At 68.4% G+C, this 55,825-nt stretch carries 53 protein-coding genes and 1 tRNA gene (2 of these 54 running past the window's edge); 43 read left to right on the top strand and 11 right to left on the bottom strand.

The annotated features are described in order from the left end of the window. The 4 genes in view from ASF44_RS10060 to ASF44_RS10045 are tightly spaced (at most 38 nt apart) and all read left to right on the top strand, a layout consistent with a single transcriptional unit that may run on beyond the window. Positions 1-194, top strand: the end of a protein-coding gene (locus ASF44_RS10060; protein ID WP_056899125.1) for an ABC transporter ATP-binding protein. It extends 1,327 nt beyond the left edge of the window; only the last 194 of its 1,521 coding nucleotides appear in the window; its start codon lies beyond the left edge, outside the window; its stop codon occupies positions 192-194. Then, a complete protein-coding gene (locus tag ASF44_RS10055) occupies positions 181-1,245 on the top strand; it encodes an ABC transporter permease (RefSeq protein WP_056899074.1) in 1,065 nt (354 codons plus the stop codon). The genes ASF44_RS10060 and ASF44_RS10055 overlap by 14 nt, the downstream gene beginning before the upstream one ends. After that, complete coding sequence (locus ASF44_RS10050) at positions 1,245-2,165, top strand: ABC transporter permease (RefSeq protein ID WP_056899073.1); 921 nt, start codon at positions 1,245-1,247, stop codon at positions 2,163-2,165. Before ASF44_RS10055 ends, ASF44_RS10050 begins: the two co-directional genes overlap by 1 nt. Before the next feature lie 38 nt (positions 2,166-2,203). Next, positions 2,204-3,355, top strand: a complete 1,152-nt coding sequence (locus ASF44_RS10045; RefSeq protein WP_056899072.1) for a BMP family ABC transporter substrate-binding protein — start codon at positions 2,204-2,206, stop codon at positions 3,353-3,355. Between the two features lie 46 nt (positions 3,356-3,401). Here ASF44_RS10045 and ASF44_RS10040 read toward each other — a convergent pair whose 3' ends face one another. After that, on the bottom strand, positions 3,402-4,865 hold the full coding sequence (locus ASF44_RS10040) for a SulP family inorganic anion transporter (protein WP_056899071.1): 1,464 nt from the start codon (positions 4,863-4,865) through the stop codon (positions 3,402-3,404). A 69-nt stretch (positions 4,866-4,934) separates the two neighbouring features. Here ASF44_RS10040 and ASF44_RS10035 point away from each other — a divergent pair, with 69 nt between their 5' ends. Both ASF44_RS10035 and ASF44_RS10030 read left to right on the top strand, forming a co-directional pair. After that, positions 4,935-5,984, top strand: coding sequence for an adenosine deaminase (locus ASF44_RS10035; protein ID WP_056899070.1), 1,050 nt, complete (start codon positions 4,935-4,937; stop codon positions 5,982-5,984). A gap of 7 nt (positions 5,985-5,991) precedes the next feature. Beyond that, complete coding sequence (locus tag ASF44_RS10030; RefSeq protein ID WP_082524650.1) at positions 5,992-9,432, top strand: SNF2-related protein; 3,441 nt, start codon at positions 5,992-5,994, stop codon at positions 9,430-9,432. A gap of 7 nt (positions 9,433-9,439) precedes the next feature. Here ASF44_RS10030 and ASF44_RS10025 read toward each other — a convergent pair whose 3' ends face one another. Both ASF44_RS10025 and ASF44_RS10020 read right to left on the bottom strand, forming a co-directional pair. Further along, complete coding sequence (locus ASF44_RS10025; RefSeq protein ID WP_082524649.1) at positions 9,440-9,967, bottom strand: GNAT family N-acetyltransferase; 528 nt, start codon at positions 9,965-9,967, stop codon at positions 9,440-9,442. Between the two features lies 1 nt (position 9,968). Next, positions 9,969-10,568, bottom strand: a complete 600-nt coding sequence (locus tag ASF44_RS10020; RefSeq protein ID WP_056899069.1) for a helix-turn-helix domain-containing protein — start codon at positions 10,566-10,568, stop codon at positions 9,969-9,971. A gap of 105 nt (positions 10,569-10,673) precedes the next feature. On the opposite strand from ASF44_RS10020, the gene ASF44_RS10015 reads away from it, so the two are divergent. The 3 genes from ASF44_RS10015 to dcd all read left to right on the top strand — a co-directional run bounded on the left by ASF44_RS10015 (position 10,674) and on the right by dcd (position 12,857). Further along, positions 10,674-10,952, top strand: coding sequence for a hypothetical protein (locus ASF44_RS10015; protein WP_056899068.1), 279 nt, complete (start codon positions 10,674-10,676; stop codon positions 10,950-10,952). 233 nt (positions 10,953-11,185) lie between these two features. Continuing rightward, positions 11,186-12,232, top strand: coding sequence for a BMP family ABC transporter substrate-binding protein (locus ASF44_RS10010; RefSeq protein WP_056899067.1), 1,047 nt, complete (start codon positions 11,186-11,188; stop codon positions 12,230-12,232). A 58-nt stretch (positions 12,233-12,290) separates the two neighbouring features. Next, positions 12,291-12,857: a dCTP deaminase gene (gene dcd, locus ASF44_RS10005; RefSeq protein ID WP_056899066.1), complete on the top strand. Its 567-nt coding sequence runs from the start codon at positions 12,291-12,293 to the stop codon at positions 12,855-12,857. A gap of 4 nt (positions 12,858-12,861) precedes the next feature. On the opposite strand, the gene ASF44_RS10000 is transcribed toward dcd, so the two are convergent. Further along, positions 12,862-14,085: an adenylate/guanylate cyclase domain-containing protein gene (locus ASF44_RS10000; RefSeq protein ID WP_056899065.1), complete on the bottom strand. Its 1,224-nt coding sequence runs from the start codon at positions 14,083-14,085 to the stop codon at positions 12,862-12,864. A gap of 153 nt (positions 14,086-14,238) precedes the next feature. On the opposite strand from ASF44_RS10000, the gene ASF44_RS09995 reads away from it, so the two are divergent. From ASF44_RS09995 to ASF44_RS09880, 24 genes are all read left to right on the top strand, one after another. Then, complete coding sequence (locus ASF44_RS09995) at positions 14,239-15,114, top strand: neutral zinc metallopeptidase (RefSeq protein WP_056899064.1); 876 nt, start codon at positions 14,239-14,241, stop codon at positions 15,112-15,114. 171 nt (positions 15,115-15,285) lie between these two features. Continuing rightward, positions 15,286-15,552, top strand: a complete 267-nt coding sequence (gene rpsO, locus ASF44_RS09990) for a 30S ribosomal protein S15 (protein WP_056899063.1) — start codon at positions 15,286-15,288, stop codon at positions 15,550-15,552. Between the two features lie 226 nt (positions 15,553-15,778). Continuing rightward, positions 15,779-17,941 (top strand): polyribonucleotide nucleotidyltransferase, encoded by a 2,163-nt coding sequence (pnp, locus tag ASF44_RS09985; protein ID WP_056899062.1) that lies wholly within the window; start codon positions 15,779-15,781, stop codon positions 17,939-17,941. A gap of 94 nt (positions 17,942-18,035) precedes the next feature. Beyond that, positions 18,036-19,022, top strand: a complete 987-nt coding sequence (locus tag ASF44_RS09980) for an NAD(P)H-quinone oxidoreductase (protein WP_056899061.1) — start codon at positions 18,036-18,038, stop codon at positions 19,020-19,022. A 5-nt stretch (positions 19,023-19,027) separates the two neighbouring features. Then, positions 19,028-19,783: a triose-phosphate isomerase gene (tpiA, locus tag ASF44_RS09975; RefSeq protein ID WP_156374436.1), complete on the top strand. Its 756-nt coding sequence runs from the start codon at positions 19,028-19,030 to the stop codon at positions 19,781-19,783. A gap of 24 nt (positions 19,784-19,807) precedes the next feature. Further along, on the top strand, positions 19,808-20,197 hold the full coding sequence (gene secG / locus ASF44_RS09970; RefSeq protein WP_056899060.1) for a preprotein translocase subunit SecG: 390 nt from the start codon (positions 19,808-19,810) through the stop codon (positions 20,195-20,197). Positions 20,198-20,353: 156 nt separating this feature from the next. Next, a tRNA-Leu gene (locus ASF44_RS09965) sits at positions 20,354-20,438 on the top strand. A gap of 65 nt (positions 20,439-20,503) precedes the next feature. Then, positions 20,504-20,863, top strand: a complete 360-nt coding sequence (locus ASF44_RS09960) for an NADH-quinone oxidoreductase subunit A (protein WP_056899059.1) — start codon at positions 20,504-20,506, stop codon at positions 20,861-20,863. 27 nt (positions 20,864-20,890) lie between these two features. After that, the gene (locus ASF44_RS09955) at positions 20,891-21,373 is read left to right on the top strand and encodes an NADH-quinone oxidoreductase subunit B family protein (protein WP_056175322.1); all 483 of its coding nucleotides are present in this window, start codon (positions 20,891-20,893) and stop codon (positions 21,371-21,373) included. 3 nt (positions 21,374-21,376) lie between these two features. After that, a complete protein-coding gene (locus ASF44_RS09950) occupies positions 21,377-21,985 on the top strand; it encodes an NADH-quinone oxidoreductase subunit C (RefSeq protein WP_056899058.1) in 609 nt (202 codons plus the stop codon). A gap of 28 nt (positions 21,986-22,013) precedes the next feature. Beyond that, entirely contained in the window at positions 22,014-23,267 is a 1,254-nt protein-coding gene (locus ASF44_RS09945; RefSeq protein ID WP_056658260.1) for an NADH-quinone oxidoreductase subunit D, read from the top strand. After that, entirely contained in the window at positions 23,264-23,806 is a 543-nt protein-coding gene (nuoE, locus tag ASF44_RS09940) for an NAD(P)H-dependent oxidoreductase subunit E (protein WP_056899057.1), read from the top strand. Before ASF44_RS09945 ends, nuoE begins: the two co-directional genes overlap by 4 nt. Further along, entirely contained in the window at positions 23,803-25,146 is a 1,344-nt protein-coding gene (nuoF, locus tag ASF44_RS09935) for an NADH-quinone oxidoreductase subunit NuoF (protein WP_056899056.1), read from the top strand. The genes nuoE and nuoF overlap by 4 nt, the downstream gene beginning before the upstream one ends. A 16-nt stretch (positions 25,147-25,162) precedes the next feature. Then, positions 25,163-27,307, top strand: a complete 2,145-nt coding sequence (nuoG, locus tag ASF44_RS09930) for an NADH-quinone oxidoreductase subunit NuoG (RefSeq protein WP_056899055.1) — start codon at positions 25,163-25,165, stop codon at positions 27,305-27,307. Then, positions 27,304-28,380, top strand: a complete 1,077-nt coding sequence (nuoH, locus tag ASF44_RS09925; protein WP_056899054.1) for an NADH-quinone oxidoreductase subunit NuoH — start codon at positions 27,304-27,306, stop codon at positions 28,378-28,380. Before nuoG ends, nuoH begins: the two co-directional genes overlap by 4 nt. 14 nt (positions 28,381-28,394) lie before the next feature. Beyond that, entirely contained in the window at positions 28,395-28,904 is a 510-nt protein-coding gene (gene nuoI, locus ASF44_RS09920) for an NADH-quinone oxidoreductase subunit NuoI (RefSeq protein WP_056899053.1), read from the top strand. 24 nt (positions 28,905-28,928) lie between these two features. Then, positions 28,929-29,603: an NADH-quinone oxidoreductase subunit J gene (locus ASF44_RS09915; protein ID WP_056899052.1), complete on the top strand. Its 675-nt coding sequence runs from the start codon at positions 28,929-28,931 to the stop codon at positions 29,601-29,603. Continuing rightward, on the top strand, positions 29,600-29,908 hold the full coding sequence (gene nuoK, locus ASF44_RS09910) for an NADH-quinone oxidoreductase subunit NuoK (protein WP_056175349.1): 309 nt from the start codon (positions 29,600-29,602) through the stop codon (positions 29,906-29,908). The genes ASF44_RS09915 and nuoK overlap by 4 nt, the downstream gene beginning before the upstream one ends. 10 nt (positions 29,909-29,918) lie before the next feature. Continuing rightward, on the top strand, positions 29,919-31,952 hold the full coding sequence (nuoL, locus tag ASF44_RS09905) for an NADH-quinone oxidoreductase subunit L (RefSeq protein ID WP_056899051.1): 2,034 nt from the start codon (positions 29,919-29,921) through the stop codon (positions 31,950-31,952). Between the two features lie 21 nt (positions 31,953-31,973). Continuing rightward, positions 31,974-33,449 (top strand): NADH-quinone oxidoreductase subunit M, encoded by a 1,476-nt coding sequence (locus ASF44_RS09900; protein ID WP_056899050.1) that lies wholly within the window; start codon positions 31,974-31,976, stop codon positions 33,447-33,449. A 21-nt stretch (positions 33,450-33,470) separates the two neighbouring features. Then, entirely contained in the window at positions 33,471-34,955 is a 1,485-nt protein-coding gene (gene nuoN, locus ASF44_RS09895) for an NADH-quinone oxidoreductase subunit NuoN (RefSeq protein ID WP_056899049.1), read from the top strand. A 1-nt stretch (position 34,956) separates the two neighbouring features. Next, on the top strand, positions 34,957-35,259 hold the full coding sequence (locus tag ASF44_RS09890; protein ID WP_056899048.1) for a DUF2818 family protein: 303 nt from the start codon (positions 34,957-34,959) through the stop codon (positions 35,257-35,259). A 1-nt stretch (position 35,260) separates the two neighbouring features. After that, positions 35,261-35,872 carry an NUDIX domain-containing protein gene (locus ASF44_RS09885; RefSeq protein ID WP_056899047.1) on the top strand — a complete coding sequence of 204 codons (612 nt, stop codon included), beginning with the start codon at positions 35,261-35,263 and terminating at the stop codon, positions 35,870-35,872. Beyond that, entirely contained in the window at positions 35,869-36,306 is a 438-nt protein-coding gene (locus ASF44_RS09880) for a DUF1178 family protein (protein WP_056899046.1), read from the top strand. The genes ASF44_RS09885 and ASF44_RS09880 overlap by 4 nt, the downstream gene beginning before the upstream one ends. Positions 36,307-36,312: 6 nt before the next feature. On the opposite strand, the gene ASF44_RS09875 is transcribed toward ASF44_RS09880, so the two are convergent. Then, on the bottom strand, positions 36,313-37,620 hold the full coding sequence (locus ASF44_RS09875; RefSeq protein WP_056899045.1) for a Glu/Leu/Phe/Val dehydrogenase: 1,308 nt from the start codon (positions 37,618-37,620) through the stop codon (positions 36,313-36,315). Positions 37,621-37,746: 126 nt separating this feature from the next. Then, positions 37,747-39,552: an ABC transporter transmembrane domain-containing protein gene (locus ASF44_RS09870; protein ID WP_056899044.1), complete on the bottom strand. Its 1,806-nt coding sequence runs from the start codon at positions 39,550-39,552 to the stop codon at positions 37,747-37,749. 91 nt (positions 39,553-39,643) lie between these two features. Here ASF44_RS09870 and ASF44_RS09865 point away from each other — a divergent pair, with 91 nt between their 5' ends. The 10 genes from ASF44_RS09865 to ASF44_RS09820 all read left to right on the top strand — a co-directional run bounded on the left by ASF44_RS09865 (position 39,644) and on the right by ASF44_RS09820 (position 50,584). Further along, positions 39,644-40,174: a MarR family winged helix-turn-helix transcriptional regulator gene (locus tag ASF44_RS09865; protein WP_056899043.1), complete on the top strand. Its 531-nt coding sequence runs from the start codon at positions 39,644-39,646 to the stop codon at positions 40,172-40,174. Further along, complete coding sequence (locus ASF44_RS09860) at positions 40,171-41,625, top strand: efflux transporter outer membrane subunit (RefSeq protein WP_056899042.1); 1,455 nt, start codon at positions 40,171-40,173, stop codon at positions 41,623-41,625. Before ASF44_RS09865 ends, ASF44_RS09860 begins: the two co-directional genes overlap by 4 nt. Positions 41,626-41,655: 30 nt before the next feature. After that, entirely contained in the window at positions 41,656-42,990 is a 1,335-nt protein-coding gene (locus tag ASF44_RS09855) for an HlyD family efflux transporter periplasmic adaptor subunit (protein WP_056899041.1), read from the top strand. Between the two features lie 21 nt (positions 42,991-43,011). Continuing rightward, positions 43,012-44,571 (top strand): DHA2 family efflux MFS transporter permease subunit, encoded by a 1,560-nt coding sequence (locus ASF44_RS09850; RefSeq protein WP_056899040.1) that lies wholly within the window; start codon positions 43,012-43,014, stop codon positions 44,569-44,571. Positions 44,572-44,778: 207 nt separating this feature from the next. Beyond that, complete coding sequence (locus tag ASF44_RS09845; protein WP_056899039.1) at positions 44,779-45,549, top strand: ABC transporter ATP-binding protein; 771 nt, start codon at positions 44,779-44,781, stop codon at positions 45,547-45,549. Next, on the top strand, positions 45,549-46,259 hold the full coding sequence (locus ASF44_RS09840; protein ID WP_056899038.1) for an ABC transporter ATP-binding protein: 711 nt from the start codon (positions 45,549-45,551) through the stop codon (positions 46,257-46,259). Before ASF44_RS09845 ends, ASF44_RS09840 begins: the two co-directional genes overlap by 1 nt. Positions 46,260-46,294: 35 nt before the next feature. Further along, complete coding sequence (locus ASF44_RS09835; RefSeq protein WP_056899037.1) at positions 46,295-47,482, top strand: ABC transporter substrate-binding protein; 1,188 nt, start codon at positions 46,295-46,297, stop codon at positions 47,480-47,482. A gap of 40 nt (positions 47,483-47,522) precedes the next feature. Next, entirely contained in the window at positions 47,523-48,722 is a 1,200-nt protein-coding gene (locus ASF44_RS09830; protein ID WP_056899036.1) for an ABC transporter substrate-binding protein, read from the top strand. Between the two features lie 12 nt (positions 48,723-48,734). Then, complete coding sequence (locus tag ASF44_RS09825; protein ID WP_056899035.1) at positions 48,735-49,610, top strand: branched-chain amino acid ABC transporter permease; 876 nt, start codon at positions 48,735-48,737, stop codon at positions 49,608-49,610. Next, positions 49,607-50,584, top strand: coding sequence for a branched-chain amino acid ABC transporter permease (locus ASF44_RS09820; protein WP_056899034.1), 978 nt, complete (start codon positions 49,607-49,609; stop codon positions 50,582-50,584). Before ASF44_RS09825 ends, ASF44_RS09820 begins: the two co-directional genes overlap by 4 nt. Before the next feature lie 19 nt (positions 50,585-50,603). Here ASF44_RS09820 and ASF44_RS09815 read toward each other — a convergent pair whose 3' ends face one another. The 5 genes from ASF44_RS09815 to argH all read right to left on the bottom strand — a co-directional run. After that, positions 50,604-51,689: a lipocalin-like domain-containing protein gene (locus ASF44_RS09815; protein ID WP_056899033.1), complete on the bottom strand. Its 1,086-nt coding sequence runs from the start codon at positions 51,687-51,689 to the stop codon at positions 50,604-50,606. A 25-nt stretch (positions 51,690-51,714) separates the two neighbouring features. Beyond that, positions 51,715-52,167 (bottom strand): SH3 domain-containing protein, encoded by a 453-nt coding sequence (locus ASF44_RS09810; RefSeq protein WP_056899032.1) that lies wholly within the window; start codon positions 52,165-52,167, stop codon positions 51,715-51,717. Positions 52,168-52,273: 106 nt separating this feature from the next. Then, positions 52,274-53,404: a 3-deoxy-7-phosphoheptulonate synthase gene (locus ASF44_RS09805; protein WP_056899031.1), complete on the bottom strand. Its 1,131-nt coding sequence runs from the start codon at positions 53,402-53,404 to the stop codon at positions 52,274-52,276. Positions 53,405-53,441: 37 nt separating this feature from the next. Continuing rightward, entirely contained in the window at positions 53,442-55,370 is a 1,929-nt protein-coding gene (locus ASF44_RS09800) for a methyl-accepting chemotaxis protein (RefSeq protein ID WP_056899030.1), read from the bottom strand. A 110-nt stretch (positions 55,371-55,480) separates the two neighbouring features. Beyond that, positions 55,481-55,825, bottom strand: the 3' end of a protein-coding gene (argH, locus tag ASF44_RS09795; RefSeq protein ID WP_056899029.1) for an argininosuccinate lyase. 1,053 nt of this gene lie beyond the right edge of the window; only the last 345 of its 1,398 coding nucleotides appear in the window; the start codon falls outside the window, past its right edge — the gene reads right to left on this strand; it ends in the stop codon at positions 55,481-55,483.

The following is a 55,825-nucleotide window of genomic DNA, read 5'->3' as shown; positions in this document are numbered from 1 at the left end:
TGCGCGATGCCGGTTGCGCCGTGCTCGTGGTCAGCGAGGAGCTGGACGAGCTGTTCGAGATCAGCGACCGGCTCTACGTGATCGCCAAGGGGCGGTTGTCGCCGTCGGTGGCGCGCGCGCAGGCGACGGTGCCGCAGATCGGCGAGTGGATGTCCGGCCTGTGGACGGGGGAGGCGCAGCATGCTCAAGCTTGAAGCCCGCCCCGAACCCTCGAAGTTCTGGAGCTTCGGCTCGCCGCTGCTGGCGCTGGCCATCACGGTGGGCATCGGCACCTTGCTGTTCATCGCACTGGGCAAGGACCCGCTGCGCGGCCTGGGCGTGTTCTTCTGGGAGCCGCTGCGCAATGCCTACGCGCTCGGCGAACTCATGGTCAAGGCCACGCCGCTGCTCATTATTGCGCTGGGCCTGGCAGTGTGCTTTCGCTCCAACGTCTGGAACATCGGTGCCGAGGGGCAGTTCGTGATCGGCGCCATCTGCGCGGGCTGTGTCGCGCTGATGGCCGGCAAGGGCACGTCGGGCTGGATCCTCGTGCCCATCCTGCTCGCCGGCATCCTGGGCGGCATGCTCTGGGCCGGCATCGTGGCGCTGCTGCGCGACCGCTTCAACGCCAGCGAGATCCTGGTCAGCCTGATGCTGGTCTACGTGGCGATCCAGTTGCTGGGATACCTCGTGCAGGGGCCGCTCAAGGATCCGATGGGCTACAACTTCCCGCAGAGCAAGACCTTCGAGGCCGTCACGCAGATCCCGCGGCTCATGAAGGGCTCGCGCGTGAGCATCGGCCTCTTGATCGCACTCGTTGGCGCCGGCGCGCTGTGGGTGTTCCTGTTCCGCACGCGGGCCGGGTTCGCGCAGCAGGTCGGCGGCCTGGCGCCGGCGGCGGCGCGCTATGCGGGCTTCTCGTCGCGGCGCGCGCTGTGGATCGCGCTGCTGACCTCGGGCGGCGCGGCGGGCCTGGCCGGTGCGCTGGAGGTGGCGGGCCCGATCGGCCAGCTCACGCCATACGTGCCGGCGGGCTACGGCTTCGCGGCCATCATCGTGGCCTTCGTGGGCCGGCTGCACCCGGTCGGCATGGTGTTCTCGGCCATCCTCATGAGCATGTTCTACATCGGCGGTGAACTCGCGCAGTCGCGCCTGGGCCTGCCCAAGTCGCTGACCGGCGTGTTCCAGGGCCTCCTGCTGTTCACGCTGCTGGCCTGCGACACGCTGATCGCGTACCGCTTGCGCTTTGCCCGGAGGGCTGCGTGATGGATGCCTACGCACTCTTGCTGGCCGCCACGCTGAATGCGGGCACCGTGCTCGCGCTCGCGGCGCTGGGCCTGCTCATCAACGAGAAGGCCGGCATCATCAACCTGGGCGCCGAGGGCATGATGCTGTGTGCCGCCATCGCCGGCTTCGCAGCCGCCGTGCACAGCGGCAGCACCTGGGTGGGCTTTGCGGCCGGCATGGCGGCCGGCGCGGCCATGGCGGCGGCCTTCGGCGTGCTCGTGATCTGGTTCAACACCAACCAGTACGCGACCGGCCTGGCGCTGAGCCTGTTCGGCAGCGGCTTCTCGGCCTTCGTGGGCGTGGCCTATGTGCAGGAGAAGCTGCCGCCTTCGCCGCAATACGCGATCCCGGTGCTGGCCGACATCCCGTGGTTCGGGCCGGCGCTGTTCCGCCACCACCCCATGGTCTACATCGCCGTGCTGTTCACGTTCGCGCTGATCTGGTTCCTGATGCGCACGCGCGCGGGGCTGGTGCTGCGCTCGGTCGGCGAGTCGCCCGAGTCGTCGCACGCGCTGGGCTACCCGGTGCGGCGCATCCGCTTCCTGGCGGTGCTGGCCGGCGGTGCGCTGTGCGGCTTGGCCGGCAGCTACCTGTCGGTGGTCTACACGCCGCTGTGGGTCGAGGGCATGGTGGCCGGCAACGGCTGGATCGCGCTGGCGCTGACGACGTTCGCCACCTGGCGGCCCGCGCGCGTTCTGCTGGGCGCCTACCTGTTCGGCGGCGTGGGCCAGCTCGGCTTCTTCCTGCAGAGCCAGGGCGTGCAGGTGCCCAGCCAGTTCCTGTCGATGCTGCAGTACATCGCGCCCGTGGTGGTGCTGGCCATCATCTCGCGCAACCCCGCGTGGATCCGGGCCAACATGCCCAACTCCATCGGGAAACCGTTCTACCCCGGCTCATAATCGGGCCGCTTTTTTTCGTTGACACCTCCGGAGAATCCATGACCGACCAGAACAAACGTTCGATGCTGCGCGTGGTTGCGCTCAGCGCGATGGCCGCCGCGGCGCTGGCCGCCTGCGGCAAGAAGGAAGAGCCGGCGCCCGCCCCGGCACCTGCCGCCGCCGCACCGGCGCCTGCCAAGGCCGAGCCGCTCAAGATCGCGTTCGCCTACGTCGGCCCGGTCGGCGACGGCGGCTGGACGTTCGCGCACGACAACGCGCGCAAGGCGCTGGAGAAGGAATACGGCGACAAGATCGTCACGAGCTTCGTCGAGAAGGTGCCCGAGTCGGCCGACGCCGAGCGCGTGTTCCGCGACCTCGTGGGCCAGGGCAACAAGCTGATCTTCGGCACCACCTTCGGCTACATGGAGCCCATGCTCAAGGTGGCGCCGGATGCGGCCGACGTGAAGTTCGAACACGCCACCGGCTACAAGACCGCGCCCAACCTGCGCACCTACGACAGCCGCACCTACGAAGGCGCCTACATGGCCGGCGTGATCGCCGGAGCCATGACCAAGAGCAACACGCTGGGCGTGGTGGCCTCCATTCCAATTCCCGAAGTGGTGCGCAACATCAACAGCTTCACGCTGGGCGCGCAGTCGGTGAACCCCAAGATCACGACCAAGGTGGTCTGGGTCAACGAGTGGTTCAACCCGCCCAAGGAAACCGAGGCCGCCACCGCGCTGATCAACGGCGGCGCCGACGTGCTGATGCAGAACACCGACTCGGCCGCCGTGCTCAAGACCGCGCAGGACAAGGGCAAGCGCGCCTTCGGCTGGGATTCGGACATGACGGCCTACGGTCCGCAGGCCCACCTGGGCTCGGCCATCATCAACTGGGCGCCGTACTACATCAAGGCCACCAAGGACGCGCTGGAAGGCACCTGGTCCACGGGCGCCGTCTGGTGGGGCGTGAAGGAAGGCGCAATCGACATGGTCTCCATCGCCGCCGACGTGCCGGCCGAGACCAAGGCCAAGATCGACACCATCAAGGCGGGCCTGAAGGACGGCAGCTTCGCGATCTGGAAGGGCCCGATCGTCGACAACGCCGGCAAGGAAGTCGTGGCCGCGGGTGCCGTGGCCGACGACCAGTTCCTGTCGGGCGTGAAGTTCTACGTCAAGGGCGTGGAAGGCAAGGTGCCGGGCGACAAGTAAGCCGGGCATGCACATCGGACGGCCGCCTTCGGGCGGCCGTTTTTGTTCAACGCTGCGGTGCGAGCCGGTCGATCAGCACGGCGCTGGCCGCGTTGAGCCCGACCACCTCCACCGTGCAGCCATGGTGGCGCAGCCGCTGCACCACCTTGTCGAGTGCGGCCACGGCCGTCACGTCCCAGAAGTGGGCGCGCGTGACATCGATGCGCACGGCGCGGCGCTCGGCGCCCAGCACGTCGAAGGCTTCGACAAAGGCGTCGGCCGAGGCGAAGAACACCTGGCCGGTCACGGTCCAGTGGCGCAGGCCGGCGGCGGCGTCGTCCTCGGTGCGGACGTCCAGCATGTGCGCCACCTTGGAGGCAAAGAACACGCCGCTCATGACCACGCCCACCGCCACGCCGGCCGCCAGGTTGTGCGTGGCCAGCGTCACGGCCACCGTGGCCAGCATCACGGCGCTGGACAGGCGCGGGTGCCGCACCAGCGTGCGCAGCGAGCCCCAGTCGAAAGTGGCGGCCGACACCATCACCATGATGGCCACCAGCGCAATCACCGGCACCTGCGCGACCCAGGGCTTGAGCAGCACCATGAGGACCAGCAGGAACAGGCCCGCGAACAGCGTGGACAGCCGGCCGCGGCCGCCGTACTTCACGTTGCTGACGGTCTGGCCGATCATGCCGCAGCCGGCGATGCCGCCGAACAGGCTGGCGGCGATGTTGGCGAGCCCCAAGCCCGTGCACTCGCGGTTCTTGCTGCTGGGTGTGTCGGTCATCTCGTCGACGACGCTGGCGGTCATCATGGATTCGAGCAGGCCGACCATGGCGATGGCCAGTGCGGGCAGGGCGATCAGGCGCAGCGTCTCCAGCGTGAGTGGCACGCCGGGCCAGCCGAACTGGGGCAGCGTGTCCGGCAGCTTGCCGAGGTCGGCCACAGTGGCCAGCGGCAGGGCCAGCGCGAGCGAGAGGCCGGTCAGCACCAGGATGCAGATCAGCGGCGAGGGCAGCACCGTGAACAGCCTGAACGGCAGGCGCGGCAGCCCGTAGATCAGCGCCAGGCCCAGCGCCAGCATGGCCCAGGTGGCGGTGTTGGCGCCCTGCAGGTGCGGCAGCTGCGCCGAGAAGATCAGCACCGCCAAGGCGTTGACGAAGCCGGTGCGCACCGAGCTGGAAACGAAGCGCATCAGCACGCCCAGGCGCAGCAGGCCGAAGGCGATCTGCACGGTGCCGGCCAGCACACCCGCGGCCAGCAGGTAGGGCAGGCCGTGCGATTGCACCAGCGGCGCGGCAACCAGCGCCACCGAGCCCGCGGCGGCCGAGACCATCGCCGGACGCCCACCCGTGAACGCGATCACGATGCTGATGACGAAGGAGGCGAACAGGCCCACAGCGGGATCGACACCGGCCACGAACGAGAACGCGATGACCTCGGGAATCAGCGCGAAGGTGGCAACGGCGCCGGCCAGCAGTTCGCGTGGAACGCTGGGGCACCACTCGGCGCGCAAGCGGGAGAGCGACATGGGGGAGGCTGGAGGCGAAAAGGGCGCGATGTTAGGACAGTGGCGTGCTTTACGCCTTAGAGTTGCGCCATGACATCCCACGCCCCGAATTTCTCCGCCATCCCTGCCGAGCGCCTGCCCGAACTGCTGCGCGGCATGCCCAAGGCCGAGCTGCACATGCACATCGAAGGTTCGCTGGAGCCCGAGCTGATCTTCGCGCTGGCGCAGCGCAACGGCGTGGCCATCCCTTACGCCAGCGTCGATGAACTGCGCAAGGCCTACGCCTTCACCAACCTGCAGAGCTTCCTGGACATCTACTACGCGGGCGCCTCGGTGCTGCTCCAGGAGCAGGATTTCTACGACATGGCCTGGGCCTACCTGCAGCGGGCAGCCGCCGACAACGTGATCCGCACCGAGATGTTCTTCGACCCGCAGACGCACACGGCGCGCGGCGTGGTGATGGAGACCGTGGTGAACGGCCTGCACCGTGCCTGCGTCGACGCGCAGGCGCAGCTGGGCGTGAGCGCGGACCTGATCCTGTGCTTCCTGCGCCACCTGAGCGAAGAGGACGCCTTCGAGACGCTGGAACAGGCGCTGCCGTACCGCGACAAATTCATCGGCATCGGTCTGGATTCCAGCGAGGTCGGCCACCCGCCCGAGAAGTTCGCGCGCGTGTTCGCGCGTTGCCGCGAACTGGGCTTGCACCTGGTCGCCCACGCGGGCGAGGAGGGGCCGCCGGCCTATGTCTGGACGGCGCTGGACCTGCTCAAGGTCGAACGCATCGACCACGGCGTGCAGAGCACCAAGGACCCGGCACTGATGCGTCGCCTGGCGGCCGACCGCATCCCGCTGACCGTGTGCCCTCTGTCCAACCTCAAGCTCTGCGTGTTCCCCGATCTGGCGCAGCACAACCTGGGTGCGCTGCTGGATGCAGGCCTGGTGGCCACGGTGAACTCCGACGACCCGGCCTACTTCGGCGGCTACATGAACGAGAACTTCCTGCAGACCTTCGCGGCCACCGGGCTCACGGCGCAGCAGGCCTTCCAATTGGCGGACAACAGCTTCGTGGCGACCTTTGCCGGTGCCGCGCAGAAGCAGGCCTGGCGCGACCGGCTGCAAGCCCATTTCGCCGCGTTCTGAGCGGCCGGTGGCATTGCTGATCGATCCCCAGTCCATCGCGCCTCATCTCTCCGCGGCCACCTACGCGCGTGGCCTGCAGGTCTACCTGAACCAGGGTGTGCTCGAGCACCAGTTGCATGCCGAGAGCGCGCAGCTGTGGCGCGTGGACGGGGTGGTGCGCGGCAGCGAACGCGAGCCCTACGAGACCAGCCTCGCGATGGAGCTGGACACGCAAGGCCGCGTCGTGGGCTTCGACGCCAGCTGCTCGTGCCCCGTCGGCACGGACTGCAAGCATGCGGTGGCGCTGGCGCTCAAGGCCGTCTATGCCGCGGGCGCCGTGCGCCGCTCTGCCACGCCCGACAGCGTGTTTGCGCGTCCTGCTGCCCCGCCGGCGCCCGCCGTGCCGCGTGCGGCGGCGACGATGGACGCCTGGCTGGACCTGTTCGACGCGGAGCCCCAGGGCACATCCGCACGCGTGGTGGCCGGCAACCCCGATGTGCCGCTGTACCTGCTCTCCGCCGTGCCACGGGCCGCGCATGGGCGCGAGCCGCCACGCCTGCAACTGGCCTGGCAGATTTCGCGCGCGCTCAAGCGGGGCGGTTGGGCCAAGCCCAAGGTGCCCGGCCATGACGCCTTCCTACGCGTTCCCGCGCTGGCCGGTGCCGAGCCCAACGACGACCGCGAGTGCGTGCGCCTGATCCAGTCGCTGGGCACGCAGCGCTACGGCTACGGGCCCACGTACAGCGGCATCGTCGATGGCACGGTCGGCAGCCTGGCCGTGCAGGCCGCCGCGCGCACCGGGCGGCTGTTCGCGGCGGTCGAATCCGGCGAGATGGGCGAGTCCCCGCTGCGCTGGGGACCGCCGCGCCAGCTGCTGTGGCAATGGCACGAAACGAAGCAGCCGCGCGAGGCCGAGAGCCTGTGGGTGCTGCGCGCGGGCGTGCCGGAGCAGGGTGCCGACCCGCAGGCGCCCGGGGACCGGCCTGCGCCGCGCACGGCCGTGTACGGCGCCCAGGTGCCGCTGTACCTGGACCTCGAGAACCGCGCTTGCGGCCCGGTGGAGTCTCCCGGCCTGGACGCGGCTCAGCTGCGCCTGCTGCTGGCCGCGCCACCGCTGCCGCAATCGGCCTTCGGCGAAGAGCACAGCCGCCTGCTCGAACGCCTGGCCGGCCTGCCGCTGCCGCCCGTGGTGGCGCCGCCCGCGCGCTGGCCGCAGGTGCCGCCCGTGCCCTGCCTGCGGCTGGCGCGCGTGCCGGCCGCCGAACGTGCGCAGCGCGGCCTGCTGCGCGCCACGCTGGACTTCGACTACGCCGGCCTGCGCGGCCACTGGTTCGTGCCGCAGGCCCAGGTGCTCGTCGCGCACGCCGGCCGCCGCGTGGTGTTGACCCGCGATGTGGCGGCCGAGCGCGGGGCCGAGGCGCGCCTGCAGGCCCTGGGCCTGGTGGGCGACGCGGTATCGCGCTTCCACCTGCCGGCCGCCAGCATGGTCTGGCTGGACTGGGCGATGGACGATTGGGCGCCGCTGCGCGCCGCGGGCTTCGACGTGCAGGCCGATGCGGACCTGGCCGGCTTCGTGCAGCAGGCCGACGCGCTGCTGGTGCAGGTGGCGTCGCGGCCGGCCGGCCACGACGACGCCGTGCTCGAGGACGCCCTGCGGGCCGGCACCGAGGTGGCCTGGTTCGACCTCTCGCTGGGCATCGCCATCGACGGTGCGCGCCACAACGTGCTGCCCTGGTTGCCGGCGCTGCTGCGGCAGGTGCGCCACACGCCAGACGGCCCGCAGATGCCGCCCTGGCTGTGGCGCGAGCAGCTCGATGGCCGCTGGCTGCGCCTGCCCTCGGCGCCGCTGCAGCCCTGGCTGCAGGCGCTGATCGACCTCGTGGGCGAGCGCCCCGAACGCGATCTGGAGGCGGATGCGCTGCGGCTGTCGCGCCTGGAGGCCCTGCGCATGGGCGTGCTGCTGGGCGAGGGCGCGGTCTGGGATGGCGCCGAAAGCCTGCGCCAGCTGCTGCGCGAACTTGTCAGCGGCGCGCCGCCGGCCGTGGCGCCGCCCGCGGGCCTGAACGCGCAGCTGCGGCCCTACCAGCAGCAGGGCCTGAACTGGCTGCAGTTCCTGCGCCGGGCCGGCCTCTCCGGCCTGCTGGCCGACGACATGGGCCTGGGCAAGACGCTGCAGACCCTGGCCCATCTGCTGCGCGAGCACGAGGACGGCCGGCTGGACCGGCCCAGCCTGGTGCTGGCGCCCGTCAGCGTGCTGGGCAACTGGCGCCGCGAGGCCGAGCGCTTCGCGCCTGCATTGCGCACGCGCGTGTGGCATGGCGCCGACCGGCACAAGGCCGATTTTTCCGGCTGCGACCTCGTGGTCGCGCCGTACTCGCTGCTGCAGCGCGACCGCGAACGCTGGCTGGGCCAGCGCTGGCACCTGGTGGTGCTGGACGAGGCCCAGCACATCAAGAACGCCAGCACCCAGGCCGCGCAGGTGGCGGCCTCGCTGCAGGCGCGCCAGCGCCTGTGCCTCTCCGGCACGCCGATGGAGAACCACCTGGGCGAACTCTGGAGCCTGTTCCACTTCCTGATGCCGGGCTTCCTGGGCAGCCAGGCGCGCTTTCGCGAGGTGTTCCGCCAGCCCATCGAGAAGCATGCGGACACGCAGCAGCTGGCGTTGCTGCGCCGGCGCATCACGCCCTTCATGCTGCACCGGACCAAGGCCGCCGTGGCCACCGAACTGCCCGCGCGCAGCGAGAGCATCTCGCCCGTGACGCTGGAAGGTGCCCAGGCCGACCTGTACGAGACCATCCGGCTGGCGACCGAGAAATCCGTGCGCGCGGCGCTGGCGGACAAGGGCCTGGCGCGTTCGCAGATCCAGGTGCTGGACGCGCTGCTCAAGCTGCGCCAGGTCTGCTGCGATCCGCGGCTGGTCAAGGCCACGCCGGGGGTGACCCGGGCGGCCGGCTCGGCCAAGCTCGACCTGCTCATGGAGATGCTGCCCGAGCTGCTGGACGAAGGTCGGCGCGTGCTGCTGTTCTCGCAGTTCACGGGCATGCTGGCGCTGATCGAGGCCGCGCTGCGCGAGCGCAAGATCCCGTTCGCCACGCTGACCGGCCAGACCCAGCAGCGCGACGCGGTGATCGAGCGCTTCACGAGCGGCGCCGTCCCGTTGTTCCTGATCAGCCTGAAGGCCGGCGGCACCGGCCTGAACCTGCCCCAGGCCGACACCGTGATCCACTACGACCCCTGGTGGAACCCGGCCGTCGAGGAGCAGGCCACGGCGCGCGCGCACCGCATCGGCCAGCAGCGCCAGGTGATGGTCTACAAGCTGGTGGCCGAGGGCACCATCGAGGAGCGCATCCTGGCACTTCAGGCGCGCAAGGCGGCGCTGGCGCAGGGCCTGCTGCACGGCGCGGCCCAGCGGGATGCGCCGCTGTTCAGCGAGGACGATGTGGCCGAGCTGCTGCGGCCGATCGGTTGAGTGGGCCTCACGGCAGCGTCCGATAAAAGTAGTGCGTGGCGCACAGGCCGCCCTGCGGCCACAGCGCGTAGCCCGGGATCACGCCGCAGGACTGCCAGCCGAGCCGGCGGTACAGCCGCTCGGCATCGGAGCCGTCCACCGTGTCGAGCACCAGCAGCGTCTTCCCGCAGTCCAGAGCCACGGCTTCGGCCGCGCGCATGAGGGCCTCGCCCATGCCGAGCCGGCGTGCGCGCCGGTGCACCAGCATCTTGGCCAGGTCGGCGCGGTGCGGCTGGTTCTCGGGCTGGGCCAGCACCAGTTGCACGGTGCCGGCGATGCCCTGCGCATCCTCGGCCACGAGCAGCGCGCGTTCGCCGCGCGCCACGCCTTCGGCCACGCTGCGCCAGAACGCGTGGGCGCGCTCCGGCGCCAGCGGATGCATGAAGCTGACGGAGGCACCGCCCTCGACGCAGTCGATCAACAGATCGGCCAGTGCGTGGCGCTGGTCGGCGTCGATCTGCTGCAGGCGGTGGATCTGGAATGCAGGGGGGGTCATCTCATCTCCCGGCCGATGCCGTACCCTCGCTGACGAGGACCACGGCATAGCGCGCCGGCCGGCGCGTGGGGTTGCTGTAGACGATGGGGCGGTCCAGCGCATGGGCCAGGCAGTCGCCGGTGGCGAGGTCGTGCACGGTATCGCCCAGGCGGATCTGCATGCGGCCTTCGAGCACCCAGATCTGCTGGTGCACGCGCGGGCTGCGCGCGCCCGTCTCGTAGGCCACCTGCGCGCCGGCCGGGAATTCGACCTCGACGATGCGGATGGGCGATGAGGCGCCGGCCGGGGAGACGTTGCGGCGCACATAGCCGGTGGCCGGGTCGCGCCAGAGTGGCTGCTCTGCACGGCGTGCGACGGGTTCCGCTGGTGCGTTGGGCGCTGCATCGAACAGCGCCGCCAGCGGCACGCCCAGGCCCGAGGCCAGGCGCTCCAGCACCACGGCCGTGGGGCTGCTCTCGCCACGCTCGATCAGCGAGATCATGGAGCGGCTCACGCCGCAGTGGCTGGCGAGCGCGTCCAGCGACAGGCCGCGCGCAGCGCGCAGCTGGCGCACCTGGGCGGCGATGCGCGCGTTCAGCGGTGCATGGGATTCTTCCGTCATGGTGGATGGATATTCCATGATGTTGGATGGTCTGGCAAGTGCCTTTTGTCCGCCGGCTCCGCTGCGCAGCTTGCGCCAGGAGTCCTTCGCGCGGACCTTGTCGCCATGGACGGTGAACAAGTTGCAGCCATCGACCTCCCCGTGTTGGCCGTCGCTGGCGCGGGTGCCGACGAAGGTCCCTTCGGACACGCCTCGGACGTCCTGGCACTGCACTCGGGCGTGGTCGGGCAGAGCCTGCAAGAGCAGGGTGCGCTGATCGCGCTGCCGCTGAGCTTGGTGCGCGATTCAGGGGACGTGGGCCTGGTGTGGCGAGGGCTGTCGCCTGGCCCGGTGGTCGAGGGGGGGCTGCAGGCCGTGGCCGGCGCCTGCCAGGACGGCGCGTAGGGGGCGACCAGGGGTGAACCGGGCGCGCCCATCGCCGGCGCTTGCGTGCGGGAGGCGGGCGCCGCGCATGGTGGACAATAAGCGCCCCTTTCCGAGTCCCTTTCGGACATCCCATGAAGAGCGTCACTTCTAAAATACGCAGCAGCGGCTCCGGCCGCGCTTTCATTTCTGCCGACCGCTGCACGGCACAACCCCTTTCTCCCGCGCTGTCGCGCCGGCACCTGCTGGCCACCATGGCCACCGTGTGCCTGCCAGGTCTCGCGGCGGCGCGCGAGCCGCTCAAGATCGGCTTCGTCTACGTGGCGCCGCTCACCGATGCCGGCTGGGTGCGCCAGCACGAGGAGGGCCGCAAGGCAGTGCAGGCCGCGCTGGGCGGCCAGGTGCAGACGCGCTACGTCGAGAACGTGGCCGAAGGTCCGGATGCCGAGCGCGTGATCCGCGAGCTCGCGCAGCAAGGCTGCGGCCTGGTCTTCACGCCGAGCTTCGGCTACATGGAGCCCACGCTGCGCGTGGCGCGCGACTTTCCCGAGGTGCGCTTCGAGTCCATCACGGGCTACAAGACGGCGCCCAACGTGGCCACGGCCAATGCGCGCTATTACGAAGGCCGCTACCTGGCCGGCGTGGCGGCCGGACGCATGACCAGGACCGGCACGGCCGGCTACGTGGCCGGCTTTCCGATTCCCGAAGTGCTGCAGGGCATCAACGCGTTCACGCTGGGCCTGCGCTCGGTGGCGCCGCAGGCGGGCGTCAAGCTGGTGTGGCTGCAGGCCTGGTTCGATCCGCCGCGCGAGCGCGATGCGGCCATGACGCTGATGAACCAGGACGCCGACGTGATGGCCTTCCACACCGGCTCGGGCGCTGTCATGACGGCCGCGCAGGAACGCGGCAAGTTCGCCATCGCCTACCACTCGGACATGCGCAAGCTCGGCCCCGATGCGCAGCTGGTGTCGGTGCGCCACGAGTGGGGCGACTACTACACGCGGCGCGCGCGCGCCGTGCTGGATGGCAGCTGGAAGAGCGGCAGCGTCTGGGGCGGCGTGCGCGAGGGCATGATCCGCGTGGGCGACTTCGGCTCGCGCGTGCCCAAGCCCGTGCAGGACGAGGTCCAGGCGCGCCAGCAGGACATCGCTGCCGGGCGCTTGCATCCCTTCCACGCCGCCAAGGCGCTGCGCGACAACGGTGGCCGGGTGGTGCTGGAGGCCGGCCGCACGCTGGCCGATCCGCAGATCCTGGCGATGGACTGGCTTGCCGAGGGCGTGGCCGGCGGCCTGCCCCGCTGAAACCGGTGGCCAGGGCGGCCCCTACAATCGCCGCCCGTTTCAGAAAGAGCCTTCACCCATGACGATCAAGAGCGACAAGTGGATCCGCCGCATGGCCGAGCAGCACGGCATGATCGAGCCGTTCGCGCCTGGCCAGGTCCGCGAGCGCGAAGGCCACAAGATCATCAGCTACGGCACCAGCAGCTACGGCTACGACATCCGCTGCGCGCCGGAATTCAAGGTGTTCACGAACATCCACAGCACCGTGGTCGACCCCAAGCACTTCGACGAGAAGAGCTTCGTGGATTTCCACGGCGACAGCTGCATCATCCCGCCCAACAGCTTTGCGCTGGCGCGCACGGTGGAGTACTTCCGCATCCCGCGCAACGTGCTGACCATCTGCCTGGGCAAGAGCACCTATGCGCGCTGCGGCATCATCGTCAACGTCACGCCGTTCGAGCCCGAATGGGAAGGCTATGTGACGCTGGAGTTCTCCAACACCACGCCGCTGCCGGCCAAGATCTACGCGGGCGAGGGCTGCGCCCAGGTGCTGTTCTTCGAGAGCGACGAGGTCTGCGAGGTCAGCTACAAGGACCGCGGCGGCAAGTACCAGGGCCAGGTCGGCGTGACGCTGCCCAAGGCGTGATGCTTCAGGCGGGCGGCGCCGCGTCGAGCGCCTCCAGCGCGGCCAGTGCGGTGGCCAGGTCTTGCCGGGCGCGGGCGCGCGTCTCGTCGGTCAGCCGGTTCGGGTCGAGCGTGAGCTGCAGGCCGGCGTAGTTCTGGTGGATGCCGGCGTGCTGGCCGGGCTCGTCGGGATGGATGCCCTGCAGCGCGAAGCAGCGCACATCGCGCGAGACGCCCTTGGCGGCCAGCGGCTCGCGTTCCTCTGCCTCGAACTCGCCCTTGACCAGCGCATAGGTCTCGTACGACATCACCACGCCGTCGGGCGTGCCGTTCTGCTCCAGCCGTGCGGCGATGTTGACCTCGCTGCCGATCACCGTGTAGTCCATGCGCTGCTCGCTGCCGAAGTTGCCGACATGGCAGAACCCTGTGTTGATGCCGATGCGCACCTGGAACGGCTGGCGGTAGCCCTTGTCGCGCCAGACCGCCTGCAGCTCGCGCATGCGGCGCTGCATGGCCACCGCCATGCGCACGCACTGGCGCGCGTCTTCCTCCACGCCGCGGGTCTCCGGATCGCCGAAGAAGATCACGATGGCGTCGCCGATGAACTTGTCGATGGTCGCGCCGTGGTCGAGCGCGATCTTCGACATCTCCGAGAAGTAGTTGTTCAGGAAGTAGGTGAGGTCCTCGGGCTGCATGCGCTCGGCATTGCGCGTGAAGTCCTTGATGTCGGAGAAGAAGATCGTGAGCTTCTTGCGAACGGCCGAGATCGACACATCCTTCGCGCCCTCGAAGATCGACTTGTAGATCTGCGGCGAAAGGTAGCGCGACAGCTTTTCCGACAGCGAGCGCAACATGCGTGTGCGCGTGGACAGGGCGATGTGGTTGTGCACGCGCGCCAACAGGATGGGCGGGCTCAGTGGCTTGGTGATGTAGTCGACCGCGCCGAGTTCGAAACCCTTCTCCTCGGAGTGCTCGTCCGTCATGGCGGTCAGGAAGATCACCGGGATGTGCGACAGCGCGGGATCGGCCTTCAGCCGGCGGCAGACCTCGTAGCCGTCGATCTCCGGCATCATGATGTCGAGCAGGATCAGGTCGGGCGGTGCATTGGCCGCCGTGACCAGCGCCTTGGCACCGTGGTTCACGACCTTGACGCGGCAGGTGTCGCGCAGCAGCGCCGCCATCAGCGTGAGGTTGTCCGCCGTGTCGTCGACCACGAGGACGGTGGGTTTGTCGGCCGGGGTCAGGTCCATCGGCAGGCTTCCTTCGATGTGCGGCGGCGCCGGGAGCCGGCCAGGGCCGGCGTTCGCGGGGCATCGTACATGCGGAAACATTGGCGCCGGGCGGGGCGCGCCCGGCCGCCGGACGAGCGGTACCATCGCGCCAACACAAGGCAGGAGAGGCCCATGCGCTGGGAAGGAAATCGGGAATCCGAGAACGTCGAAGACCGGCGCGGGCAGGGGGGCGGCGGTGGCGGTCCCGTGTTCGGCGGCCGCAGCATCGGCATCGGCACCATCGTCATCGCGCTGGTGGGCGGCTGGGTGCTGGGCGTCAATCCGCTGACCCTGCTGGGCATGCTCAGCGGGGGCGGGCCGGTGGTCGAGCAGCAGCAGGCGCCCGCCCAGCGCCCGCCGGCGGACGACCAGATGGCCAAGTTCGTCTCCACCGTGCTGGCCGACACCGAGGACGTCTGGCGCAAGCTGTTCAGCGAGGCCGGCGGCCAGTACAGCGACCCCAAGCTGGTGTTGTTCCGCGGCGCCACGCGCACGGCCTGCGGCCAGGGCCAGGCGGCGATGGGGCCGTTCTACTGCCCGGCCGACCAGAAGGTCTACATCGACCTGGGCTTCTACGAGACGCTGAAGAACCGCCTGGGCGCGCCCGGCGAGTTCGCCCAGGCCTATGTGATCGCGCACGAGGTGGGGCACCACGTGCAGAACCTGCTGGGCATCAGCGGCAAGATGGACGAGATGCGCCAGCGCATGGGCCAGGCGCAGTACAACGCCATGAGCGTCAAGCTGGAGCTGCAGGCCGACTGTTTCGCTGGCGTCTGGGCCAACCGGGCGCAGGACGCCCGGCAGATCCTGGAGAACGGCGACATCGAATCGGCCATGAACGCCGCAGCCAAGATCGGCGACGACGCCTTGCAGCGCGGCAGCGGGGGCGCCGTGGTGCCCGAAAGCTTCACGCACGGCAGCAGCGCGCAGCGCCAGCGCTGGTTCTCCAACGGCCTCAAGACCGGCAGCGTCAAGGCCTGCGACACCTTCTCGGCCAGCGCCCTTTGAGCGCCGGGCTATAATCCGCGGGCTTTGCTTCCTGCAAGGCGCACGTTGGCCGTCAGTTCCGTCGGCCAACGCAAGTGAAAACCGCCGGAACCTGCCCTTGCGCCAGATGGACCACCCGATGGACCAGCGGCGCCAAGGACCTCGGGTCTCTCGGCACATCCTGGAAATTCCATGATTGCAGCATCCATCAAGGCCGAGGTCGTCCAGGCCAACGCCCGCGCCGCCAACGACACTGGCAGCCCCGAAGTTCAAGTCGCGCTGCTGACCGCACGCATCAACGAACTCACCCCCCACTTCAAGACGCACGCCAAGGACCACCACGGTCGCCGCGGCCTGCTGCGCATGGTGAGCCGCCGTCGCAAGCTGCTGGACTACCTGAACGCCAAGGACCACGACCGCTACGCGGCCCTGATCGCCAAGCTCGGCCTGCGCAAGTAATTCGCAGGGCCTGAAGGTTCGAGCGCCTGAGTTGGTTCGCTGGCTCAGGCGCTTTGCACTTCAAAACCCGACCACCTACCGACAGATGCCGCGCGCAAGGTACGCGCTGTGTCATTCCACAAGCGGCCCGCGCCGCGGTTTCTTGTGGAATGGCATCGTCCCTTCGCAGGCGCTGTCTCCATCCCGGCCCGGCACGACGCCGCGCTGAAACCAAGAGGAGTACCGCATGACGATGTTCAATAAAGTCACCAAGACCTTCCAGTGGGGCAACCACACCGTCCGCATGGAGACCGGCGAGGTCGCACGCCAGTCCACCGGCGCCGTGCTGCTGGACATGGACGGCACCGTGGTGCTGGCCACGGTCGTTGGCAAGACCACCGGCAAGCCCGGCCAGGACTTCTTCCCGCTGACCGTCGACTACCTGGAAAAGGGCTACGCCGCCGGCAAGATCCCGGGCAGCTTCTTCAAGCGCGAAGGCCGCCCCAGCGAGTACGAGACGCTGACCAGCCGCCTGATCGACCGCCCGATCCGCCCGCTGTTTCCCGAAGGCTTCTTCAACGAAGTGCATGTGGTCATCCATACGCTGTCGCTGAACCCCGAGGTCGATGCCGACATCGCCGCCATGGTCGCCGTCAGCGCAGCGCTGTCGGTCAGCGGCATCCCGTTCGCCGGCCCCATCGGCGCGGCCCGCGTGGGCTATGTCAACGGCCAGTACGTGTTGAACCCGGGCCAGACCGCGCGCAAGGATTCCGTGCTGGACCTGGTGGTCGCCGGCACCGAAGCTGCCGTGCTGATGGTCGAGTCCGAAGCCCAGCAACTGAGCGAGGAAGTCATGCTCGGCGGCGTGGTGTTCGGCCATGAGCAGGCCCGCATCGCCATCGAGGCCATCCACGAGCTCGTGCGCGACGCCGGCAAGCCGGTCTGGAACTGGCAGGCCCCCGCGCGCGACGAAGCGCTGATCGCCAAGGTCACCGCCGCCGCCGAAGAGAAGCTGCGCGCCGCCTACCAGCTGCGCAACAAACAGGCCCGCACCGAAGCCACCCGCGCCGCCTATGCCGACGTGCTGGCCGCGCTGAAGGCCGACGGCACCGAGTTCGACAGCGTCAAGGTCGAAGGCCTGCTGTTCGACATCGAAGCGCGCATCGTGCGCGGCCAGATCCTGGCCGGCGAGCCGCGCATCGACGGCCGCGACACGCGCACCGTGCGCCCCATCGAGATCCGCAACAGCGTGCTGCCGCGCACCCACGGCTCGGCGCTGTTCACGCGCGGCGAGACGCAGGCACTGGTGGTCACCACGCTGGGCACCGAGCGCGACGCGCAGCGCATCGACGCACTGTCGGGCGACTACGAAGACCGCTTCATGCTGCACTACAACATGCCTCCGTTCGCCACCGGCGAAACGGGTCGTGTGGGTAGCCCGAAGCGCCGCGAGATCGGCCATGGCCGCCTGGCCAAGCGCGCCCTGGTGGCGGTGCTGCCGACCAAGGAAGACTTCCCGTACACCGTGCGCGTGGTCAGCGAGATCACCGAGTCCAACGGCTCCTCGTCGATGGCTTCGGTCTGCGGCGGCTGCCTGTCGATGATGGACGCCGGCGTGCCGCTGAAGGCGCACGTGGCCGGCATCGCCATGGGCCTGATCAAGGACGGCAACCGTTTCGCGGTGCTGACCGACATCCTGGGCGATGAAGATCACCTGGGCGACATGGACTTCAAGGTGGCCGGCACGACCAATGGCGTGACCGCGCTGCAGATGGACATCAAGATCCAGGGCATCACCAAGGAAATCATGCAGGTCGCGCTGGCCCAGGCCAAGGAAGCCCGCATGCACATCCTGGGCAAGATGCAGGAAGCCATGGGCACGGCCAAGACCGAGATTTCCAGCTTCGCGCCGCGCCTGTTCACGATGAAGATCAACCCCGAGAAGATCCGCGACGTGATCGGCAAGGGTGGCTCGGTGATCCGCGCGCTGACCGAAGAGACCGGCACGCAGATCAACATCGACGAAGACGGCACCATCACCATCGCGTCCAGCGATCCGGCCAAGGCCGAGGAAGCCAAGCGCCGCATCGAGCAGATCACGGCCGAGGTCGAGATCGGCAAGGTCTATGAAGGCCCGGTCACCAAGATCCTGGACTTCGGCGCGCTGGTCAACCTGCTGCCCGGCAAGGACGGCCTGCTGCACATCAGCCAGATCGCGCACGAGCGCGTCGAGAAGGTCACGGACTACCTGACCGAAGGCCAGATCGTGAAGGTCAAGGTGCTCGAGACCGACGAGAAGGGCCGCATCAAGCTGTCGCTGAAGGCGCTGCTGGACCGCTCGGCACCGCAGGCGCACGCGCCCGCACCGGTGTCCGCGCCGGTCGATGCCGCACCCGGCCAGCCCGAGTAAGCCTGCGTTGCGACGTGCCGCGTCCGCTTGACGCGGCGCACCGCACCGGCCGCGGTGACGCCGGGCTGGTGCCTTGTACTTTCGAGGACTCGCGATGAAAGCGATTGAGATCACGACCCCTGGCGCCCCCGAGGTGCTGCAGTTGGCCGAGCGTCCGGACCCGGTGGCGGGTGCCGGCGAGGTGTTGCTGCGCGTGCGTGCCAGCGGCGTGAACCGGCCCGACGTGCTGCAGCGCACCGGCAACTACCCGGTGCCGCCGGGTGCGTCCGACATTCCCGGCCTGGAAGTGGCGGGCGTCATCGAGGCCGGCGACGCCGACGAACTGCGCACCGCGGGCCTGAACATCGGCGACCGCGTCTGCGCGCTCGTGGCCGGCGGCGGCTATGCCGAACTGTGCGTGGCGCCGATCGCGCAGTGCCTGCCGGTGCCGGCGGGCCTCAGCGACGAGGAGGGCGCCAGCCTGCCGGAGACCTTCTTCACGGTCTGGAGCAACGTGTTCGACCGTGCGCGCCTGCAGGCCGGCGAGACCCTGTTGGTACAGGGCGGCACCAGCGGCATCGGCGTCACCGCCATCCAGCTGGGCAAGGCGCTGGGTGCGCGCGTGATCGTGACGGCCGGCAGCGACGAGAAGTGCGCCGCCTGCCTGGCGCTGGGCGCCGACCATGCGATCAACTACAAGACCGCCGATTTCGCCGAGCAAGCGCGCAAGCTGACCGACGGCAAGGGGGTCGACGTGATCCTGGACATGGTGGCCGGTGCCTATGTGGCGCGCGAGATCGATTGCCTGGCCGAGGATGGCCGGCTGGTCATCATCGCGGTGCAGGGCGGCACCAAGGCCGAGGTCAATGCCGGCCTGGTGCTGCGCCGCCGCCTGACGGTGACCGGCTCCACGCTGCGGCCGCGGCCGGTGGCCTTCAAGGCGGCGATTGCGCAGTCGCTGCGCCGCCATGTGTGGCCGTTGATCGAAGCCGGCCGCATCAAGCCTGTGATCCACAGCCGCTTCGCCGCGGCGGATGCGGCGCAGGCCCACACGCTGATGGAGTCGAACCAGCACATCGGCAAGATCGTCCTGACCTGGTGAGCGAGATGAGCAACAAGAAACTGATTGCAGGCAACTGGAAGATGAACGCCAGCCTGGCGGGCAGCGAAGCGCTGGTGCGCGGCGTGCTCGAAGGCCTGGTTGCCGCGCCTGCGGCGTGCGACGTGGCCATGTGCGTGCCGGCACCGTACTTCGCGGCGCTGCAGGGCTGGCTGGCTGGCCAGGCCGCGGTGCAGGCCGGCGCGCAGGATGTGTCGCAGCATGCCAGCGGTGCCTACACGGGCGAGATCAGCGCCGACATGCTGCGCGATTTCGGCGTGCGCTACGCCATCGTCGGCCATTCCGAACGCCGCCAATACCACGGCGAGACCGACGAGGTCGTCGCCGCCAAGGCGCAGCGTGCGCTTGCGGCGGGCATCACGCCCATCGTCTGCGTCGGCGAGACGCTGGCCGAGCGCGAAGCCGGCCAGACCGAAGAAGTGGTGCGGCGCCAGCTGGCCGCCGTCATCCATGTGAACGGCCATTGCATCACCGAGATCGTGGTGGCCTACGAGCCCGTCTGGGCCATCGGCACCGGCAAGACCGCCTCGCCCGAGCAGGCCCAGCAGGTGCATGCCGTGCTGCGCGCGCAGCTGGCGGCGGCCAGCAGCCATGCCGACCGCATCCCGCTGCTGTATGGCGGCAGCATGAACGCATCGAACGCGGCCAGCCTGCTGGCCCAGCCCGACATCGACGGCGGCCTGATCGGCGGCGCGTCGCTGAAGGTTCCGGATTTCCTGGCCATCGTGGCCGCTGCCCGCTGAAGGCACTGAAGAGGTTTTGCAGAGATGAACGTGTTGTTGAAGTTGGTCCTGGCGGTGCAGATCCTGTCCGCCCTCGGGATGATCGGTTTGATCCTGGTGCAGCATGGCAAGGGGGCGGACATGGGCGCCGCCTTCGGCAGCGGCAGTGCCGGCAGCCTGTTCGGCGCCAGCGGCAGCGCCAACTTCCTGTCGCGTACCACGGCGGTGCTGGCTGTCGTGTTCTTCGTCGCGACGCTGGCGCTCGCCTACTTCGGCAACCGCCAGCCGACGAGCTCCGGCAGCGTCCTGGAGCGTGCAGTGCAAGAGGCTCCGGCGCCGGCGTCGCAGATTCCGGGATCGGGTGTCTCCGCGCCTTCCGCACCGGCGGCGCCGGCTGTTCCTGCATCGGGCGCGGGCCAGATCCCGACGCAGTGATGCAGTGCGGGCACGCCATCTGGCGCACCCGCTAAATTTCCCCGGCGTCACCCGGGGAACCCTGTGGTTTCAGGGTAAACTCGAATGCTGTCTGGAAAGCCAAAAACTAGCTCGACAAGAGCGATGTTCCTCATGCCATCCAGACACGACAAAACCGCCGTCGTGGTGAAATTGGTAGACACGCTATCTTGAGGGGGTAGTGGCGAAAGCTGTGCGAGTTCGAGTCTCGCCGACGGCACCAACATAAGTCGGCATGCAACCCTCCCCGGGCTTGCATGCCGACGCAGCGGTGAAGAAGTCCTCCAGATGAACCTCGGCCAGTACCTCCCAGTCCTTTTGTTCATCCTGGTAGGCATTGGTGTAGGCATCGCACCGCAGGTTCTGGGCTATCTGCTCGGCCCCAACCGGCCCGACGCGGCCAAGAATTCGCCGTATGAATGCGGCTTCGAGGCCTTCGAGAACGCGCGCATGAAGTTCGATGTGCGCTACTACCTCGTCGCCATCCTGTTCATCCTGTTCGACCTCGAGATCGCGTTCCTGTTTCCCTGGGCCGTGGCGCTGAAGGACGTGGGCGTCGTCGGTTTCTGGGCCGTCGTCATGTTCCTGGCGATCCTGGTCGTCGGGTTCGTCTACGAGTGGAAGAAGGGTGCCCTGGACTGGGAATGATCCTGTTCGGGCAACTGGAGATTAGCTATGGCCATTGAAGGCGTATTCAAGGAAGGCTTCGTCACGACCTCGTATGACGCGGTCGTGAACTGGGCCAAGACCGGCTCGTTGTGGCCCATGACCTTCGGTCTGGCGTGCTGCGCGGTCGAGATGATGCATGCGGCCGCTGCGCGCTACGACATCGGCCGCTTCGGCGCCGAGGTGTTCCGCGCCAGCCCGCGCCAGTCCGACTTGATGATCGTGGCCGGCACGCTGTGCAACAAGATGGCGCCGGCGCTGCGCAAGGTCTACGACCAGATGGCCGAGCCGCGCTGGGTGCTGTCCATGGGCTCGTGCGCCAATGGCGGTGGCTATTACCACTACAGCTATTCGGTGGTGCGCGGCTGCGACCGCATCGTGCCGGTGGACGTCTACGTGCCGGGTTGCCCGCCCACGGCAGAAGCATTGATCTACGGGATCATCCAGCTGCAGCAGAAGATCCGCCGCACCCAAACCATCGCCCGCGTCTGATCCATGACCGTCTTTGCTGTTGATCTTGAAGTCCTGAAGGACACTGTTGCCACGACGCTGGGCGACAAGGTGCATGCGCTGGCCCTCGTGCGCGGCGAACTCACGCTGACCGTGAAGGCAGCCGACTACATCGATGCCATGCAGACCCTGCGCGATGCGCCCGGCTGCAGGTTCGAGCAGCTCATCGACCTGTGCGGCGTGGACTACTCGGCCTACCGCGACAGCGTCTGGGAAGGTCTGCGCTTCTGCGTGGTCTCGCACCTGCTGTCGGTCAGCCTGAACCAGCGCCTGCGCGTGAAGGTGTTCTGCGCCGACGACGACCTGCCCATGCTGCCGTCCGTCATGCACCTGTGGGCCTCGGCCAACTGGTTCGAGCGCGAGGCCTTCGACCTGTACGGCATCCTGTTCGACGGCCACATCGACCTGCGCCGCATCCTGACCGACTACGGCTTCATCGGCCACCCGTTCCGCAAGGACTTCCCGCTGTCGGGCCATGTCGAGATGCGCTACGACGAAGAGTTGCGCCGCGTGGTCTACCAGCCGGTGACCATCGAGCCGCGCGAGATCACGCCCCGCGTGATCCGCGAAGACAACTACGGCGGCCTGCACTGAAGGCGCGAGGCCGACCCGCGGACACCCCATGGCAGAAATCAAGAACTACACCCTGAACTTCGGGCCGCAGCACCCGGCCGCGCACGGCGTGCTGCGCCTGGTGATGGAGCTCGACGGCGAGGTCGTGCAACGCTGCGACCCGCACATCGGCCTGCTGCACCGCGCCACCGAGAAGCTGGCCGAGCACAAGACCTTCATCCAGTCGCTGCCCTACATGGACCGGCTGGACTACGTCTCGATGATGTGCAACGAGCACGCCTACTGCCTGGCCATCGAGAAGCTGCTGGGCATCGAGGTGCCGATCCGCGCGCAGTACATCCGCGTGATGTTCTCCGAGATCACGCGCATGCTGAACCACCTGATGTGGCTCGGCTCGCACGGCAACGACTGCGGCAGCTCCACCATCCTGATCTACGCGTTCCGCGAGCGCGAAGACCTGTTCGACATGTACGAGGCGGTCTCCGGCGCGCGCATGCACGCGGCCTATTTCCGTCCGGGCGGCGTCTACCGCGACCTGCCGGACACCATGCCGCAGTACACGGTCAGCAAGATCAAGAACGCCAAGGCGCTGGCGCGCATGAACGAGAACCGTCAGGGGTCCATGCTGGACTTCATCGACGACTTCACCAAGCGCTTCACGACCTACCTGGGCGAGTACCACACGCTGCTGACCGACAACCGCATCTGGAAGCAGCGCACCGTGGGCATCGGCGTCATGGACGCCGACCGCGCGCTGAACCTGGGCCTCACCGGCCCGATGCTGCGCGGCTCCGGCATCGCCTGGGACCTGCGCAAGAAGCAGCCCTACGACGTCTACGACAGGATGGATTTCGACATCCCGGTCGGCAAGACCGGCGACAGCTACGACCGCTACCTGGTCCGCATGGAAGAGCTGGCCCAGTCCAACCGCATCATCAAGCAGTGCGTGGACTGGCTGCGCGTGAACCCCGGCCCCGTCATCACCGACAACCACAAGGTGGCGGCGCCGTCGCGCGAGGGCATGAAGGCCAACATGGAAGAGCTGATCCACCACTTCAAGCTCTTCACCGAAGGTTTCCACGTGCCCGAAGGCGAGGCCTATGCCGCCGTCGAGCATCCCAAGGGCGAGTTCGGCATCTACCTCGTCAGCGACGGTGCCAACAAGCCCTACCGCCTGAAGATCCGTCCGCCCGGCTTCGTGCACCTGGCTGCGCTCGACGAGATGTCGCGCGGCCACATGCTGGCCGATGCCGTGGCCATCATCGGCACCTTGGACATCGTGTTCGGAGAGATCGACCGATGAGCTCTGCTCCCCATTCCGCACCGGCCGCGCCGGCGCCCGCGCTGTCGCAGGAAACGCTGGACCGTTTCGCGCGCGAGATCGCCAAGTACCCGTATGAAGGCCGCGCATCGGCCGTGATGGCCTGCCTGGCGATCGCGCAGCAGCAGCACGGCCATGTGTACCCCGAGCACGAGACGGTTATCGGCGGCCTGCTGGGCATGCCGACGATTGCAGTGCACGAGGTCACGACCTTCTACAACATGTACAACCAGCAGCCGGTCGGCCGCTTCAAGCTGAACGTCTGCACCAACCTGCCGTGTCAGCTGCGCGACGGCTACAAGGCGCTGCACCACCTCGAGCACAAGCTCGGCATCAGCATGGGCGAGACCACGGCCGATGGCCTGTTCACGCTGCAGCAGAGCGAGTGCCTGGGCGCCTGCGCCGACTCGCCCGTGATGCTCGTCAACGACCGCACCATGTGCAGCTTCATGAGCGAAGACAAGCTCGACCAGCTGGTCGACGGTTTGCGCCAGGCGGCTGCAGAGGAGGGCAAGGCATGAACGCGGAACAAGTCCTGTCGCAGTTCGCGGCCACCGGGGTGCAGACCTGCTTCCACGGCCGGCACATCGACCCGCAGATCTACGCCGACCTCGACGGCAGCAACTGGCGCCTGAAGGACTATGAGTCCCGCGGCGGCTACCAGGCCCTGAAGAAGATCCTGGCTGCCGATGGCGGCGAGGGTCTCACCCAGGACCAGGTCATCGCGACCATGAAGGAATCGGCCCTGCGCGGCCGTGGCGGCGCCGGCTTTCCGAGCGGCCTGAAGTGGAGCTTCATGCCGCGCCAGTTCCCGGGCCAGAAGTACCTGGTCTGCAACTCGGACGAGGGCGAGCCCGGTACCTGCAAGGACCGCGACATCATGATGTACAACCCGCACATCGTGATCGAGGGCATGATCATCGCGGCCTACGCGATGGGCATCACGGTCGGCTACAACTACATCCACGGCGAGATCTTCCAGGTCTACGAACGCTTCGAAGAGGCGCTCGAAGAGGCGCGCGCGGCCGGCTACCTGGGCGACCAGATCCTGGGCAGCAAGCACACGTTCCAGCTGCACGCATCGCACGGCTTCGGCGCCTACATCTGCGGCGAAGAGACGGCGCTGCTCGAATCGCTGGAAGGCAAGAAGGGCCAGCCGCGCTTCAAGCCGCCGTTCCCGGCCAGCTTCGGCCTGTATGGCAAGCCGACCACGATCAACAACACCGAGACCTTCGCGGCCGTGCCCTGGATCATCCGCCATGGCGGCCAGGCTTACCTCGCGTGCGGCAAGCCCAACAACGGCGGCACCAAGATCTTCTCGGTCTCGGGCGACGTCGAACTGCCGGGCAACTACGAGATCCCGATGGGCACGCCGTTCACCAAGCTGCTGGAGCTGGCCGGCGGCGTGCGCAAGGGCCGCACGCTCAAGGCCGTGATCCCGGGCGGGTCGTCCTCGCCGGTGCTGCCGGCCGCGATCATGAACGAGTGCACGATGGACTACGACTCCATCGCCAAGGCCGGCTCCATGCTTGGCTCGGGCGCGCTGATCGTGATGGACGACACGCGCTGCATGGTCGAGTCGCTCAAGCGCCTGTCCTATTTCTACATGCACGAGTCCTGCGGCCAGTGCACGCCCTGCCGCGAAGGCACGGGCTGGCTCTGGCGCCTGGTCGACAAGGTGCACCGCGGCGAAGGCCAGTCCAGCGACATGGACCTGCTGAACTCCATCGCAGACAACATCCAGGGCCGCACGATCTGCGCGCTCGGCGACGCCGCGGCGATGCCGGTGCGCGCCATGATCAAGCACTACCGGCACGAGTTCGAGGCCATGGTCAAGAAACCCGCGACGGCGCAGGCCTGAACGAGAAGCACCCGATATGGTTGAAATCCAAGTCGACGGCAAGAAGGTCGAGATCGCCGAAGGCAGCATGGTCATGCATGCGGCCGACAAGGCCGGGACCTACATCCCGCACTTCTGCTACCACAAGAAACTGTCCATCGCGGCCAACTGCCGCATGTGCCTGGTGGACGTGGAGAAGGCGCCCAAGCCCATGCCGGCCTGCGCCACCCCGGTCACGCAGGGCATGATCGTCCACACCAAGAGCGACAAGGCGCTGAAGGCGCAGAAGTCGGTCATGGAGTTCCTGCTCATCAACCACCCGCTGGATTGCCCGATCTGCGACCAGGGTGGCGAATGCCAGCTGCAGGACCTGGCGGTCGGGTACGGCGGTTCGTCCTCGCGCTATGTCGAGGAGAAGCGCGTGGTGTTCCACAAGGACGTGGGCCCGCTGATCTCCATGGAGGAGATGAGCCGCTGCATCCATTGCACGCGCTGCGTGCGTTTCGGCCAGGAAGTCTCCGGCATCATGGAGCTGGGCATGATCCACCGGGGCGAGCACTCCGAGATCACGACCATCACGGGCGAGACCGTCGATTCTGAGCTGTCGGGCAACATGATCGACATCTGCCCGGTCGGCGCGCTCACGAGCAAGCCCTTCCGCTACAGCGCCCGCACCTGGGAGCTGTCGCGCCGCAAGAGCGTGAGCCCGCACGATTCCACCGGTGCCAACCTGATCGTGCAGGTCAAGAACCACAAGGTCATGCGCGTGGTGCCGCTGGAGAACGACGCCGTCAACGAATGCTGGATCGCAGACCGCGACCGCTTCTCGTACGAAGCGCTGAACAGCGACGAGCGCCTGACGCAGCCCATGCTCAAGCAGGGCGGCCAGTGGCAGAGCGTCGATTGGCAGACCGCGCTGGAGTACGTGGCCAACGGCCTGAAGCAGATCAAGGCCGACCACGGCGCCGCGAGCATCGGCCTGCTGGCCAGCCCGCACAGCACGCTGGAAGAGCTGAGCCTGGCCGGCGCGCTGGTGCGCGGCCTCGGCAGCGACAACATCGACCACCGCCTGCGCCATGCCGAGTTCGCGCCGGCCGAAGGCGTGCGCTGGCTGGGCCTGCCCGTGGCGGCGCTGACCACGCTGCAGCGCGTGCTGGTCGTGGGCTCCAACCTGCGCAAGGACCATCCGCTGTTCGCGCAGCGCATCCGCCAGGCCACCCGCAAGGGCGCCAAGGTGCATGCGATCGCCTCGTGCGCGCAACTGGCCGATGCCGATGCCTGGGCCATGGCCCTGGGCGCGACGCTGAAGGCCGAGGCCGGCGACTGGCTGCAGGCCCTGGCCGATGTGGCCACCGCCGTCGGTGCCGAGAAGGGCGTCGCTGCGCCGGCCGCAGGCCAGGCCCATGAAGCGGCCCAGGCCATCGCCAAGTCCCTGCTGGGCGGCGACCGCAAGGCCGTGTTGCTGGGCAATGGCGCTGCACACCACGCCCAGGCCGCCAGCCTGCTGGCGCTGGCGCAGTGGATCGCCGAACAGACCGGCGCCAGCTTCGGCTACCTGACCGAAGCCGCCAACACGGTCGGCGCGCAGTTCGTCGGCGCGCAGCCCCAGGCCGATGGCCGCCACGCCGCCCAGATGCTGGCCGGTGGCCTCAAGGCGGTGGTGCTGCTCAACAACGAGCCCGAGTTCGACTCTGCGGCCGGCGCCAGTGCCGCCGCTGCACTCGACGCTGCCGAGATGGTCGTCACGCTGAGCCCGTTCAAGGCCAACATGGCGTTCTCCGACGTGCTGCTGCCGATCGCGCCGTTCACCGAGACCTCGGGCAGCTTCGCCAACGCCGAGGGCCGCGTGCAGAGCTTCCATGCCGTGGTGCGTCCGCTCGGCGAGGCGCGCCCGGCCTGGAAGGTGATCCGCGTGCTCGGCAACATGCTGGGCTTGCCGGGCTTTGCACAGGAGTCCTCGCAGGACGTGCTGGCAACCCTGGGCCTGGCACAGGCCGACGGCGTCGCACGCATCCCGGCCGAGCGCCTGTCGAACGCGACGCGCGCCAGCGTTGCCGCCGCCAGCGCGGTGGCGGCACCGTCCGTCGCCAGCATTTACCAGTTGGACAGCCTGGTGCGCCGGGCCACGTCCTTGCAGTTGACCGCGGATGCGCGGCAAGCCCAGGGAGCAAGCGCAGCATGATCGACAGCATCTACGGTTTCGGCCAAGGCCTGGTCGGCGCCAGTTGGTGGGCCGGCGGCGCCTGGCCCGTGATCTGGTCCATGATCAAGATCCTTTGCGTGCTGCTGCCCCTGTTGGGTGCCGTGGCCTACGCGACGCTCTGGGAGCGCAAGTTCCTGGGCTGGATCCAGGTCCGCCACGGCCCCAACCGCGTCGGTCCCATGGGCCTGCTGCAGCCGATCGCCGACGCGCTGAAGCTGCTGACCAAGGAACTGATCAACCCCACTGCCGCCAGCAGCGGGCTGTTCCGCCTGGGGCCCATCATGGCCATCATGCCGGCGCTGGCCGCCTGGGTGGCCGTGCCTTTCGGCCCCGAGGCCGTGATCGCCAACGTCAACGCCGGCCTGCTCCTGATCATGGCCATCACCTCGATCGAGGTGTACGGCGTGATCATCGCGGGCTGGGCCTCGAACTCCAAGTACGCCTTCCTGGGCGCGCTGCGCGCCTCGGCGCAGATGGTGAGCTACGAGATCGCCATGGGCTTTTGCCTGGTGATCGTGATCATGGTGTCGGGCAGCCTGCACCTGGGCGAGATCGTCGCCGCGCAGGCCAAGGGCATGGGCGCCAACATGGGCCTGGGCTTCCTGTCGTGGAACTGGCTGCCACTGCTGCCGGTGTTCTTCGTCTACCTGATCTCGGGCGTGGCCGAAACCAACCGCCACCCCTTCGACGTGGTCGAAGGCGAGGCCGAGATCGTGGCCGGCCACATGGTCGAGTACTCGGGCATGGGCTTTGCCATCTTCTTCCTGGCCGAGTACGCCAGCATGTGGCTGGTCTCCATCCTCGCCGTGCTGATGTTCCTGGGCGGCTGGCTGTCGCCCATCGGTTTCCTGGACTTCATTCCAGGCTGGATCTGGCTGGGCCTGAAGACCTTCTTCGTGCTCTCGCTGTTCATCTGGATCCGCGGCACGTTCCCGCGCTTCCGCTACGACCAGATCATGCGTCTGGGCTGGAAGATCTTCATCCCGGTCACGCTGGTCTGGCTCGTGCTGGTCGGCGGCTGGATGCAGACCTCCTGGAACATCTGGAAATGAGCGGAGAAACCACGATGACCACCGCTACCGCCACTGGCTTTTCCGTCAGGGACTTCCTCAAGAGCTTCATGCTCACCGAGCTCTTCAAGGGCATGGTGCTGACCGGCCGCTACGCGTTCAAGCGCAAGGTGACCGTGCAGTTCCCCGAGGAGAAGACACCGCTGTCCCCGCGCTTTCGCGGCCTGCACGCGCTGCGCCGCTACGAGAACGGCGAGGAGCGCTGCATCGCCTGCAAGCTCTGCGAGGCGGTCTGCCCGGCCATGGCCATCACGATCGAGTCGGACGTGCGCGAGGACGGTTCGCGCCGCACCACGCGCTACGACATCGACCTGACCAAGTGCATCTTCTGCGGCTTCTGCGAAGAGAGCTGCCCGGTCGATTCCATCGTCGAGACCCACATCCTCGAATACCACGGCGAAAAGCGCGGCGACCTGTACTTCACGAAGGACATGCTGCTGGCCGTGGGCGATCGCTACGAAAAAGAAATCTCGGCAGCCAAGGCCGCCGACGCCCCGTACCGCTAACGGCCAGGCGCCCCGAAGAAAAAAATGGACGTCAAGACAGGCTTCTTCTATCTGTTTTCGCTCGTGCTGCTGTTTGCGGCATTCCGGGTGATCACAGCGCGCAATCCGGTACATGCCGTGCTGTACCTGATCCTCGCGTTCTCGCAGGCTTCTGCGATCTGGCTGCTGCTGCAGGCCGAGTTCCTGGCCATCGTGCTGGTGCTGGTCTACCTCGGCGCGGTGCTCGTGCTGTTCCTCTTCGTCGTGATGATGCTGGATGTGGACGTCGAGGGCTTGCGGCAGGGCTTCTGGAAGCACTTCCCGCTGGCCGGTGCCATTGGCGTGCTGATCGCACTCGAGATGGCGGCCGTGCTGATGGGCGGCTTCCGCGCCACCGACGAGTCGCGCAACCTGGCCGGCGCGGCGGCGCAGGCCGGCGCGCAGGTGTCCAACACCAAGGCGCTGGGCATCCTGCTCTACACCGAATACCTCTACCCGGTCCAGGTCGCCGCGTGCATCCTGCTCGTGGCCATGATCGCCGCCATCGCGCTCACGCTGCGTGGCCGCAAGGACTCGCGCAACGTGCGCCCTGAAGACCAGGTCCATGTGCGTGCCGCCGACCGTGTCGCCCTGGTCAAGGTCGATCCCACGCGCCCGGCACCGCCACCACCGGCCCCACCGGTACCCCCTGCTCCGGCAGCCCAGGAGAAGAAGGCATGACGCTCAGTCTCGGTCATTTCCTGTCGCTGGGCGCGATGCTGTTCGCGCTGTCGGTGATCGGCATCTTCCTGAACCGCAAGAACCTGATCGTGCTGCTGATGGCCATCGAGCTGATGCTGCTGGCGGTCAACATGAACTTCGTGGCGTTCTCGTACTACCTGAACGACATGCATGGGCAGATCTTCGTGTTCTTCATCCTGACCGTGGCGGCCGCCGAGTCCGCCATCGGCCTGGCGATCCTGGTGCTGCTGTTCCGCAATCGCTCCAGCATCAACGTGGACGAACTCAACACGCTCAAGGGCTGAGAACAACAACATGAGCCAAACACTCTCGGCCTCGACGCTCCTGGCCGTCCCGATGGCGCCGCTGGTCGGCTCCGTGCTGGCCGGCATCTTCGGCACCGCTTTCGGCGGCAACAAGTTCGGCCGCCGCCTGTCGCACTCACTGACGATCCTGGGCGTGCTGGTGGCCTTCATCATCTCGGCGATGACGCTCAAGAGCGTGGCGCTCGATGGCGCGCGCTTCAACGAGACGCTGTACACCTGGATGGTGGTCGGCAACCTCAAGATGGAAGTCGGCTTCCTGGTCGACGGCCTGACGGCCATGATGATGGTGGTCGTGACCTTCGTGTCGCTGATGGTGCACATCTACACCATCGGCTACATGGAGGAGGACGCCGGCTACAACCGCTTCTTCGCCTACATCTCGCTGTTCACCTTCTCCATGCTGATGCTCGTGATGAGCAACAACATGCTGCAGCTGTTCTTCGGCTGGGAAGCCGTGGGCCTGGTGTCCTATCTGTTGATCGGCTTCTGGTTCAACAAGCCGACGGCCATCTTCGCCAACATGAAGGCCTTCCTGGTCAACCGTGTGGGCGACTTCGGCTTCATCCTGGGCATCGGCCTCATCGCTGCCTACGCCGGCACGCTGAACTACACCGAGATCTTCGGCCAAGCCGACGCCATCGGCAAGCTGGGCTTCCCGGGCACCGACTGGATGCTGGTCACCGTGATCTGCATCTGCCTGTTCATCGGCGCCATGGGCAAGAGCGCGCAGTTTCCGCTGCACGTTTGGCTGCCCGACTCCATGGAAGGCCCGACGCCGATCTCCGCGCTGATCCACGCCGCCACGATGGTGACGGCCGGCATCTTCATGGTCGCGCGCATGTCGCCGCTGTTCGAGCTGTCCGACACGGCGCTCAACTTCATCCTCGTGATCGGCTCCATCACCGCGCTGTTCATGGGCTTCCTGGGCATCATCCAGAACGACATCAAGCGCGTGGTGGCCTATTCCACGCTGTCGCAGCTGGGCTACATGACGGTGGCGCTGGGTGCGTCGGCCTACTCCGTCGCCGTGTTCCACCTGATGACGCACGCCTTCTTCAAGGCGCTGCTGTTCCTCGGTGCCGGCTCGGTGATCATGGGCATGCACCACAATCAGGACATCCGCTGGATGGGCGGCGTGCGCAAGTACATGCCCATCACCTGGATGACCTCGCTGCTGGGCTCGCTGGCATTGATCGGCACGCCGCTGTTCTCGGGCTTCTATTCCAAGGACAGCATCATCATCGCCACGCACGCCAGCCACCTGCCGGGCGCCGGCTTCGCGCAATTCGCCGTGATGGCAGGCGTGTTCGTCACCGCGTTCTACTCGTTCCGCATGTACTTCCTGGTCTTCCACGGCAAGGAACGCTACGACCAGAACCCCGACGCGCACCACGATGCGCACGATGACCACCATGGGCATGACGACCATGGCCACGGCCACGATCCGCACGAGTCGCCCTGGGTCGTCACGGCGCCGCTGGTGCTGCTGGCCATCCCCTCGGTCATCATCGGCTACCTGACCATCGGCCCGATGCTGTTCGGCGAGTTCTTCAAGGATTCGATCTTCGTCAACGGCGCGCTGCACCACGCCATGGCCGAGCTGGCCGAGGAATACCACGGCCCCGTGGCCATGGCCCTGCACGGCCTGCAGACCGCGCCGTTCTGGCTGGCGCTGGCCGGCGTGGCCCTGTCCTACTACATGTACATGGTCAACCCGGCGCTGCCGGCAGCCATCAAGCGTGCCTGCATGCCGGTCTACACGCTGCTGGAGAACAAGTACTACCTGGACTGGATCAACGAGAACATCCTGGCGCGTGGCGCCCGTGCCCTGGGCTTCGGCCTGTGGAAGGGCGGCGACCAGGCCATCATCGACGGCGCCGTGGTCAACGGCTCGTGGAAGCTGGTGGGCTGGGTCGCGGGCGTCGTGCGCCGCGTGCAGACCGGCTTCATCTACCACTATGCGCTGGTCATGATCCTCGGCATCTTCGTGCTGATGACGTACTTCGTCTGGTTCAACAAGTAAGGCTGAGGGAGAAGAACAAAAATGGGTTTGTTGAGCCTCGCGATCTGGACGCCGATCTTCTTCGGCGCCGTGCTGCTGGCCCTGGGCAGGGATGAGCACGTGCGCGCCGTGCGCTGGGTGGCGCTGATCGGCGCCATCGTCAGCCTGCTGGTCACCTTGCCGCTGTACAGCGGTTTCGACAACGCGACGGCTGCCATGCAGTTCGTCGAGAAAGCGCCGTGGATCGAGCGCTTCAATGTGCACTACCACCTGGGCCTGGACGGCATCTCGTTCTGGTTCGTGCCGCTGACGGCCTTCATCACGGTGATCGTCGTGATCGCCGGCTGGGAGGCCATCACCTCGCGCGTGAACCAGTACATGGGCGCATTCCTGATCCTGTCGGGCCTCATGATCGGCGTGTTCTCCGCGCTGGACGGCCTGCTGTTCTACGTGTTCTTCGAGGCCACGCTGATCCCGATGTACCTGATCATCGGCATCTGGGGCGGCCCCAACAAGATCTATGCGGCGTTCAAGTTCTTCCTGTACACGCTGCTGGGTTCGCTGCTGCTGCTGATCGCGCTGATCTACCTGTACGTGCACTCGGGCGGCAGCTTCGACATCCAGACCTGGCACGACTTGCCGCTGCCGCGCACCGCGCAGACGCTGCTGTTCTTCGGCTTCTTCGCGGCCTTCGCCGTCAAGGTGCCGATGTGGCCGGTGCACACCTGGCTGCCGGACGTGCACGTGGAAGCGCCCACGGGCGGCTCCGCCGTGCTGGCCGCCATCATGCTGAAGCTGGGCGCCTACGGCTTCCTGCGTTTCTCGATGCCGATCGCACCCGATGCCGCCCACGAATGGGCCTGGCTCATGGTCGCGCTGTCGCTGATCGCGGTGATCTACGTCGGCCTCGTTGCCATGGTGCAGCAGGACATGAAGAAGCTGGTAGCCTACTCCTCGGTCGCGCACATGGGCTTCGTCACGCTGGGCTTCTTCATCTTCAACGACCTGGGCGTCTCGGGTGGCCTGGTGCAGATGATCGCGCACGGCTTCGTGTCCGGCGCCATGTTCCTGTGCATCGGCGTGCTGTACGACCGCGTGCACTCGCGTGAGATCGCAGCCTACGGCGGCGTGGTCAACACCATGCCCAAGTTCGCGGCCTTCGCGCTGCTGTTCGCCATGGCCAACTGCGGCCTGCCGGGCACGGCCGGTTTCGTCGGCGAGTGGATGGTGATCCTGGGCGCGGTGAAGGCCAACTTCTGGATCGGCCTGGCCTCGGCCACGGCGCTGATCTTCGGCGCGGCCTACACGTTGTGGATGTTCAAGCGCGTCTACCTGGGGCCGGTGGCCAACGACCACGTCAAGGAGCTGGAAGACATCAACGCCCGCGAATTCCTGATGCTGGCGCTGCTGGCCATCGCCGTGCTGGCCATGGGCATCTATCCCAAGCCCTTCACCGACGTGATGGACGTGTCGGTGGCCGAGTTGCTCAAGCACGTGGCTGTGTCCAAGCTGAACTGAGCGGGGCGAGAACGAGAAGATATGGACAAAATCAGCTGGATCACCGTCTACCCGGAAATCGTGCTGCTGGTCATGGCCTGCGTGATCGCGCTGGTCGACCTGGCAGTCAAGAGCCCGCGCCGCACCGCCACCTATGTGCTCACGCTGCTGAGCCTGGCCGTGGTGGCCGTGCTGCACGGCACCTACGCTTCGGGCAACACCACCTTGTACGGCTTCGGCGGCATGGTGGTCAGCGACCCCATGGGCAACTGGCTCAAGTGCTTCGCCACCGTGGCCGTGATGGTCACGCTGGTCTATGGCCGCCCGTATTCGGCCGACCGCGGCATGCTGCGCGGTGGCGAGCTGTTCACGCTGTCGATGTTCGCGCTGCTGGGCATGTCGGTGATGATCTCGGGCGGCAACTTCCTGGTCATCTACATGGGCCTGGAACTGCTCACGCTGTCGAGCTACGCGCTGGTGGCGCTGCGCCGCGACAACGCGGTCGCCAGCGAAGCCGCGATGAAGTACTTCGTGCTGGGCGCGCTGGCATCGGGCTTCCTGCTCTATGGCCTATCGATGATGTACGGCGCCACCGGTTCGCTGGACATCAACGAAGTGTTCAAGGCCGTCGCCTCGGGCCAGGTCCAGCACCAGGTGCTGGTGTTCGGCCTGGTGTTCATCGTCTCCGGCCTGGCCTTCAAGCTCGGCGTGGTGCCGTTCCACATGTGGGTGCCCGACGTCTACCACGGCGCGCCCACGGCCGTGACGCTGATGATCGCCGGCGCGCCCAAGCTTGCCGCCTTCGCCATCGTGATCCGCCTGCTGGTGGAGGGCCTGCTGCCGCTGGCGATCGACTGGCAGCAGATGCTGGTGGTGCTGTCCATCGCGTCGCTGCTCATCGGCAACCTGGCCGCGGTGATGCAGAGCAACCTGAAGCGCATGCTCGCCTACTCGACGATCTCGCAGATGGGCTTCGTGCTGCTGGGCCTGCTGGCCGGCGTGGTCAACGGCAACACGCTGTCGGCCGCCAACGCCTACAGCTCGTCGATGTTCTACGTCGTGACCTACGTGCTGACCACGCTGGCCAGCTTCGGCGTGCTGCTGCTGCTGGCGCGCGAGGGCTTCGAGAGCGACGAGGTGGTCGACCTGGCCGGCTTGAACCAGCGCAGCCCGCTGTACGCTGCCGTGATGGCGATCTGCATGTTCTCGCTGGCCGGCATCCCGCCGATGGTGGGCTTCTACGCCAAGCTGTCGGTGCTGCAGACGCTGGTGGCCTCGGGCGAGGCTTTCCTGGTCGGCCTGGCGATCTTCGCCGTGATCATGTCGCTGATCGGCGCCTTCTACTACCTGCGCGTCGTCAAGGTCATGTACTTCGACGCACCGATCACGGCCAGCACGGTCTCGGCGCCGCTGGACGTGCGCGCCGTGCTGTCGGTCAACGGTGCCCTGGTGCTGCTGCTGGGCATCGTGCCTGGCGGCCTGATGGCGCTGTGCGTGCAGGCCATCACGCTGACGCTGGGTACCTGAGTTGGCGCCTGATGCGGCGGTCTGGCTCGTGATCCTGGCGGCCGTGGTGGCCGCCAACCTGCCATTCCTCACGCAGAGGCTGTTCATCGGCTGGCGCTTGGCCCAGGGCAAGGGCCTGGCCTTGCGGCTGCTGGAGCTGCTGGTGTACTACTTGCTGGTCGGTGCATTGGGGCTGCTGCTCGAACGCAACGTGGGCCGCATCGCGCCCCAGGGCTGGGAGTTCTACGCCGTCACCGCCGCGCTGTTCGTGACGCTGGCCTTCCCGGGCTTCGTCTGGCGCTACCTGCTCAAGCATAGGCACTGACATGGTCAGCGGCGACTCCCATCTGACCGAGGAGACCGTGCAGCGCGAGGAGCTGCTGCGCGGCCGTTTCCTGCACGTGCTGCGCGACACGGTGCGCCTGCCCGATGGCGGCAGCGACACGCGCGAGTACATCGTGCACCCGGGCGCCGTGATGGTTGTGCCCTTGCTCGACGATGGCCGCGTCGTGCTGGAGCGCCAGTACCGCCACCCCATGGGCCGCGTGATGGTCGAGTTCCCGGCCGGCAAGCTCGACGCCTTTGAGGACACCTGGGCCTGCGGGCGGCGCGAACTGCTGGAAGAAACCGGCTACACGGCGCGCGAGTGGGCCAAGGCGGGCGTGCTGCACCCGGTCATTTCCTACTCCACGGAGTTCATCGAGATCTGGTTCGCGCGCGGCCTGGCGCTGCAGGAACGCCATCTCGATGCGGGCGAGTTCCTCGAGGTCTTCAGCGCCAGCGTGGACCAACTGCTGGCCTGGTGCCGCGACGGCACGGTCACCGACGCCAAGACGCTGAGCGCTGCGCTGTGGCTGCAGAACTGGCGTGCCGGTGCATGGGATTTGCAGTGGCAGCCCAGCCCCGACGCGGCCGGCGCAGGACAATCGGGCCCATGAAAGTCCTGGACCTCCAGTGCCCCCATGGCCACAGCTTCGAAGGCTGGTTCGGCTCAGAAGACGATTTCCAGTCGCAGCTGGCGCGCCAGCTGGTGGAGTGCCCGTTCTGCGGCGACACGGCGGTGGTCAAGAAGCTGTCCGCGCCGCGGCTGAACCTGGGTGGCGTTGCTGAACCCGAGGCCAGGCGCGATGTGGCGGTGGTGGAACCGCAAATGCAGGCAGCCTGGATGAAGATGGTGCGCCACGTGCTGGCCAACACCGAGGACGTGGGCGCCAAGTTCGCCGAGGAGGCGCGCCGCATCCACTACGGCGAGAGCGCGGAGCGCAGCATCCGCGGCCAGGCCTCGCGCGAGGAGACCGAGTCGCTGCTGGAGGAGGGCATCGCCGTGATGCCCTTGCCGATTCCCAAGGCGCTCAAAGAGCCCCTGCAGTGATCCCGCTCAGGGATACAGGCCGCGCAGTTCGCGCGTGTGCAGGATGCGCTCGCAGGCCACGATGAAGGTGGCGGTTCGCAGGCTCACCTTGTGCTGCTCGGCCACCTGCCACACGCCCGCGAAAGCCTGCTGCATCACGCGCACCAGGCGCTTGTTGATCTCGTCCTCGTCCCAGAAGAAGCTGCTGAAGTCCTGCACCCACTCGAAGTAGCTGACCGTCACGCCGCCGGCGTTGGCGATCACGTCGGGCAGCACCAGCACGTTGCGCTCGTGCAGGATGTCGTCCGCCTCGGGCGTCGTCGGGCCGTTGGCGCCCTCGATCACCATGCGGGCCTGGATGCGGTGCGCATTGGCCTTGGTGATCTGCTGCTCCAGCGCGGCGGGAATCATGATGTCGCAGGGCACGTCCCAGAACTTGTCGGCTTCCATGGCCTCGGCGTGTTCGAAGCCCGCCACCGTGCCCTTCTCGGCCACGTGCTTGAGCAGCGATGGCACGTCCAGTCCGGCCTCGCGGTAGATCGCGCCACCATGGTCCTGCACGGCCACCACGCGGGCGCCGGCTTCGGCGAACAGCTTGCCTGCGATGCCGCCCACATTGCCGAAGCCCTGCACCGCGACGGCCGCCTTGGCCACGTCCAGCCCGATGCGCTTGGCCGCTTCCGCGCCCACGGTGAACACGCCGCGGCCCGTGGCCTCGCGCCGGCCGAGCGAGCCACCCAGGTCGACCGGCTTGCCGGTCACCACGCCGGTGGCGGTGGAGCCCTGGTTCATGGAGTAGGTGTCCATCATCCAGGCCATGATCTGCTCGTTGGTGTTGACGTCCGGTGCCGGGATGTCCTTGGTCGGGCCGATGATGATGCCGATCTCGCTGGTGTAGCGGCGCGTCATGCGTTCCAGCTCGCCGCGCGACAGCGTCTTCGGGTCGACGCGGATTCCGCCCTTGGCGCCACCGTAGGGCACGTTCACGGCCGCGTTCTTGATCGACATCCAGGCCGACAGCGCCATCACCTCGGACAGCGTCACGTCCTGGTGGAAGCGCACGCCGCCCTTGCCCGGGCCGCGCGAGGTGTTGTGCTGCACGCGGTAGCCCTCGAAGTGGGCGATGCGGCCGTCGTCCAGGTGGATCGGCACGTCCACCACCAGGATGCGCTTGGGCCGCTTGAGCGTTTCCACCCAGCGCGCCAGGTTGCCCAGGTAGGGTTCGACGCGGTCGACCTGCTGCAAGAAGATGCCCCACGGACCGAGGTGCTCGGCCTGCAGGTAGGAGGGCAGGGGATGCGCGGTGGGCGCCGGGGTGGAAGAGGATGTCGCCATGGACTGGCTCCTGTTGTTGTAGAGGAGCGCCAAGCTTAGGCGGGGGCTGCAGGGCTTGTCCAAGCCCGGCAGCAGCTGGTTCGTGCCTTATGCACATCATGCATAGGCCGCCGGCGGAGCGCCTGGCTACTGCGTGAACTGCAGCGCGGCAAGGCGCGCATAGGTGCCGCCGGCCGCCACCAGCGCGGCGTGCGTGCCCTGTTCGACGATGCGGCCGTGCTCCAGCACCACGATGCGGTCGGCCTGCTGCACGGTGGCCAGGCGGTGGGCGATGACCAGCGTGGTGCGGCCCTGCATGGCGCTCTCCAGCGCCGCCTGCACCATGCGCTCGCTCTCGGCATCCAACGCGCTGGTGGCTTCGTCCAGCAGCAGCAGCGGCGCGTTCTTGAGCATGGCGCGCGCGATCGCGATGCGCTGGCGCTGCCCGCCCGACAGGCGCACGCCGCGTTCGCCCAGGAAGCTGTCGTAGCCTTGCGGCAGGGCCTCGATGAAATCGTGCGCGAAGGCGGCGCGGGCAGCGGCCTCGACCTCGGCGTCGCTGGCCTCGGGCCGGCCATAGCGAATGTTCTCGCGCGCGCTGGTAGAGAACAGCACCGGATCCTGCGGCACGATGCCGATGCGGCCGCGCAGTTCGTCCAGCGCCATCTCGCGCGTCGCCACGCCATCGAGCAGGATGTGGCCGCGCTCCTGGTCGTAGAAGCGCAGCAGCAGCTGGAACACCGTGCTCTTGCCGGCACCGCTGGCACCGACCAGGGCCACGGTCTCGCCTGGCGCCACGGCCAGGCTGAAATCGCTGAGTGCAGCCTGGGCCGGGCGCGAGGGGTAGTGAAAGCCCACGTCGGCCAGCTCCACGCGGCTGCCGCCGTTGCGGGCGGGCGCCGGGGCCGGCCGTTGCGGCGAGGCGATCGGCGAGCGCATGTGCAGCAGTTCCATGAGGCGCTCGGTCGCGCCCGCTGCGCGCAGCAGGTCGCCATACACCTCGCTCAGTGCGCCGAAGGCGCCCGCCAGGATGATCACGTAGACCACGGTCTGGCCCAGGTGGCCGGCCGAGATGTCGCCGCGCATGACGGCCTGCGTGCCCTGGTAGAGGCCCCACAGCAGCGCGGCCGAGGTCGCCGTGATGATGAAGGCCACCAGCACGGCGCGCGCGCGCGTGCGCCGCACGGCCGTGTTGAAGGCGTTCTGCGTGGACTGCGTGAAGCGCGCGGCCTCGCGCCCCTCTGCCGTGTAGCTTTGCACCACGGGAATCGCGTTGAGCACCTCGGCCGCGATGGCGCTGGAATCGGCCACGCGGTCCTGGCTCGCGCGCGAGAGCTTGCGCACGCGCCGGCCGAACCACATGGTCGGCGCCACCACGAGCACCAGGATGCCCAGCACCTGCGTCATCACATAGGGATTGGTCCAGACCAGCATGCCCAAGGCGCCCGCGCCCATCACGGCGTTGCGCAGGCCGACCGACAGCGAAGAGCCGACGACGGTCTGCACCAGCGTGGTGTCGCCCGTCAGGCGCGACAGCACCTCGCCGGTCTGCGTCGTCTCGAAGAACTCCGGGCTCTGCCGCACCACGTGCGCGTAGACGGCGTTGCGCAGGTCCGAGGTCACGCGCTCGCCCAGCCAACTGACCACGTAGTAGCGGCCGGCCGAGAACAGCCCCAGCGCGGCGGCCACGGCGAACAGCTCGAAGAAGTGCGTGCGCAGCGCCACCAGGCGGGCGCCGGTGTCCTGCGGCGTGGTGCCGCCACTGACCAGGCCGTTGTCGATCAGGCTGCGCAGCGCCAGCGGGAACACCAGCGTGGCGCCGGCGGCCAACACCAGGAACAGCGCGGCCAGCGCAATGTGGCCGCGGTAGGGCGTGAGGAACGGCAGCAGGCCACGCAGCGACCGCGGCGAGCCCTTGGCCGGCTCGGCCGCCGAATGTGCAGAAGAAGGCATGGGGCGAGAGTGTAGCCAGACTGGACTGTAGAAATTGCCATGACAAAAACAGCCTTGACAATATTTGCCTAGGCAATTAAATTCGCGGCCCATGGACGAACGACCCTCGCGCATCCCGATGCCGGCCGCCGCCGGTCGCCCGCCGCCGGCCGACTTCTACACGCCGAACAGCTACAACCCGAGCGACAGCGTGGGCTACCTGATGCGCCGCATCCTGTCTTCCGTGGCCTCTGCGGTCGAGCGCGAACTCGAATCCACCGGCCTCACGCACGCGCAGTGGATCCCGCTGTTCAAGCTGGCCGTGCACCCGGGCGGCGCCACCGTGGCCGAGCTGGCGCGGTTGTGCGAGCTCGACGCTGGCGCCATGACGCGGCTGCTCGACCGGCTGGAGGCCAAGAACCTGTGCCAGCGCGAGCGCTCCTCGGAAGACCGGCGCGTGGTGCGCCTGGCGCTGACCGAGCAGGGCAAGGCCGTGGCCGAGCAGATTCCCGTGGCGCTGAGCCGCGTGCAGAACGCCTACCTCGCCGGCTTCTCGCGCGAGGAATGGCTGCTGCTCAAGAGCTTCCTCTCCCGCATCCTGGACAACGCGCAGCAGGGCTGCGCTGGAAAGAAGAACGCATGACTCCCGCTTCAACCCTGCGCCTGACTTTGGGCGCGGCCCTGGTGCTGGCGCTGGCCGCCTGCGCCAACCCCTCCGGCATCGCGCCGCAGGCCCAGTTGCGCGAGGCCGCTGCGGTCGGCGTGCCGTCGGCCACGGCGGCCACGGTGCCCGCCGTCGAGACCGCCTGGTGGCGCGCCTACGGCGACCCCGCGCTCGACAGGCTGGTCGACCAGGCCCTGGCCGGCAGTCCCAGCCTGGGCCTGGCGCAGGCGCGGCTCGCGCGCGCCACGGCCGTGGTCGAAGTGGCCGACGCTGCCTTGCTGCCGCAGCTGGGCCTGGGCGCGGATGTCACGCGCCAGCGCTACACCGAGAACGGCGCCGTGCCCGCGCCGCTGGCCGGCTCCGTGCGCAATTCCGGGCTGCTGCAGCTGTCCAGCAGCTGGGAGATCGACTTCTTCGGCAAGAACCGCGCCGCGCTCGACGCCGCCCTCGGTGGCGCGCGTGCCGCCGCGGCAGACGCCCAGGCGGCGCGCGCCATGCTGGCCGAGCAGATCGTGCGCGGCTGGCTGCAACTCGCCCGCGCGCAGGACCAGCTGGCCGTGGCCGAACGCACGCTGGCCCAGCGCGGCGAGCAGCTCACCCTTGTGCGCGACCGCCTCGACGCGGGCCTGGACACGCGGCTCGAACTGCGCCAGGCCGAGGGTGGCCTGCCCGAGGCACGCCAGCAGATCGAGGCCTTGCGCGAGCAGATCCAGCTGTCGCGCCACGCGCTGGCCGCGCTCGCGGCGCAGCCGCCCGCAGCGCTGCAGGACGCCGCACCCTCGCTCGCCCGGCTGCAGGCGCCCAGCCTGCCGGCCGTGTTGCCCGCCGACCTGCTGGGCCGCCGCGCCGACGTGCAGGCTGCGCGCTGGCGTGTCGAAGCCGCCACGCGCGACGTGGACGCCGCGCGCGCGCAGTTCTATCCCAACATCAGCCTGACCGGCTTTGCCGGCCTGTCCAGCATCGGCCTGAACAACCTGGCGCAGGCCGGCAGCCTGCAATGGGGCATCGGCCCGGCGCTGCGCCTGCCGCTGTTCGACGCGGGCCGGTTGCGCGCCAACCTGCGCGGAAAGGCCGCCGATGTCGATGCCGCGGTGGAGAGCTACAACGGCGCCATCGTCGGTGCCGTGCGCGAGGTGGCCGACCAGCTCGTCTCGGCACGTTCGGTCACGCTGCAGCAGCAGGAGCAGCGTTCCGCCCAGGACGCCGCAGAAGGCGCCTATGCCATCGCCAGGCAGCGCTACGGCGCGGGCCTGGGCAACTACCTGCAGGTGCTGACCGCCGAATCCAACGTGCTGGCCCAGCGCCGCCAGCAGGTCGAACTGGCCGCGCGCGCGCTCGACGTGCAGGCGCAGCTGGCCCATGCGCTGGGCGGCGGCGTCACGGTCGACCCCGCCCCCGTCGCCCCGCTGGCACAGAACACGGCGCGCTGAACCGTCTTTCCCTCCAGAACCCCTTTCGCCATGAACACCACTACAACACCCGCCGCCGCTTCCGACACCCCCGCTCCCGGCAAGCGCAAGAAGGCCCTGACAGCCATCGCGGCCGTGGTCGTCGTCGCCGGCCTGGGCCTGGCCGCCTACGAATGGCTGGTCGCCAGCCACTACGAGGAAACCGACAACGCCTACGTGCAAGGCAACCTCGTGCAGATCACGCCGCAGATTGGCGGCACCGTGATGGCCATCCTGGCCGACGACACCGACCGCGTGCAGGCCGGCCAGCCGCTGGTGCAGCTGGACCCCGCCGACGGCCGCGTGGCGCTGGAGCAGGCCGAGGCCCAGCTCGCGCAGACCGTGCGCCAGGTGCGTACGCTGTACGCCAACAACGGCGCGCTCGCAGCCCAGGTGTCGCTGCGCGATGCCGACATCACGCGCGCACGCACCGAGATCGGCCGCGCGCAGAGCGAGGTGGCCCGCGCCAACGACGACCTGAATCGGCGCCAGTCGCTCTCGGGCAACGGCGCCGTCTCGCGCGAGGAACTCAACCACGCCCAGACCACGCTGGCCAACACCAGGAGCGCGCTCGCGGCGGCCGAGGCCGGCGTGCAGTCGGCACAGGCCGCGGCCGCCGCCGCGCGCGAGCAGCTGGCCAGCAACCAGTCGATGACCGAAGGCACGAGCGTGGAGCAGCACCCCAGCGTGCTGGCCGCCGCCGCCAAGGTGCGCGAGGCCTGGCTGGCCACGCAGCGCGCGGCATTGCCCGCGCCGGTCTCGGGCTACGTGGCCAAGCGCAGCGTGCAGCTGGGCCAGCGCGTGGCCGCGGGCACGCCGCTGATGTCGGTGGTGCCGCTGGACCAGCTCTGGGTGGATGCCAACTTCAAGGAAGTGCAGCTGCGCAACATCCGCATCGGCCAGCCCGTCAGGCTGACGGCCGACGTGTACGGCAAGAAGGTCGAATACAAGGGCGAAGTGTCGGGCCTGGGCGTGGGCACGGGCGCGGCGTTTGCGCTGCTGCCGGCGCAGAACGCCACCGGCAACTGGATCAAGGTGGTGCAGCGCGTGCCCGTGCGCATCGCACTCGACCCGCAGCAGGTGGTGGCCAACCCGTTGCGCGTGGGCCTGTCGATGGACGTGACGGTGGACGTCACGCACAAGGATGGCCGCACGCTGGCCGAGGCACCGCGCAGCGCGCCGCTGGCGGCCACGGCCGTCTACGCGGCCGACGCACGCGGCGCCGACGAGCAGGTGCGCCGCGTGATCGCCGCCAACGTCGGGCCGGCCCTGCGTGCCAGCCAGTCCCCCGTGGCCCGTGCGCCCGCGCGCGCCGCCTCCACGCAGACGGCCCAGGCCGCGCACTGAGGACGGCAGGTCCGCAGCTCCATGAGCACTGCCACCTTCGTCCGCCCGCAGCCACTGCAGGGCAGCGCCCGCATGTGGGGCACGGTCGCGCTGTCGGCCGCGACCTTCATGAACGTGCTGGACACGTCCATCGCCAACGTCTCGCTGCCGGCCATCGCCGGCGACCTGGGCGTCAGTCCCAACCAGGGCACCTGGGTCATCACGAGCTTCGCCGTCGCCAACGCCATCGCCGTGCCGCTTACGGGCTGGCTCTCGCAGCGCTTCGGCCAGGTTCGCCTGTTCGTGGCCAGCGTGCTGCTGTTCGTGCTGGCCTCCTGGGCCTGCGGGCTGGCGCCCACCATGCCCACGCTGATCGCGCTGCGCGCGCTGCAGGGCTTCGTCGCCGGACCCATGATCCCGCTGTCGCAGGCGCTGCTGCTGTCCAGCTACCCACCGGCGCTGGCGGGCACTGCCATGGCCATGTGGGCCATGACCACGCTGGTCGCGCCCGTGATGGGGCCGCTCCTGGGCGGCTGGATCACGGACAACATGTCCTGGCCCTGGATCTTCTACATCAACGTGCCGGTGGGCCTGCTGGCCGCCTTCGGGGCCTGGCGCATCTATGCCAGCCGCGAGAGCCAGACGCGCAAGCTGCCCATCGACGCCATGGGCCTGGCGCTGCTGGTGGTCTGGATCGCCTCGCTGCAAATGATGCTGGACCTGGGCAAGGAGTACGACTGGTTCCACTCCGACCTCATCGTCGGCTTGGGCGTGGTGTTCGTGATCGCCTTCGCTGTGTTCCTGGTCTGGGAGCTCACGGCCGACCACCCGGTGGTCGACCTTCGGCTGTTCGCGCGGCGCAACTTCTGGGGCGGCACGCTCGCGACCTCGGTGGCCTACGGCCTCTTCTTCGGCAACGTGGTGCTGCTGCCGCTGTGGCTGCAGCAGTACATGGGCTACACCGCCACCGATGCCGGGCTGGTGACTGCACCCGTGGGCCTCATGGCCATCATCCTGTCGCCCATCGTCGGCAAGACCGTGCACAAGGTCGACCCGCGGCGCTACGTGACCTTCGCGTTCCTAACCTTCGGCCTGGTGCTGTGGCTGCGCTCGCGCTTCTCCACGCAGGCCGACATGGTCACCATCCTGGTACCGACCGTGATCCAGGGCATCGCGATGGCGTTCTTCTTCATCCCGCTGACCACGATCACGCTGTCGGGCATCGCGCCCGACCGCATCCCCGCGGCATCGGGCCTGACGAACTTCGCGCGCATCACGGCGGGCGCCATGGGCACCTCGATCGCCACCACCGTCTGGGAAAGCCGCGCGGCGCTGCACCATGCGCAGCTCGTGGAATACGTGCAGCGCGGCAGCGAGGCCACGCAGCAGGCGCTGCAGGTCTACCGCAGCGCCGGCATGAACGCCGACCAGGCGCTCGCGCAGCTCAACCGCGTGGTCGACCAACAGGCCTTCATGCTCGCGGCCAACGACGTGTTCTATGCCTCGGCCGCGCTGTTCATGCTGTTGATTCCGCTGGTCTGGCTCACGCGTCCGCAGCGTGGCGGGGCGGGTGGCGCGGAGGCCGCGGCGGGCGCGCACTGAGCGTCTTTTGTCAGCTTCGCGTCAAGCTTGCCGGCCGGGCGACAGTGCCCGGCCGTTTTGCTTAAAAAACAAGCAATTTCGCAGTGCAGCATTGGCGTTTGTCCTAGTGCTTCGCGCCAGAGCGCCCTCGTACAGTCCGCCGCAGTGCAAGGCCGCGAACGGTCGTGCGGACGAACCAACGCGGCGATTGCGGAAGGCTAGGCGAAATTGGCGGACATCATTCTGCAGACCAGGGACCTCACGAAAGAGTTCAAGGGCTTCACCGCCGTCAGCAAGGTCAACCTGGCGGTGCAGCGCGGCAGCATCCACGCGCTGATCGGACCCAACGGCGCCGGCAAGACCACCTGCTTCAACCTGCTGACCAAGTTCCTCGAACCCACCACGGGGACCATCACCTTCAACGGCCACGACATCACGCGCGAGCAGCCGGCCCAGATCGCCCGGCGCGGCGTGATCCGCTCGTTCCAGATCTCGGCCGTGTTCCCGCACCTCACGCTCATGGAGAACGTGCGCCTGGGCCTGCAACGCAAGCTCGGCTGGTCGTTCCATTTCTGGAAGAGCGAGAAGCAGCTGGACCGCCTCAACGGCGAGGCCGTGGCCCTGCTCGACCAGGTGGGCCTGGCGGACATGGCGGACGAGGTCACCGTCAACCTGCCCTATGGCCGCAAGCGCGCGCTCGAGATCGCCACCACGCTGGCCATGGAGCCCGAACTCATGCTGCTGGACGAGCCCACGCAGGGCATGGGCCACGAGGACGTGGACCGCGTCGCGCAACTCATCAAGAAGGTCTCCCAAGGCCGCACCATCCTCATGGTCGAGCACAACATGGGCGTGGTCTCCACCATCGCCGACACCATCACGGTGCTGCAGCGCGGCGCGGTGCTGGCCGAGGGCCCGTATGCCGAGGTCTCGCGCAACCGCCAGGTCATGGAGGCCTACATGGGCACCGTGGACGGCGAACTGCAGGGGGCGCACTGATGTCTGCGCCCGCTCTGGAGATCAAGGGCCTGCAGGGCTGGTACGGCGAGTCCCATGTGCTGCACGGTGTCGACATGGTCGTGCAGCCCGGCGAGGTCGTCACGCTGCTGGGCCGCAATGGCGCCGGCCGCACCTCGACCATGCGCGCCGTGCTGGGCCTGATCGGCCGCCGCGTGGGCTCGGTGCGCATCCATGGCACCGAGACCATCGCCATGCCCACGCACCGCATCGCGCACCTGGGCGTGGGCTACTGCCCGGAGGAGCGCGGCATCTTCGCCAGCCTGTCGTGCGAAGAGAACCTGCTGCTGCCCCCGCAGCTCAAGGGCATGGGCGCGGGCATGTCGATCGACGAGATCTACACCATGTTCCCCAACCTCGCCGAGCGCCGCAACAGCCCCGGCACGCGGCTGTCGGGCGGCGAGCAGCAGATGCTGGCCGTGGCGCGCATCCTGCGCACCGGCGCCAAGCTGCTGCTGCTCGACGAGATCTCCGAGGGCCTGGCGCCCGTCATCGTGCAGGCGCTGGCGCGCATGATCACCACGCTGCGCGCCAAGGGCTACACGGTGGTCATGGTGGAGCAGAACTTCCGCTTCGCCGCGCCGCTGGCCGACCGCTTCTACGTGATGGAGCACGGCCGCATGGTGGAGCATTTCGCCGCAGCCGAGCTGCAACAGAAGATGCCCGTGCTCAACGAGCTGCTGGGCGTTTGACCCGCTTTCCGGACCACAACCGCTAGGAGACAGCCATGCACCGCACCCTGACCACGCTCTGCCTGTCGCTCGCCGCCGCAGGTTTCGCCACCGGCGCCGCGGCCCAGGTCAAGATCGGCCTGATCACCGACATGTCCAGCCTGTACTCCGACGTGGAGGGCAAGAACGGCGCGATGGCGATCCAGATGGCCATCGACGACTTCGGCGGCAAGGTGCTGGGCCAGCCCATCGAACTCATGACGGCCGACCACCAGAACAAGGCCGACATCGCCGCCAGCAAGGCACGCGAGTGGATCGACACGGCCGGCCTCACCATGGTGTTCGGCGGCACCAACTCGGGCACCGCGCTGGCCATGGCCAAGGTGGCGCAGGAGAAGAAGCGCGTCTACTTCAACAACGGCGCCGCCACTTCGGCGCTGACCAACGAGCAGTGCAGCCCCTACACGGTGCACTACGCCTACGACACCGTGGCGCTGGCCAAGGGCACGGGCGCCGCGGTGGTCGATGCCGGCGGCAAGAGCTGGTTCTTCCTGACGGCCGACTACGCCTTCGGCCACGCGCTGGAGGCCGACACCACGCGCGTCGTCAAGGAGAAGGGCGGCACGGTGGTCGGCGCGGTGCGCACGCCGCTGAACGCATCGGACTTCTCGTCCTTCCTGCTGCAGGCGCAGAACTCCAAGGCGCAGATCCTCGGCCTGGCGAACGCCGGTGGCGACACCATCAACTCGATCAAGGCGGCGCGCGAGTTCGGCATCAACAAGACCATGAAGACCGCGGGCCTGCTGGTGTTCCTGTCGGACGTGCACAGCCTGGGCCTGCGCAACACCGAAGGCCTGCTGCACACCACCAGCTGGTACTGGGACTTGAACGACCAGACGCGCGCCTTCGCCAAGAAGTTCTTCGACAAGGCCAAGCGCATGCCCACCGACGTGCAGGCCGCCGACTATTCCGCCACCACGACCTACCTGAAGGCCGTGCAGGCCGCCGGCAGCGTGGATGCCGACAAGGTCATGGAGCAGCTCAAGAAGACGCCCGTCAACGACTTCTTCGGCAAGGGCCAGATCCGTGCCGACGGCCGTTTCGTGCACGACATGTACCTGGTCGAGGTGAAGTCCCCCAAGGAATCCACCAAGCCCTGGGACTACCTGAAGGTCGTCAAGACGCTGCCGGGTGAGCAGGTGTTCACCACCAAGGCCGAGACCAAGTGCGCGCTCTGGAAGTGAGCGCCGTCCCGCATTTCCTTTTCCGTTCCCGAGATTGACCATGACCGCCAAGTTCCCGCTCTCCGCCCTGATGTTCGCCACCTTGCTCGCCACCGGCGCGGTGCAGGCCCAGGCCCAGGACAAGGTCCGCATCGGCTTCATCACCGACATGTCCAGCCTGTACGCCGACGTGGACGGCAAGAACGGCGCGACCGCGATCCAGATGGCCATCGACGACTTCGGCGGCAAGGTCAACGGCCTGCCGATCGAACTGCTGTCGGCCGACCACCAGAACAAGGCCGACATCGCCGCCAGCAAGGCGCGCGAGTGGATGGACACGCAGAACCTGTCGATGCTGGTGGGCGGGACCACCTCGTCGGCCGGCCTGGCCATGGCCAAGGTGGCGCAGGAGAAAAAGCGCGTCTACATCGTCAACGGCGCTGGCAGCTCGGCACTGACCAACGAGCAGTGCAGCCCCTACACCGTGCACTACGCCTACGACACCGTGGCGCTGGCCAAGGGCACGGGCAGCGCGGTGATCGCGCGCGGCGACAAGAACTGGTTCTTCCTGACCGCCGACTATGCGTTCGGCGCGGCGCTGGAAGCCGACGCGTCCAGGGTCGTCAAGGAGAAGGGCGGCACCGTGCTCGGCAGCGTCAAGCATCCGCTGAATGCCTCGGACTTCTCGTCCTTCCTGCTGCAGGCGCAGAACTCCAAGGCCCAGGTGCTGGCGCTGGCCAACGCCGGTGGCGACACGCAGAACGCGCTGAAGGCGGCCAAGGAGTTCGGCATTGACAAGACCATGAAGATGGTCGGCCTGCTGGTGTTCGTGACCGACGTGCACAGCCTGGGCCTGAAGAGCACCTCCGGCTTGCTGCTCACCACCAGCTGGGACTGGAACCTGGACGACAAGACGCGCGCCTTCGGCAAGCGGTTCTTCGAGAAGACCAAGCGCATGCCGACCGACATCCAGGCCGCGAACTACTCCGCCGCGACGACCTACCTCAAGGCGGTGCAGGCGACCAAGACGCTGGATGCCGACAAGGTCATGGAGTACATCAAGAAGACCCCGATCGACGACTTCTACGCCAAGGGCGTGGTGCGGCCGGACGGCCGCTTCGTGCACGACATGTACCTCATGCAGGTGAAGACGCCGGCCGAGTCCACGCAGCCCTGGGACTACTACAAGGTCGTGGCGCGTCTCAAGGGCGACGAGGTCTTCACGACCAAGGCCGAGTCCAAGTGCGCACTCTGGAAGTGACCTGACCGCTTCATGACGATCTCCCTGCCTGCCCTGCTGAGCCAGCTGCTGCTGGGCCTGGTCAACGGCTCGTTCTACGCGATCCTGAGCCTGGGCCTGGCGGTGATCTTCGGCCTGCTCAACGTCATCAACTTCGCGCACGGCGCGCTGTTCATGATGGGTGCCATCGTGACCTGGATGGCGATGAACTACTTCGACATCAGCTACTGGGTCATGCTGGTCGCCGCGCCGCTCATCGTCGGCGTGTTCGGCGTGCTGATCGAGCGGCTGCTGCTGCGCTGGATCTACAAGCTCGACCACCTGTACGGCCTGCTGCTCACGCTGGGCCTCACGCTGCTGATCGAGGGCGCGTTCCGCTCCGCCTACGGCGTCTCCGGCCTGTCCTACGACACGCCGGAGGCGCTCACGGGCGCGACCGACATGGGCTTCATGATGCTGCCCAACTACCGCGCCTGGGTGGTCGTGGCCTCGCTGGTGGTGTGCTTCGCCACCTGGTTCCTGATCGAGAAGACGCGCATCGGCGCCTACCTGCGCGCGGGCACCGAGAACCCGCGGCTGGTCGAGGCCTTCGGCGTCAACGTGCCGCTCATGATCACGCTGACCTACGGCTTCGGCGTGGCGCTGGCGGCATTGGCCGGCGTGCTGGCCGCGCCCGTGATCCAGGTCTCGCCGCTGATGGGGCAGAACCTCATCATCGTGGTGTTCGCCGTCGTCGTGATCGGCGGCATGGGCTCCATCATGGGCTCCATCCTCACGGGCCTGGGCCTGGGCGTGATCGAGGGGCTGACCAAGGTGTTCTATCCCGAGGCCTCGTCGACCGTGGTCTTCATCATCATGGCCGTCGTGCTGCTGATCCGCCCTGCGGGCCTGTTCGGGAAAGAGAAATGAGCAAGAGCTCCTGGGGCTATCTCCTGTTGTTGCTGGCGCTGGTCGCCGCGCCCTTCGTGGGGGCCTATCCGGTCTTCATGATGAAGCTGCTGTGCTTCGCGCTGTTCGCCTCGGCCTTCAACCTGCTGCTGGGCTACACCGGCCTGCTGTCGTTCGGCCATGCGGCCTTTCTGGGCGGCTCGGCCTATGTGGCCGGCCATGCCATGAAGGTCTGGGGCTTCACGCCCGAGGTCGGCCTGGTGCTGGGCACGGCCACGGGCGCGCTGCTGGGCTGGCTGTTCGGCCTGCTGGCCATCCGGCGCCAGGGCATCTACTTCGCGATGATCACGCTGGCGCTGGCGCAGATGGTGTTCTTCGTGGCGCTGCAGGCCAAGTTCACGGGCGGGGAAGACGGCCTGCAGGGCGTGCCGCGCGGCAGCCTGTTCGGCGTGTTGTCGCTGGCGGACGACCTGACGATGTACTTCGTCACGCTGGCCATCGTGGTGCTCGCCTTCGTGCTTATCGTGCGCACCATCCACTCGCCCTTCGGCCAGGTCTTGAAGGGCATCAAGGAGAACGAGCCGCGCGCGATCTCGCTGGGCTACGACACGCACCGCTTCAAGCTGCTGGCCTTCGTGCTGTCGGCCGCGCTGGCGGGGCTGGCCGGTTCGCTCAAGACGCTGGTCCTGGGCTTCGCCACGCTGACCGACGTGCACTGGACGGCGTCTGGCGGCGTGATCCTGATGACGCTCGTGGGCGGCCTGGGCACGCTGTCGGGTCCGCTGGTGGGCGCGGCCGTGGTGATCCTGCTGGAGAACAAGATCGGCGAGATGGGCCACGGGCTGGCCGGGCTGACCGGCATCGAGTGGTTCAACACGCTGGGCGAATCGGTGACCATGGTCACCGGGCTGATCTTCGTGGTCTGCGTGCTGGCCTTCAGGCGCGGCATCATGGGCGAAATCATCGCGCTGCTGCAGCGGCGCAAGAAGGCCTGAACGGCCCGGGCGTGCCGGGCTACAGCCGCAGCCGCTGCGCGTAGCCCGTCATCTCCAGGTAGCCGCGGCCGACCTGCTGGCCCTGCGCATCGAGCAGGTCCGACAGCCCCTCCCAATAGATCGCGCCGGTGGAGCCCCGGCTGTCGAGCTCCTGCGCATCCAGCAGCGCGCGCACGGTGAAGTTGCCGCCGGGCGTGCCGACCTGCCACTCCACCGGGTAGCGGGCACGGCTGTCCGGGCTGGTCCACCAGCGCCGCGGCGTGAACACCACCTCGCCCTGGCCGAAGACGCGCGCCGGCTGGCCTGCCGCGCGGAACGAGCCACCATCCCACAGCCCCGTGCCGTCGGCGCGGCGCAGGTGGAAGGCCGTCAGCGCGCTGCCGTCGAACAGGTTCATGCCGATCCAGTCCCAGCCCACGGCCTCGGGATGCATCAGCGCCTCGCTCCATTCGTGGTCGAGCCAGGCCCGGCTGCGCAAAGCCGGATCGGGCGCTGGCTGCGCGTCGATGGCGAAGCGCCGGCCCTGGAGCACCAGGGCGCCCGTCACCGCCAGTTGCGGCACGCTGTAGTAGTAGCTGGCCTGGGCCGGATCGGGCCCCTTGCGCGACAGGCCTTCACGCCCCTGCAGCAGCAGCGGCTGGGTCTCGGCGAAGCGCAGGTGCAGGCCGAAATCCTGCGCCGGCAATTCGGCGGTGAGCGCGCCGTCGGGCGCGCGCGCCAGTTGCCAGTCCTGCAGCCGCACGCCGGTGTCGGTCTCGCTGGCCTCGGCGATGCCGAAGCCGGCCCGCGCGATGCGCTGGTCGTGCCAGAGCTTCCTGCCGTCCAGGTCCGTGATGGCCGCATGCGCGAACAGCAGCTGCCGGGCCGCGAAGCGCGAGCGCAGCGGCTGCGCGGCGTCCACGCGCGAGCGGAAGAAGGTCAGCTGGAAACCGAACACACGGCCGCCGCTCGCGGCCTGGCCCGTGATGTACCACCACTCGGTGCGCAGACCGGGGTGGCTGCCCAGGTCGCGCGGGAACTGCAGAGCCAGCGGGGGCAGGGCATGGGCCGGCTGGGCGGATTGGGCCGCCGCCAGGGCGGCCAGCAACAGGGTGCGGCGGTGCATCACCGGCACGATACACAAGCGGGCGCTAGCCGCCCCACAGCAGCCGGCTGGCGACCCAGCCGCGCTGGCCGCCTTCGCGCTGCACCTGCACCCAGTCGCCACGCCGCGCGAGCCGTTGCACGATCTCGCCGCGCTCGATCCTGCCCAGCAGCCTGCCGCCCGTGCGCGGCTGCGCGCGCAGGTTGGCCACGGATGCGCGCACGACCTTGTGCGTGCTCTTGCCGGTGAGGCTGCGATGCACCCAGCCGGTGTCGCGTTCGAAGTCGCGCACCTGCAGCCACTCGCCGCGGCGCGCCAGCACCTGCAAGGGGTAGCCGCGGCTCAGCGACCATTGCACGGCGTGCTGCGTGCCGGGCCCGGAGCGCATGTTGGCCTCGCGGGCCGTGACGCTCACGTACTGCTGCGCCCAGGCGCCGAAAGCTTGCAGCGCGAGGACTGCGACGAAGATGCGGAGAACGGTAGGGAATGTGAAAGACATGGCACAGGGGGAGGTACCTGTGCGGACCAAAGTTCCCGGTCGTTACATCTTTGCCCCGACGGCCCTTGGTCGCCGCACGGCGCCGCGGGGGAGCGCACGCTGGAATTCAGGAGGCCGGCGTGGCCGCCCTTCGCTGCCGCACCGCCTCTGCCAGCTGCCGCAGCACGGGCTCGGTCTGCGCCCAGCCGATGCACGCATCCGTGACCGACACGCCATAGCGCAATGGCTCGCCGGGCTTGAGGTCCTGCCGGCCTTCCTCCAGGTGGCTCTCGATCATGAGGCCGGTGATGCGGCGCTCGCCGGCGGCGATGCGGCGCGCCACGTCCTCGGCGACCACGATCTGGCGCGCGTGCTGCTTGGACGAGTTGGCATGCGAGCAGTCCACCATGAGCTGTTCGCGCAGGCCCGCCTTCTGGAGCACGGCGCAGGCCGCGTCCACATGCTCGGCGTCGTAGTTCGGCCCCTTGTTGCCGCCGCGCAGGATGGCGTGGCAGTCGGGGTTGCCGCGCGTCTCGAAGATCGCCGCCTGGCCCATCTTGGTCATGCCCATGAAGGCGTGCGGCGCGCGCGCCGCGACCATGGCGTCGGCCGCGATCTGCACGCCGCCGTCGGTGCCGTTCTTGAAGCCGATCGGGCAGCTCGAACCCGAGGCCAGCTGCCGGTGGCTCTGGCTCTCGGTGGTGCGCGCGCCGATGGCGCCCCAGGCGATCAGGTCGGCGATGTACTGCGGGCTCAGCAGGTCCAGGAACTCGTTGCCCGTGGGCAGGCCCAGCGCGCCGACTTCCAGCAGCAATTCACGCGCCTTGCGCAGGCCTTCGTTGATGCGGAAGCTGCCATCGAGCCGCGGGTCGTTGATGTAGCCCTTCCAGCCGACGGTGGTGCGCGGCTTCTCGAAGTACACGCGCATGACCAGCAGCAGTTCCTTCTCGACCTTGGGCTGCAGCGCCTTCAGGTGCTGCGCATAGGCCATGGCCTGGCCGTGGTCGTGGATGGAGCAGGGGCCGGTGACGACGACGAGCCGGTCGTCGCGGCCGTGCAGGATGTCGGCGATCGCCAGCCGGCTTTGCTCGACCAGCGTCTGCACGGCCGGTGGCACGGGCAGCTCGTCCAGCAGCAGCGCGGGCGAGATCAGCGGGCGCACGGCGGAGATGCGCACGTCGTCGATGCGGGTGGTGTCCTGCGTGCTGTCGCGCGCGCCGGCTTCCTGGTCGCGGGTGGGGTCGTCGATACGGTTCATGGAGGCGGGCCTGTGGTTGCGGTTGCGGGAGCGCCGCTCAAAGGCGGAAGTTGGCGACCTGCCGGACCAGGCGCTGGGCCTGGTCGCGCAGGCTTTCGGCCGCTGCACTGCTTTGCTCCACGAGGGCTGCATTTTGCTGCGTGCTCTGGTCGAGCTGGGCCACGGCCGTGTTGATCTGCTGTACGCCCTGCGCCTGCTGGCGCGAGGCGGCGGCAATCTCGGCGATCAGCCCGGAGACGCGGCCCACGCTGCCCAGGATGTCGCCCATGGCGCGGCCGGCTTCTTCGGCCCGGGCCGCGCCGTCCTGCACCTGCTCGCCGCTGGTGCCGATGAGCGCCTTGATCTGCTTGGCGGCCTCGGCGCTGCGCTGCGCGAGCTGGCGCACCTCGCTGGCCACCACGGCGAACCCGCGCCCCTGCTCGCCGGCACGTGCCGCCTCGACCGCGGCGTTGAGCGCCAGGATGTTGGTCTGGAACGCGATGGAGTCGATGGTGTTGGTGATGGCCCCGATGGCGCCGCTGGCCTCGCGGATCTGCGCCATCGTCCCGACCAGCTGCTGCACCGTGGCATGGCCCTGCTGCACGGCCTGGTCCGAGGCCTGCACCAGCTGGCTGCCCTGGGCCGCGGCGTCGGCGGTCTGGTTCATGGATGCGGTCAGCTGCTCGAGTGCGCCGGCGGTCTCTTCGAGCTGGCTGGCCGACTGCTCGGTGCGGTGCGCCAGGTCGCGGCTGCCGGAGCTGACTTCGGCGCTGGCCGTGTCCACGCCCGCGCTGACGGCCCGCACCTCGGTGATGGTGCGCGCCAGCTGCATGCGCATGCTGTCGATGCCGCGGGCCAGCAGTCCCAGGTCGTCCTGGCGTCCCGTGGGCACGGGCCGCGACAGGTCGCCCTGCGCGATGGCCGCCACCTGGTCGTTGAGCTGCAGCAGCGGCTGGCCGACCATGCGCTGCAGCAGCAGGCGCATGCCCAGCCCCGTCAGCACGACGGCCGCCAGCATCAGGCCCCAGAGCCATCCCAAGGTGGCGTTGTGGGCCGCCAGCGCCTGCGCGCGCGAGGCCTCGGCCACGACCCACCAGCCTGTGGCCGTGCTGCGCACGGCGACGCTGACCGGATCGGCGCGCGCCGGGTCCTGCACGGCCACCGGCTCCTGCAGCACGCCATCCGGCGCGGCGGCCAGGGCGGCCACCAGGCGCTCGGCCTGCGGCGCGGGCAGCAGCTCGGCCAGCTTGCGGCCCTTGGCGCTCGGGTGCGCCAGCAGCACCGCATCGGCCGGCGTGCGGCCCGGGTCCAGCAGGTACATGCCGCCGCCGCCGAGGAAGCGCTTGTCCTCGGTGAGCGAAACCAGCTCCTGGCGCAGGCCCTGCATGTTGAAGCCGATGAACAGGATGCCCACCACCTGCCCGGCGGCATCGCGCACGGGCTGGTAGCGCGACATGTACGGTACGCCGAACAGCGTGGCCGGGCCCACGTAGCTCTCGCCCGCCATCATGCGTGCGTAGGCCGGGTGCTGCAGGCCCAGCAGCGTGTCGACGGCGCGGTTGCCGTCCTGCTTGGTCAGCGAGGTGGCCACGCGCAGGAAGTCGTTGCCCTGGCGCGCGAAGATCGTGGCCACGCCGCCGGTGGTGCGCGCGAAGCGGTCCACGCGCTCGAAGTCGCCGGCCAGCGGCTTGCCGTCCAGCATCAGCTGGCCCGGGCCCTGGAGCGTGAAGTCGCCGCGGTACTCGGCGCCGAGCACCTCGTAGAGCTTCTGCGCCGATGCGCGGGCCGTGCGGTCCAGCGCATCGGCGATGTGGGCGACCGCGCCGGCCTCGCTGGCCATGTAGTCCAGCGTGCGCTGGAAGGCCTGCTGGGTCAGCACCCAGGACAGGACGCCGCAGATGGCGACCAGCATGGACGCGATGGCGGCGCTGGCCAGCAGCGAGACGCGCCTGGCGATGCGGATGCGGGGGACGGAATGTGTGGACATGGCGACACCTCTTACTGGTCGGGCGCGCTCGCCGGCGCCTCGATTGGCGCCGTGCAGTGTAGGGGGCCGCATCGACGGCGCACGGGGAACAACCCGCACGCCGCGGGACGTCAGCCCAGCCGCGCGCGGTGCCGCGCGATCTGGGCCTTCACCTGGGCCGGCGCCGTGCCGCCCAGCGTGCTGCGCGCCTCCAGCGAGCCGCGCAGGCTCATCACGTCGAACACGTCCTTCTCGATGGCCGGGTGGAAGCCCTGCAGCACGGCCAGCGGCAGCTCCGACAGGTCGCAGGCATGGGACTGCGCGGCCTTCACCGCATGTGCCACGGTCTCGTGCGCATCGCGGAAGGGCAGGCCTTTCTTGACCAGGTAGTCGGCCAGGTCGGTGGCGGTGGCATAGCCGCGCGCGGCGGCCTGCTGCATGGCCTCGGGCACCACGGTGATGCCGCCCACCATCTC

The sequence above is a fragment of the Pseudorhodoferax sp. Leaf274 genome (genome assembly GCF_001422445.1).
Lineage (GTDB): Bacteria > Pseudomonadota > Gammaproteobacteria > Burkholderiales > Burkholderiaceae_C > Pseudorhodoferax.
The sequence above is the reverse complement of the archived record's forward strand: the minus strand, read 5'-3'. Positions and strand labels throughout refer to the sequence as shown.

What these genes read in the sequence shown, in the direction of transcription:
- ASF44_RS10055 (WP_056899074.1), top strand. Translation starts at nt 181, where the DNA reads ATGCTCAAGCTTGAAGCCCGCCCCGAACCCTCGAAGTTCTGGAGCTTC.
- ASF44_RS10050 (WP_056899073.1), top strand. Translation starts at nt 1,245, where the DNA reads ATGGATGCCTACGCACTCTTGCTGGCCGCCACGCTGAATGCGGGCACC.
- ASF44_RS10045 (WP_056899072.1), top strand. Translation starts at nt 2,204, where the DNA reads ATGACCGACCAGAACAAACGTTCGATGCTGCGCGTGGTTGCGCTCAGC.
- ASF44_RS10040 (WP_056899071.1), bottom strand. Translation starts at nt 4,865, where the DNA reads ATGTCGCTCTCCCGCTTGCGCGCCGAGTGGTGCCCCAGCGTTCCACGC.
- ASF44_RS10035 (WP_056899070.1), top strand. Translation starts at nt 4,935, where the DNA reads ATGACATCCCACGCCCCGAATTTCTCCGCCATCCCTGCCGAGCGCCTG.
- ASF44_RS10025 (WP_082524649.1), bottom strand. Translation starts at nt 9,967, where the DNA reads ATGACCCCCCCTGCATTCCAGATCCACCGCCTGCAGCAGATCGACGCC.
- ASF44_RS10020 (WP_056899069.1), bottom strand. Translation starts at nt 10,568, where the DNA reads ATGACGGAAGAATCCCATGCACCGCTGAACGCGCGCATCGCCGCCCAG.
- ASF44_RS10015 (WP_056899068.1), top strand. Translation starts at nt 10,674, where the DNA reads ATGGACGGTGAACAAGTTGCAGCCATCGACCTCCCCGTGTTGGCCGTC.
- ASF44_RS10010 (WP_056899067.1), top strand. Translation starts at nt 11,186, where the DNA reads ATGGCCACCGTGTGCCTGCCAGGTCTCGCGGCGGCGCGCGAGCCGCTC.
- dcd (WP_056899066.1), top strand. Translation starts at nt 12,291, where the DNA reads ATGACGATCAAGAGCGACAAGTGGATCCGCCGCATGGCCGAGCAGCAC.
- ASF44_RS10000 (WP_056899065.1), bottom strand. Translation starts at nt 14,085, where the DNA reads ATGGACCTGACCCCGGCCGACAAACCCACCGTCCTCGTGGTCGACGAC.
- ASF44_RS09995 (WP_056899064.1), top strand. Translation starts at nt 14,239, where the DNA reads ATGCGCTGGGAAGGAAATCGGGAATCCGAGAACGTCGAAGACCGGCGC.
- rpsO (WP_056899063.1), top strand. Translation starts at nt 15,286, where the DNA reads ATGATTGCAGCATCCATCAAGGCCGAGGTCGTCCAGGCCAACGCCCGC.
- pnp (WP_056899062.1), top strand. Translation starts at nt 15,779, where the DNA reads ATGACGATGTTCAATAAAGTCACCAAGACCTTCCAGTGGGGCAACCAC.
- ASF44_RS09980 (WP_056899061.1), top strand. Translation starts at nt 18,036, where the DNA reads ATGAAAGCGATTGAGATCACGACCCCTGGCGCCCCCGAGGTGCTGCAG.
- tpiA (WP_156374436.1), top strand. Translation starts at nt 19,028, where the DNA reads ATGAGCAACAAGAAACTGATTGCAGGCAACTGGAAGATGAACGCCAGC.
- secG (WP_056899060.1), top strand. Translation starts at nt 19,808, where the DNA reads ATGAACGTGTTGTTGAAGTTGGTCCTGGCGGTGCAGATCCTGTCCGCC.
- ASF44_RS09960 (WP_056899059.1), top strand. Translation starts at nt 20,504, where the DNA reads ATGAACCTCGGCCAGTACCTCCCAGTCCTTTTGTTCATCCTGGTAGGC.
- ASF44_RS09955 (WP_056175322.1), top strand. Translation starts at nt 20,891, where the DNA reads ATGGCCATTGAAGGCGTATTCAAGGAAGGCTTCGTCACGACCTCGTAT.
- ASF44_RS09950 (WP_056899058.1), top strand. Translation starts at nt 21,377, where the DNA reads ATGACCGTCTTTGCTGTTGATCTTGAAGTCCTGAAGGACACTGTTGCC.
- ASF44_RS09945 (WP_056658260.1), top strand. Translation starts at nt 22,014, where the DNA reads ATGGCAGAAATCAAGAACTACACCCTGAACTTCGGGCCGCAGCACCCG.
- nuoE (WP_056899057.1), top strand. Translation starts at nt 23,264, where the DNA reads ATGAGCTCTGCTCCCCATTCCGCACCGGCCGCGCCGGCGCCCGCGCTG.
- nuoF (WP_056899056.1), top strand. Translation starts at nt 23,803, where the DNA reads ATGAACGCGGAACAAGTCCTGTCGCAGTTCGCGGCCACCGGGGTGCAG.
- nuoG (WP_056899055.1), top strand. Translation starts at nt 25,163, where the DNA reads ATGGTTGAAATCCAAGTCGACGGCAAGAAGGTCGAGATCGCCGAAGGC.
- nuoH (WP_056899054.1), top strand. Translation starts at nt 27,304, where the DNA reads ATGATCGACAGCATCTACGGTTTCGGCCAAGGCCTGGTCGGCGCCAGT.
- nuoI (WP_056899053.1), top strand. Translation starts at nt 28,395, where the DNA reads ATGACCACCGCTACCGCCACTGGCTTTTCCGTCAGGGACTTCCTCAAG.
- ASF44_RS09915 (WP_056899052.1), top strand. Translation starts at nt 28,929, where the DNA reads ATGGACGTCAAGACAGGCTTCTTCTATCTGTTTTCGCTCGTGCTGCTG.
- nuoK (WP_056175349.1), top strand. Translation starts at nt 29,600, where the DNA reads ATGACGCTCAGTCTCGGTCATTTCCTGTCGCTGGGCGCGATGCTGTTC.
- nuoL (WP_056899051.1), top strand. Translation starts at nt 29,919, where the DNA reads ATGAGCCAAACACTCTCGGCCTCGACGCTCCTGGCCGTCCCGATGGCG.
- ASF44_RS09900 (WP_056899050.1), top strand. Translation starts at nt 31,974, where the DNA reads ATGGGTTTGTTGAGCCTCGCGATCTGGACGCCGATCTTCTTCGGCGCC.
- nuoN (WP_056899049.1), top strand. Translation starts at nt 33,471, where the DNA reads ATGGACAAAATCAGCTGGATCACCGTCTACCCGGAAATCGTGCTGCTG.
- ASF44_RS09885 (WP_056899047.1), top strand. Translation starts at nt 35,261, where the DNA reads ATGGTCAGCGGCGACTCCCATCTGACCGAGGAGACCGTGCAGCGCGAG.
- ASF44_RS09880 (WP_056899046.1), top strand. Translation starts at nt 35,869, where the DNA reads ATGAAAGTCCTGGACCTCCAGTGCCCCCATGGCCACAGCTTCGAAGGC.
- ASF44_RS09875 (WP_056899045.1), bottom strand. Translation starts at nt 37,620, where the DNA reads ATGGCGACATCCTCTTCCACCCCGGCGCCCACCGCGCATCCCCTGCCC.
- ASF44_RS09870 (WP_056899044.1), bottom strand. Translation starts at nt 39,552, where the DNA reads ATGCCTTCTTCTGCACATTCGGCGGCCGAGCCGGCCAAGGGCTCGCCG.
- ASF44_RS09865 (WP_056899043.1), top strand. Translation starts at nt 39,644, where the DNA reads ATGGACGAACGACCCTCGCGCATCCCGATGCCGGCCGCCGCCGGTCGC.
- ASF44_RS09860 (WP_056899042.1), top strand. Translation starts at nt 40,171, where the DNA reads ATGACTCCCGCTTCAACCCTGCGCCTGACTTTGGGCGCGGCCCTGGTG.
- ASF44_RS09855 (WP_056899041.1), top strand. Translation starts at nt 41,656, where the DNA reads ATGAACACCACTACAACACCCGCCGCCGCTTCCGACACCCCCGCTCCC.
- ASF44_RS09850 (WP_056899040.1), top strand. Translation starts at nt 43,012, where the DNA reads ATGAGCACTGCCACCTTCGTCCGCCCGCAGCCACTGCAGGGCAGCGCC.
- ASF44_RS09840 (WP_056899038.1), top strand. Translation starts at nt 45,549, where the DNA reads ATGTCTGCGCCCGCTCTGGAGATCAAGGGCCTGCAGGGCTGGTACGGC.
- ASF44_RS09835 (WP_056899037.1), top strand. Translation starts at nt 46,295, where the DNA reads ATGCACCGCACCCTGACCACGCTCTGCCTGTCGCTCGCCGCCGCAGGT.
- ASF44_RS09830 (WP_056899036.1), top strand. Translation starts at nt 47,523, where the DNA reads ATGACCGCCAAGTTCCCGCTCTCCGCCCTGATGTTCGCCACCTTGCTC.
- ASF44_RS09825 (WP_056899035.1), top strand. Translation starts at nt 48,735, where the DNA reads ATGACGATCTCCCTGCCTGCCCTGCTGAGCCAGCTGCTGCTGGGCCTG.
- ASF44_RS09820 (WP_056899034.1), top strand. Translation starts at nt 49,607, where the DNA reads ATGAGCAAGAGCTCCTGGGGCTATCTCCTGTTGTTGCTGGCGCTGGTC.
- ASF44_RS09815 (WP_056899033.1), bottom strand. Translation starts at nt 51,689, where the DNA reads ATGCACCGCCGCACCCTGTTGCTGGCCGCCCTGGCGGCGGCCCAATCC.
- ASF44_RS09810 (WP_056899032.1), bottom strand. Translation starts at nt 52,167, where the DNA reads ATGTCTTTCACATTCCCTACCGTTCTCCGCATCTTCGTCGCAGTCCTC.
- ASF44_RS09805 (WP_056899031.1), bottom strand. Translation starts at nt 53,404, where the DNA reads ATGAACCGTATCGACGACCCCACCCGCGACCAGGAAGCCGGCGCGCGC.
- ASF44_RS09800 (WP_056899030.1), bottom strand. Translation starts at nt 55,370, where the DNA reads ATGTCCACACATTCCGTCCCCCGCATCCGCATCGCCAGGCGCGTCTCG.